This window comes from Flavobacterium flavigenum (genome assembly GCF_027111255.2).
In the GTDB taxonomy this organism is placed as follows: Bacteria; Bacteroidota; Bacteroidia; order Flavobacteriales; family Flavobacteriaceae; genus Flavobacterium; species Flavobacterium flavigenum.
In genome coordinates, this window is the sequence record NZ_CP114285.2 from 5,305,773 (window position 1) to 5,363,443 (window position 57,671).

General features: G+C 34.6%; 47 protein-coding genes, 2 tRNA genes and 3 rRNA genes (2 of these 52 cut by a window edge). 41 read left to right on the forward strand and 11 right to left on the reverse strand.

Annotated features, from left to right (window positions below; all coding sequences use genetic code 11):
- Positions 1-724, forward strand: partial view of a M1 family metallopeptidase gene (locus tag OZP09_RS22030; RefSeq protein ID WP_269235767.1) — the 3' portion only. The gene continues 1,337 nt to the left of window position 1, outside the view; 724 of the gene's 2,061 nt are visible here — the last part of the coding sequence; its start codon lies off the left edge, out of view; its stop codon occupies positions 722-724.
- 104 nt (positions 725-828) lie between these two features.
- Positions 829-1,728 (forward strand): patatin-like phospholipase family protein, encoded by a 900-nt coding sequence (locus OZP09_RS22035; RefSeq protein WP_223682974.1) that lies wholly within the window; start codon positions 829-831, stop codon positions 1,726-1,728.
- Positions 1,729-1,826: 98 nt separating this feature from the next.
- Here the strand turns inward: OZP09_RS22035 and OZP09_RS22040 are convergent, their stop codons facing one another.
- Complete coding sequence (locus OZP09_RS22040; RefSeq protein ID WP_269235768.1) at positions 1,827-2,348, reverse strand: DUF7935 family protein; 522 nt, start codon at positions 2,346-2,348, stop codon at positions 1,827-1,829.
- A 122-nt stretch (positions 2,349-2,470) separates the two neighbouring features.
- Between OZP09_RS22040 and OZP09_RS22045 the strand changes: the two genes are divergently transcribed.
- The 4 genes from OZP09_RS22045 to OZP09_RS22060 all read left to right on the forward strand — a co-directional run bounded on the left by OZP09_RS22045 (position 2,471) and on the right by OZP09_RS22060 (position 8,590).
- On the forward strand, positions 2,471-3,238 hold the full coding sequence (locus OZP09_RS22045; RefSeq protein WP_281310016.1) for a sulfite exporter TauE/SafE family protein: 768 nt from the start codon (positions 2,471-2,473) through the stop codon (positions 3,236-3,238).
- A gap of 53 nt (positions 3,239-3,291) precedes the next feature.
- The gene (locus OZP09_RS22050; RefSeq protein ID WP_269235769.1) at positions 3,292-5,427 is read left to right on the forward strand and encodes a right-handed parallel beta-helix repeat-containing protein; all 2,136 of its coding nucleotides are present in this window, start codon (positions 3,292-3,294) and stop codon (positions 5,425-5,427) included.
- A gap of 118 nt (positions 5,428-5,545) precedes the next feature.
- Positions 5,546-7,882, forward strand: a complete 2,337-nt coding sequence (locus OZP09_RS22055; RefSeq protein WP_269235770.1) for an ATP-dependent helicase — start codon at positions 5,546-5,548, stop codon at positions 7,880-7,882.
- Between the two features lie 87 nt (positions 7,883-7,969).
- Positions 7,970-8,590 carry an L-threonylcarbamoyladenylate synthase gene (locus OZP09_RS22060; RefSeq protein ID WP_072970810.1) on the forward strand — a complete coding sequence of 207 codons (621 nt, stop codon included), beginning with the start codon at positions 7,970-7,972 and terminating at the stop codon, positions 8,588-8,590.
- 160 nt (positions 8,591-8,750) lie between these two features.
- Here the strand turns inward: OZP09_RS22060 and OZP09_RS22065 are convergent, their stop codons facing one another.
- From OZP09_RS22065 to OZP09_RS22075, 3 genes are read right to left on the reverse strand one after another with little or no spacing between them, the layout of a single operon-like run.
- Positions 8,751-9,584 carry an OmpA/MotB family protein gene (locus tag OZP09_RS22065; RefSeq protein WP_269235771.1) on the reverse strand — a complete coding sequence of 278 codons (834 nt, stop codon included), beginning with the start codon at positions 9,582-9,584 and terminating at the stop codon, positions 8,751-8,753.
- A gap of 34 nt (positions 9,585-9,618) precedes the next feature.
- The gene (locus OZP09_RS22070; protein WP_269235772.1) at positions 9,619-10,638 is read right to left on the reverse strand and encodes a glycosyltransferase family 2 protein; all 1,020 of its coding nucleotides are present in this window, start codon (positions 10,636-10,638) and stop codon (positions 9,619-9,621) included.
- A 19-nt stretch (positions 10,639-10,657) separates the two neighbouring features.
- A complete protein-coding gene (locus OZP09_RS22075) occupies positions 10,658-11,110 on the reverse strand; it encodes a type I restriction enzyme HsdR N-terminal domain-containing protein (RefSeq protein ID WP_223682966.1) in 453 nt (150 codons plus the stop codon).
- A gap of 101 nt (positions 11,111-11,211) precedes the next feature.
- Here OZP09_RS22075 and holA point away from each other — a divergent pair, with 101 nt between their 5' ends.
- From holA to ettA, 3 genes are all read left to right on the forward strand, one after another.
- Entirely contained in the window at positions 11,212-12,216 is a 1,005-nt protein-coding gene (gene holA, locus OZP09_RS22080) for a DNA polymerase III subunit delta (RefSeq protein WP_269235773.1), read from the forward strand.
- Positions 12,217-12,282: 66 nt separating this feature from the next.
- A complete protein-coding gene (locus tag OZP09_RS22085; RefSeq protein ID WP_163410748.1) occupies positions 12,283-12,465 on the forward strand; it encodes a CAL67264 family membrane protein in 183 nt (60 codons plus the stop codon).
- Between the two features lie 76 nt (positions 12,466-12,541).
- Positions 12,542-14,233 carry an energy-dependent translational throttle protein EttA gene (ettA, locus tag OZP09_RS22090; RefSeq protein WP_269235774.1) on the forward strand — a complete coding sequence of 564 codons (1,692 nt, stop codon included), beginning with the start codon at positions 12,542-12,544 and terminating at the stop codon, positions 14,231-14,233.
- Between the two features lie 135 nt (positions 14,234-14,368).
- Here the strand turns inward: ettA and OZP09_RS22095 are convergent, their stop codons facing one another.
- The 3 genes from OZP09_RS22095 to OZP09_RS22105 all read right to left on the reverse strand — a co-directional run bounded on the left by OZP09_RS22095 (position 14,369) and on the right by OZP09_RS22105 (position 17,451).
- Complete coding sequence (locus OZP09_RS22095; protein ID WP_281310017.1) at positions 14,369-14,812, reverse strand: thiol-disulfide oxidoreductase DCC family protein; 444 nt, start codon at positions 14,810-14,812, stop codon at positions 14,369-14,371.
- Between the two features lie 81 nt (positions 14,813-14,893).
- Complete coding sequence (locus tag OZP09_RS22100) at positions 14,894-15,130, reverse strand: GIY-YIG nuclease family protein (RefSeq protein ID WP_349293615.1); 237 nt, start codon at positions 15,128-15,130, stop codon at positions 14,894-14,896.
- Positions 15,131-15,285: 155 nt separating this feature from the next.
- Positions 15,286-17,451, reverse strand: a complete 2,166-nt coding sequence (locus OZP09_RS22105) for an endonuclease MutS2 (RefSeq protein WP_269235776.1) — start codon at positions 17,449-17,451, stop codon at positions 15,286-15,288.
- Positions 17,452-17,584: 133 nt separating this feature from the next.
- On the opposite strand from OZP09_RS22105, the gene OZP09_RS22110 reads away from it, so the two are divergent.
- The 11 genes from OZP09_RS22110 to OZP09_RS22160 all read left to right on the forward strand — a co-directional run bounded on the left by OZP09_RS22110 (position 17,585) and on the right by OZP09_RS22160 (position 29,038).
- Positions 17,585-18,250 (forward strand): uracil-DNA glycosylase, encoded by a 666-nt coding sequence (locus OZP09_RS22110; protein ID WP_269235777.1) that lies wholly within the window; start codon positions 17,585-17,587, stop codon positions 18,248-18,250.
- A gap of 102 nt (positions 18,251-18,352) precedes the next feature.
- Complete coding sequence (locus tag OZP09_RS22115; protein ID WP_281310018.1) at positions 18,353-19,531, forward strand: AIR synthase related protein; 1,179 nt, start codon at positions 18,353-18,355, stop codon at positions 19,529-19,531.
- A gap of 115 nt (positions 19,532-19,646) precedes the next feature.
- Positions 19,647-20,003, forward strand: a complete 357-nt coding sequence (locus OZP09_RS22120) for a hypothetical protein (protein ID WP_281310019.1) — start codon at positions 19,647-19,649, stop codon at positions 20,001-20,003.
- Between the two features lie 124 nt (positions 20,004-20,127).
- Positions 20,128-20,739, forward strand: coding sequence for a GNAT family N-acetyltransferase (locus OZP09_RS22125; RefSeq protein ID WP_269235779.1), 612 nt, complete (start codon positions 20,128-20,130; stop codon positions 20,737-20,739).
- Between the two features lie 40 nt (positions 20,740-20,779).
- Complete coding sequence (locus OZP09_RS22130; protein ID WP_269235780.1) at positions 20,780-21,223, forward strand: hypothetical protein; 444 nt, start codon at positions 20,780-20,782, stop codon at positions 21,221-21,223.
- A gap of 860 nt (positions 21,224-22,083) precedes the next feature.
- Positions 22,084-23,597 (forward strand): 16S ribosomal RNA (locus tag OZP09_RS22135).
- A gap of 129 nt (positions 23,598-23,726) precedes the next feature.
- Positions 23,727-23,800: transfer RNA gene (locus OZP09_RS22140), tRNA-Ile, on the forward strand.
- A gap of 91 nt (positions 23,801-23,891) precedes the next feature.
- Positions 23,892-23,965, forward strand: a tRNA-Ala gene (locus tag OZP09_RS22145).
- Between the two features lie 147 nt (positions 23,966-24,112).
- Positions 24,113-26,993: ribosomal RNA gene (locus OZP09_RS22150) — 23S ribosomal RNA — on the forward strand.
- A 156-nt stretch (positions 26,994-27,149) separates the two neighbouring features.
- Positions 27,150-27,259: ribosomal RNA gene (gene rrf / locus OZP09_RS22155) — 5S ribosomal RNA — on the forward strand.
- The 16S, 23S and 5S rRNA genes sit together here with 2 tRNA genes alongside, the layout of an rRNA operon.
- A gap of 126 nt (positions 27,260-27,385) precedes the next feature.
- Entirely contained in the window at positions 27,386-29,038 is a 1,653-nt protein-coding gene (locus tag OZP09_RS22160) for a M1 family metallopeptidase (RefSeq protein WP_269235781.1), read from the forward strand.
- A gap of 71 nt (positions 29,039-29,109) precedes the next feature.
- On the opposite strand, the gene tpiA is transcribed toward OZP09_RS22160, so the two are convergent.
- Both tpiA and OZP09_RS22170 read right to left on the reverse strand, forming a co-directional pair.
- On the reverse strand, positions 29,110-29,862 hold the full coding sequence (tpiA, locus tag OZP09_RS22165) for a triose-phosphate isomerase (protein ID WP_269235782.1): 753 nt from the start codon (positions 29,860-29,862) through the stop codon (positions 29,110-29,112).
- 64 nt (positions 29,863-29,926) lie between these two features.
- Complete coding sequence (locus OZP09_RS22170) at positions 29,927-30,430, reverse strand: TlpA family protein disulfide reductase (protein ID WP_269235783.1); 504 nt, start codon at positions 30,428-30,430, stop codon at positions 29,927-29,929.
- A 349-nt stretch (positions 30,431-30,779) separates the two neighbouring features.
- On the opposite strand from OZP09_RS22170, the gene OZP09_RS22175 reads away from it, so the two are divergent.
- From OZP09_RS22175 to OZP09_RS22190, 4 genes are all read left to right on the forward strand, one after another.
- Entirely contained in the window at positions 30,780-32,198 is a 1,419-nt protein-coding gene (locus OZP09_RS22175) for an amidohydrolase family protein (RefSeq protein WP_269235784.1), read from the forward strand.
- A 46-nt stretch (positions 32,199-32,244) separates the two neighbouring features.
- Positions 32,245-32,718: a 23S rRNA (pseudouridine(1915)-N(3))-methyltransferase RlmH gene (gene rlmH, locus OZP09_RS22180; RefSeq protein ID WP_269235785.1), complete on the forward strand. Its 474-nt coding sequence runs from the start codon at positions 32,245-32,247 to the stop codon at positions 32,716-32,718.
- 85 nt (positions 32,719-32,803) lie between these two features.
- Positions 32,804-34,096 carry an MFS transporter gene (locus OZP09_RS22185; protein ID WP_269235786.1) on the forward strand — a complete coding sequence of 431 codons (1,293 nt, stop codon included), beginning with the start codon at positions 32,804-32,806 and terminating at the stop codon, positions 34,094-34,096.
- Between the two features lie 89 nt (positions 34,097-34,185).
- On the forward strand, positions 34,186-34,758 hold the full coding sequence (locus tag OZP09_RS22190; protein WP_269235787.1) for a pentapeptide repeat-containing protein: 573 nt from the start codon (positions 34,186-34,188) through the stop codon (positions 34,756-34,758).
- Here the strand turns inward: OZP09_RS22190 and OZP09_RS22195 are convergent, their stop codons facing one another.
- Positions 34,759-35,256: a GNAT family N-acetyltransferase gene (locus OZP09_RS22195; RefSeq protein ID WP_269235788.1), complete on the reverse strand. Its 498-nt coding sequence runs from the start codon at positions 35,254-35,256 to the stop codon at positions 34,759-34,761. It abuts the gene before it with no gap.
- A gap of 4 nt (positions 35,257-35,260) precedes the next feature.
- Positions 35,261-36,301 carry a GMP reductase gene (locus tag OZP09_RS22200; protein ID WP_269237764.1) on the reverse strand — a complete coding sequence of 347 codons (1,041 nt, stop codon included), beginning with the start codon at positions 36,299-36,301 and terminating at the stop codon, positions 35,261-35,263.
- Between the two features lie 235 nt (positions 36,302-36,536).
- Here OZP09_RS22200 and OZP09_RS22205 point away from each other — a divergent pair, with 235 nt between their 5' ends.
- From OZP09_RS22205 to OZP09_RS22285, 17 genes are all read left to right on the forward strand, one after another.
- The gene (locus OZP09_RS22205; RefSeq protein WP_269235789.1) at positions 36,537-37,766 is read left to right on the forward strand and encodes an HD domain-containing protein; all 1,230 of its coding nucleotides are present in this window, start codon (positions 36,537-36,539) and stop codon (positions 37,764-37,766) included.
- Between the two features lie 39 nt (positions 37,767-37,805).
- The gene (gene lpxD, locus OZP09_RS22210; RefSeq protein WP_281310020.1) at positions 37,806-38,849 is read left to right on the forward strand and encodes a UDP-3-O-(3-hydroxymyristoyl)glucosamine N-acyltransferase; all 1,044 of its coding nucleotides are present in this window, start codon (positions 37,806-37,808) and stop codon (positions 38,847-38,849) included.
- Positions 38,842-40,230 carry a bifunctional UDP-3-O-[3-hydroxymyristoyl] N-acetylglucosamine deacetylase/3-hydroxyacyl-ACP dehydratase gene (locus OZP09_RS22215; protein ID WP_223683304.1) on the forward strand — a complete coding sequence of 463 codons (1,389 nt, stop codon included), beginning with the start codon at positions 38,842-38,844 and terminating at the stop codon, positions 40,228-40,230. The genes lpxD and OZP09_RS22215 overlap by 8 nt, the downstream gene beginning before the upstream one ends.
- A gap of 67 nt (positions 40,231-40,297) precedes the next feature.
- Positions 40,298-41,083, forward strand: a complete 786-nt coding sequence (gene lpxA, locus OZP09_RS22220) for an acyl-ACP--UDP-N-acetylglucosamine O-acyltransferase (RefSeq protein ID WP_223683305.1) — start codon at positions 40,298-40,300, stop codon at positions 41,081-41,083.
- A gap of 82 nt (positions 41,084-41,165) precedes the next feature.
- Positions 41,166-41,732 (forward strand): elongation factor P, encoded by a 567-nt coding sequence (gene efp / locus OZP09_RS22225; RefSeq protein ID WP_223683306.1) that lies wholly within the window; start codon positions 41,166-41,168, stop codon positions 41,730-41,732.
- A gap of 119 nt (positions 41,733-41,851) precedes the next feature.
- Positions 41,852-42,781 (forward strand): UDP-3-O-(3-hydroxymyristoyl)glucosamine N-acyltransferase, encoded by a 930-nt coding sequence (locus tag OZP09_RS22230; protein WP_269235792.1) that lies wholly within the window; start codon positions 41,852-41,854, stop codon positions 42,779-42,781.
- A 2-nt stretch (positions 42,782-42,783) separates the two neighbouring features.
- Positions 42,784-43,146: a nuclear transport factor 2 family protein gene (locus OZP09_RS22235; protein WP_269235793.1), complete on the forward strand. Its 363-nt coding sequence runs from the start codon at positions 42,784-42,786 to the stop codon at positions 43,144-43,146.
- A gap of 86 nt (positions 43,147-43,232) precedes the next feature.
- Positions 43,233-44,105, forward strand: coding sequence for a succinate--CoA ligase subunit alpha (gene sucD, locus OZP09_RS22240; RefSeq protein ID WP_110308046.1), 873 nt, complete (start codon positions 43,233-43,235; stop codon positions 44,103-44,105).
- A gap of 139 nt (positions 44,106-44,244) precedes the next feature.
- Positions 44,245-44,673, forward strand: coding sequence for a hypothetical protein (locus OZP09_RS22245; protein WP_281310021.1), 429 nt, complete (start codon positions 44,245-44,247; stop codon positions 44,671-44,673).
- A 306-nt stretch (positions 44,674-44,979) separates the two neighbouring features.
- Complete coding sequence (locus OZP09_RS22250) at positions 44,980-45,588, forward strand: RNA polymerase sigma factor (protein ID WP_269235795.1); 609 nt, start codon at positions 44,980-44,982, stop codon at positions 45,586-45,588.
- A 91-nt stretch (positions 45,589-45,679) separates the two neighbouring features.
- Entirely contained in the window at positions 45,680-46,789 is a 1,110-nt protein-coding gene (locus OZP09_RS22255; RefSeq protein WP_269235796.1) for a FecR family protein, read from the forward strand.
- A 186-nt stretch (positions 46,790-46,975) separates the two neighbouring features.
- Entirely contained in the window at positions 46,976-50,704 is a 3,729-nt protein-coding gene (locus OZP09_RS22260; RefSeq protein ID WP_269235797.1) for a SusC/RagA family TonB-linked outer membrane protein, read from the forward strand.
- An 11-nt stretch (positions 50,705-50,715) separates the two neighbouring features.
- Positions 50,716-52,191 (forward strand): RagB/SusD family nutrient uptake outer membrane protein, encoded by a 1,476-nt coding sequence (locus tag OZP09_RS22265; protein WP_269235798.1) that lies wholly within the window; start codon positions 50,716-50,718, stop codon positions 52,189-52,191.
- Between the two features lie 19 nt (positions 52,192-52,210).
- Positions 52,211-53,071, forward strand: coding sequence for a substrate import-associated zinc metallohydrolase lipoprotein (locus tag OZP09_RS22270; protein WP_269235799.1), 861 nt, complete (start codon positions 52,211-52,213; stop codon positions 53,069-53,071).
- 11 nt (positions 53,072-53,082) lie between these two features.
- Positions 53,083-54,453, forward strand: coding sequence for a DUF4302 domain-containing protein (locus tag OZP09_RS22275; protein ID WP_281310022.1), 1,371 nt, complete (start codon positions 53,083-53,085; stop codon positions 54,451-54,453).
- 662 nt (positions 54,454-55,115) lie between these two features.
- Positions 55,116-55,862: a 3-oxoacyl-[acyl-carrier-protein] reductase gene (gene fabG, locus OZP09_RS22280; protein WP_269235801.1), complete on the forward strand. Its 747-nt coding sequence runs from the start codon at positions 55,116-55,118 to the stop codon at positions 55,860-55,862.
- Between the two features lie 79 nt (positions 55,863-55,941).
- Positions 55,942-57,671, forward strand: partial view of a hypothetical protein gene (locus OZP09_RS22285; RefSeq protein ID WP_269235802.1) — the 5' portion only. 298 nt of this gene lie beyond the right edge of the window; 1,730 of the gene's 2,028 nt are visible here — the first part of the coding sequence; it begins with the start codon at positions 55,942-55,944; its stop codon lies off the right edge, out of view.

Here is a 57,671-nt window from a genome sequence, read left to right on the forward strand (position 1 = left end):
TCTGGAAAGACTCGAAGTGGATAAACTGAAAAAGACACCTTTGGCAGAAAAGCAGGATTACTTTTTGAAAATTTTAAATTCAGATTCCTATCAGGCTGTAAAAGTATCCGTAATTGACCAAATTGAGTCTGAGAAATATGAAGCAAAAAAAGCGCTTTTAATAACTGCTTTGCAAACAAACAATATTAAAGTCCGTCAGGCTATTGCTGAGAATTTATCGAAAATCCCGGAAGATTTTAGGGTAGAATATGAAACTTTGTTAGAAGATAAATCGTATCAGACACAGGAAATAGCGCTTTATTTTTTGTGGAAGAATTTTCCTGAACTAAGAGCAGCATATCTTGATAAAACAAAAACATGGATTGGGTTCAATGATTACAATCTTCGTACTTTATGGCTTTCATTGGCATTGTCCACAGAAAATTACAGCAATGATCCTGAGGTTTTGATTTCAGAATTGATTGCTTTTTCATCTGTAAAATATGAGGCAACAACCAGGCAAAATGCGTTAGAAAAATTAATTGCGTTTAAAATCATTAACGATCAGGTGTTGAGTAATTTAGTAAATGCTACAACGCATCATATGTGGCAATTTTCGAAATTTGGAAGAGAAACTATTCGATTGTTATTAAAAAATTCTGAAATGCGTGCTTCGTTTGAAAGAATTTTGCCTAATTTGACCCCCGATGAACAATTTCAATTGAATCGTTTATTGAAAGAATAAAATAGATGCAAGAACCAAGAGTTTGGTAACTGATATTTAAGAATTTATAGAAAATCTTTTTTCTTTCATCTAAAGAAACCAAAAACAAAACCTACAGTTAATTTATGAGAGCATTGGTTATTTCCGGTGGTGGCAGTAAAGGCGCATTTGCCGGCGGTGTTGCACAATATTTATTAGAAGTAAAAAGACATCAATACGATTTATTCCTCGGGACTTCAACAGGAAGTTTATTGATTCCGCATCTCGCACTCGGAAATATTGAGCAAATCCACTCGATTTACACCAATGTCAACATGTCTAAAATATTTAATATTTGTCCGTTTGTGGTTAAAGTTAAAGACGGAGTAGATATTGTAACCATTAATCACTTCAATGTAATACGTCAGTTTTTTAAAGGAAAAAGAACGTTTGGGGAAAGCAAAGGATTAAGGAAATACATTAGAAGTAACTTCTCATTGTCTGATTTCAATCAGTTAAAAAAGCTTAAAAAGGATGTTGTCATTACGGTAACCAATTTTACAAAAAATGAGGCCGAATATAAATCGATAAAAGAATGTACGTACGAAGAGTTCTGTGACTGGTCCTGGATTTCGAGTAACTATGTACCATTTATGAGTCTTGTTGAAAAAAACAACTGTGAATATGGAGATGGTGGTTTCTCAAGCCTGGTTCCTATTCGCGAAGCAATTAATCGCGGAGCTACAGAAATAGATGTCATTATCCTGGAAACTGAAGTTAATATGGAGAAAACCGTGATTGGGAAAAATCCGTTTTCACTGATGATTGATTTGTTTAGAATTGCTTTGGATCAGGTTGAAAAACACGACATTGCAATAGGAAAACTAATAGCAAATAATAAAAATGTCAAACTTAATTTATATTATACGCCAACAAAACTTACGAATAATGCCTTGATTTTTAATAAGGAAGTAATGAAAAACTGGTGGGAACAAGGATATGAATACGCTCAGAATAAGTCTGAGATTATGAGTGATAATAAGTAGTCTTTTAGTCCCTAGTTATTAGCATTTAGTCTTTAGTTTTTAAAAAGAGGAATTAATGACTAAGGACTAAAAAACTGAGGACTAAGTACTAATAAAATTTACCACAACTCCGCAACCTCATTTTTAATAAATCCCAAAGCAGCATTACTAGGTGATTGTTTTTCCAATAAATCATTTAAAATTACTTCACGCAATTTATCAGCATTTTCTACACGGTCGCTCATAGCAGCTTTACGAATCATTTGTATGGTGGAATTCTTAGCAGTTGTGATAATAGTCCAGCATTCATCAGACATATAAATCTGTTGCGTTAGGTTATGCTCAAATTCCTGTTCAATCTGATCAATGATGAAATTTTCATAATCGTGTTTTTGCTGAGAAATTGGTGCAACACGAATCAATAATTTCGTAAGGTTAATACGCTCCAAAAATAAAGTCATACGCTCGTAAGCCTGCAGGCGAATTGGTAAAGATTGTTTTTGGTATTCTCTGCTTAACAAAAAAGCACGTTTTTTATCGTTGTTCTTAATATGCAGTTCAAAAAAACGGTAAGCTACAAATCCGGTAACTACGGCTGGTAAAGTATAACTGGCTAATTCTATAATTCGGGTAAAATCCATTTCTATAATTTTTAGGCAAAAATATACTTTTTGAGGAGAAATCCGCTTTAAATTTTCAGCAATAAACAAAATGGAAGGCGTATTTTTGCAACTTGTTATTTTTAAGCGCAAACACAATTTTGATGGATTCCTATATTATATTTTTTCTCTGTATGGCCGCCTTTGCAGCAGGATTTATTGATGCAATTGTTGGTGGTGGCGGATTAATTCAAACCCCAATGGGATTGATTTTGTTACCTAATCTGCCTGTTTCTACAGTTATAGGAACATTGAAGATTCCAGCCTTTAGCGGAACTGCTTTTGCTGCTTTTCAGTACCTTAAAAATGTAATCATTCAGTGGAGGCTATTGTTGATTATGATGTTTCTGGCAGTACCATCAGCTTTTTTGGGTTCAACTATTTTAACCCTTGTAAGCAATGATTTCATGAAACCGCTTTTATTGGTGGTATTATCTTTGCTGTTTGTGTATACGTATGCTAAGAAAAACTTCGGGCAGCATGTGGCTAAAGATCATTCTGCAACAACTCAGATTATGTATGCAGTTGTTATCAGTATTATTATTGGCTTTTATGACGGGTTTATTGGCCCGGGAACCGGCAGTTTTTTTGTGGTTGCTTTTATTGCCTTATTAGGGTTTGACTTTTTGCATGCTTCTGCAAATGCTAAAATGGTAAATCTGGCGACCAACTTTGGTTCGATTTGTTTGTTCATGATTAAAGGAAAAATTATCTGGAGCATTGCAATTCCGATGGCTATCAGTAATGGAATTGGTGGCTGGCTTGGCGCAAAATTGGCCATCAACAAAGGAAATGGTTTTATCAGGATTTTCTTTTTGGTTGTTGTCGTGGGAACTTTGATCCGGTTTGCTTATGATGTTTTTTACAGATGATTTTTAGAAGAAGAAAAAAAAACAATAAAGTATAAATCAAAAACAGTATTGAGATGAAAAATAAATTGGCAGTTCTATTTGGTGTTTTGTTGTTTTTTCCGCTTTGCATATTTTCTCAAATCTATGTTTCTCCGGCGGGAAAATTGGATAATGATGGGACTATTGGAAGTCCGACAACACTGCAGAATGCCATTAATAAAATTACTCCCGGACAAACGATTTATATGCGTGGCGGGATTTATTCGATCGCTTCAACTATTTTTATTACCAGAGAAAATAGTGGATCTGAAGGAAACTTGAAGCGAATAGAGCCATATAATGGTGAAATTCCAATTCTTGATTTTTCGGTACAAAGGGAAAGCAACGAAAATAAAGGAATTGTTTTGGATGGATTCTATTGGTATTTTAAAGGAATAACAATTAGAAAGGCTGGAGACAACGGCATGCTTCTTTCCGGAAACAACAATACAATTGACAATTGTATTTTTGAAAAAAACAGAGACAGCGGTCTTCAGATTAGCAGATATTTCGCTGCTTACACATCAATTGATCAATGGCCTTCCAATAATTTGATTCTGAACTGCGAATCTTTTGATAATAAAGATTCATTAGCAGAAAATGCAGATGGATTTGCCGCAAAGTTAACGTGTGGGAAGGGGAATATTTTTCGTGGCTGCATTTCACATAATAATAGTGATGACGGATGGGATTTGTACACCAAGAAAAAAACCGGACCAATTGGAGCTGTACTATTCGAAAATTGTGTTGCTTATAACAATGGAACACTCACAAATGGCAGTAAAACGTTGACTGGTGATAAAAATGGTTTTAAATTAGGCGGAGAAGGAATTCCTGTAAATCATATTCTGAGGCGCTGTATTGCTTTCGGGAACGGTCAGCATGGCTTTACGGACAACAATAATTTAGGAGCGATTGAGATGACTAATAATACTTCCTATAATAATAAAAGTAATGGTTTTGGGTTTCGTCCTGGTGGAAAACATCAATTCAGAAATAACATCTCTTACAAATCATTTAAGGATAAAAATTTTGGTAAAGATGTCGAAAATTCAAATGTTTGGTGGATTAAAGGAAGTACTAATGGCAGAAATCCTGCACTAGTAATCAGTGATGATGATTTTGTTTCTTTGACTGTTCCTGCTGTTTTAAAAAATGAAGATGGAAGCCCGAACCTGGGTGATTTTCTGGCATTAAAGACGACAAGCGATTTTATTGATGCAGGAGTACAGGCAAACGGAATAGAGTTTAGCGGAACTGCGCCAGATCTTGGAGCCAGGGAATCAGGATCACAGCAAACAACAGATTTTATATTAAAAGTCACAGGAAAACCAATTGCCGGAGGAACAGTGACTGTTAGTCCCGTTAAAAAAGGTTATGATGCAGGGGAGGTTGTAACTTTAACCGCAATGCCATCTTCTGATTATATATTTAAATCATGGAGCGATGGTTCAACAATAGCCACAACGACTGTTAAAATGGATACCAATAAAACGATTACAGCTAATTTTAAAAGTATAATACCTGCCACTTACGTTTTGACAACTGCAGCTAATCCGGCTGAAGGCGGAACAATTACAGTAAATCCCAATAAAGCCACTTACACAGAAGGAGAAACAGTAACGCTTACTGCTATTCCTTCAGCGGGTAATGAATTAAAATCATGGAATTCAGGAGAAACGACTGAGGCGATAACCGTCTCAATTACTGCTGACACGGGCATTACGGCAACTTTTGGAAAAAAACTAACAGGAACCCATACTTTAAGGATTGAAGAAGCTTCACCTGGATTTTGTAAATATGATGGTGTAATCACTATTAATTCAAGTGCTGATAACAGAAAAGTAACGAACATTACGGATGCTTTCGGCAGTGGAATAAATTACACGGTTAAAGTTTCGGATTCAGGGCTTTACTCGGTTGTATTTAGATATGTGCACAGAGGTAAAACAACAACTGCAAAAGTGAAGATAAATGGAACGAATGCAATTGATTTAGCATTCCCAATGACATCCAGCACAACTAAATTTGCTACTACTGAGCCACTTACTATTAAGTTGAATAAAGGTGTAAATACAATTAGGTTAGAGACTATTGATGCATTGCCATTTGCTAATATTGACTGGATGGAAATTACAGGAGAAGCACCTATGGCCGAATCTTGTTTTTAAAATACAATTTAGTTATTGTGAAGTGAATTTATTTTTTCTTTTAAGTCAGGTTTGATTTTTATAGAATTTAAATCCTAACAGTTTAATTCTTATTTTTGCATAAAAGGAGAACAATTTCATGCAGAATTATATTGACCAGCTCAACGAAGCACAACGACAGCCTGTTTTACAAAAAGACGGGCCAATGATTATTATAGCAGGTGCCGGTTCGGGAAAAACGCGTGTTTTAACAATTAGGATTGCTTATTTAATGCATCAGGGGGTTGATGCTTTTAATATATTATCACTTACATTTACGAATAAAGCTGCCCGCGAAATGAAGCACAGGATTTCTACAATAGTAGGTGCAAGTGAAGCAAAAAACCTGTGGATGGGGACTTTTCATTCTATTTTTGCACGTATACTTCGTTCAGAATCAGAACATTTGGGGTATCCGTCCAATTTTACCATTTATGACTCTCAGGATTCAGCCAGACTGATTTCTTCTATTATAAAAGAAATGCAGCTGGATCGTGATATTTATAAGCCGAAACAAGTTTTAGGACGAATTTCGACATATAAAAATAGTTTGATTACCGTAAAAGCCTATTTCAACAATCCTGAATTGATGGAAGCGGATGCGATGTCAAAAAAACCTCGTTTGGGCGAAATTTATCAGCAATATGTAGAGCGCTGTTTTAAAGCAGGAGCAATGGATTTTGATGATTTGTTGTTGAAGACCAATGAATTACTGACTCGTTTCCCTGAAGTTTTGGCGAAATATCAAAACCGTTTCCGATATATTCTGGTTGATGAGTACCAGGATACGAACCACTCACAATATTTAATTGTTCGGGCTCTGTCAGATAAGTTTCAGAATATTTGTGTAGTTGGTGATGATGCGCAGAGTATTTATGCTTTCCGTGGGGCAAACATCAATAATATCCTGAATTTCCAAAAGGATTATGAAGGGGTGAAAATGTTTCGATTGGAGCAAAATTACCGTTCTACGCGAAATATTGTAGAAGCCGCAAATACTGTAATGGAACATAATAAAACCAAACTGGACAAGGTTGTATGGACAGCAAATGAGTTTGGTCCGAAAATAAAAGTCCACAGAAGTTTGACAGATGCTGAAGAAGGCCGATTTGTTGCCAGCACGATTTTCGAACAAAAAATGCAGAATCAATTGCATAATGGCGCTTTTGCAATTTTATACCGTACGAATGCACAATCACGTGCCATGGAGGATGCTTTAAGAAAGAGGGATATTCCATATCGAATTTATGGCGGGCTTTCATTTTACCAGCGTAAGGAAATTAAAGATGTTTTATGCTATCTCCGTCTGGTAATTAATCCGAAAGATGAAGAAGCGCTCATACGTGTTATCAATTATCCGGCACGCGGAATTGGAGATACAACTGTTGAAAAGCTTACAATCGCTGCTAATCACTACAAGCGTTCGATTTGGGAAGTAATGGTGAATATTGATAAAATCGATTTAAAACTAAATGCAGGCACCAAAAATAAACTGAATGATTTTGTAACCATGATTCAGAGTTTTCAGGTTATTAATGAAAATCAGGATGCTTTTTATATTACAGACCATGTGGCCAAAAAAACAGGTTTGGTTCAGGAACTGAAAAAAGATGCTACACCGGAAGGGATGGCGAAAATTCAGAATATTGAAGAGCTTTTAAATGGTATTAAAGATTTTACTGAGGGGCAAAAAGAAATTGACGGCGCAAGAGGTGCTTTGTCTGAATTCATGGAAGATGTTGCTTTGGCTACCGATTTGGATAAGGACACATCAGATGAAGACCGTGTTGCCTTAATGACAATTCACCTGGCAAAAGGATTGGAATTTCCGCATGTTTTTGTGGTGGGAATGGAAGAAGATTTGTTTCCGAGTGCCATGAGTATGAGTACAAGAAGTGAATTAGAAGAAGAGCGTCGTTTATTTTATGTAGCGTTAACCCGTGCAGAACATCAGGCATATTTAACGTACGCACAATCCCGTTATCGATGGGGAAAATTAACAGATAGCGAGCCGTCACGTTTTATTGAAGAAATTGACGGGCAATATCTGGAATTTTTAACACCATCCGAAAGCAATTACCGCTATAAACCAACGATTGATAGCGATATTTTTGGAGATGTTGATAAATCTAAACTAAGACTTTCAAAACCAATAGGAGGAACTCCTCCTAAACCTGTTACAGATAATAGTCCAAAACCTGATTTAAATATCAGAAAGTTAAAACCTGTTGCAGGAAATAATCCAAATGGTGGTTCGGCAAACTTATTTGATAACAAGCTGACCATAGGAAATGTAGTAATGCACGAACGTTTCGGAAAGGGGCAGGTTGTAAATTTAGAGGGTGTCGGAGCTGATAAAAAAGCCGAAATAAAATTTGAGGTTGGCGGAATTAAGAAATTACTTTTAAGGTTTGCTAAACTGGATGTTGTAGGATAAATAATTACACGTCATAAATATGAAAGATGAAAATTAAAAAATATAATGTTTTAAGGCAGAATAAAATCTAACTTTAAACAAAAAAATATGGCAGAATTTATAAAAATATACCCCGACAAACCCAGTGAAGCTGCAATTGCAAAAGTGGTTAAAGTACTTCAGAATGGTGGCTTAGTTATTTATCCAACAGATACTGTTTATGGTCTGGGTTGCGATATAACTAATTCAAGGGCTTTAGAAAAAATTGCAAAAATTAAGGGAGTTAAATTAGAAAAAGCGAATTTCTCTTTTATCTGTCATGACCTGAGTAATTTATCAGATTACGTGAGACAGATTGATACTTCTACTTTTAAAATATTAAAAAGAGCATTGCCAGGTCCTTATACGTTTATTTTGCCAGGTAATAATAATTTGCCTAAAGAGTTTAAAAAGAAAACAACTGTAGGGATACGTGTTCCTGATAACAATATTATTCTCGAAATTGTACGGCAATTAGGGAATCCTGTTGTTTCAACATCAATACGGGATGAAGATGATGTGATTGAATACACTACTGATCCTGAATTGATTTTTGAGAAATGGCAAAATCTTGTTGATATGGTGATTGATGGAGGTTATGGAGATAATGTTGGTTCTACCATCATAGATCTGTCCGAACATGAGCCGGTAATTGTAAGAGAAGGAAAAGGAGATATTGATATTTTGTAAAAAAATACTTAAACGGACTAGCTATTCAAAAATATTAAGTAACTTTAGAATTAGTTAAATTTAGTTAGTTAATTAAAAATAGTAATGTCCTTTATTGGTAAGGATAAAAAAAGCAGGTCAATTGAGACCTGCTTTTGTGTAAATAATATGAAGTGAATTATTATTGCTGTTGTTTTTTCATTTCTTTTTCAATCATATCATAGAACTGATCGATTTTTGGCATAACAACAATACGGGTTCTTCTGTTTTTACCTTTGTTTTCAGCAGTATCATTTGGTACCAAAGGAATATAAGAGCTTCTACCTGCTGCAATTAATTTAGCCGGATTTACTCCTAAATCGTTTGTCAATACTCTAACAATAGAAGTAGAACGTTTCACACTTAAATCCCAGTTGTCTAACAAAATTCCGTTGCTTTTATAAGGAACGTTATCTGTATGACCTTCAACCATACACTCAAAATCAGGTTTGTCGTTTACTACTTTTGCTACTTTTGCTAAAACTGATTTTGCTTTATCAGTTACATCATAGCTTCCACTTTTAAATAATAATTTGTCAGCGATAGAAATAAATACAACTCCTTTTTCAACGTTGATTTCGATATCCGGATCATTGATTCCAACAGCTCCTTTTAAACTTGTAACCAATGCTAATGTTACACTGTCTTTTTTAGTAAGAGCGTCCTGAAGTCTTGATATTTTAAGATCTTTTTCTTTTAAGCTTTCTAATGATTTCTCAAGATTTTCAGCTCCTTTTGTAGTTAAAACGGTTAAGTCTTTAGAACTGTTGATTAAATCCTGATTGTGCTCTTTATAGCTTGCAGCTGTGGCAGCCAGACCAGCTTTTTCTTCAAGGCAGGCATTCAGTTTAACCGTGCATGAATTTAAAAGGTCTTGAGTTTCTTTGTTTTTAGCTTCCAATTCGGCATATTTCTTTTTAGAAACACACGATGTTAGAGCCATAAGGACTGTTAAAGCAATTGCTATTTTTCTCATAATGTTAAATTTAATTAGACGTTGATTTACAAATTTAATTCTTAATATTTTGATTAGTGTTAAAGATTTCTTTAAAAAAAGTCAATTTCTTTATATAATATATGAAAACGATACTTTTTACTGTGTAGTATTTCTGTATTTGAAAATCTTTCCTCTTTTTTAGATAAGATACTGACATGCAGTAAAATGAAAAATGCGCATGTAAAACAGCAAGCGTATGTTTAATTTTTCCTTGTGTTAAAAATCGCATTCCGGCAATGCCATCTAAGATCATTCTGAATAAAATAATAAAAAACAATTTTCTTTTGGGAAGATTTTTTACTAGCATCAAAAGTGAATTTCTAAAATTCAAATACGTTTTTTTTGGGTTACCCTGTTGCAAAGTTGCCCCTCCAACATGATAAACAACAGATTTAGGATTGTATTTAATGATATGGCCCTCATTTGATGTACGCCAGCATAGATCAATTTCTTCCTGATGTGCAAAAAACGATTCATCAAATCCTTCCAGTTCATCGTAAACTTCTTTTCTGATAAAGAAACAAGCCCCCGAAGCCCAGAATATTTCGCAATTGTCATCATACTGTCCATTATCTTTCTCTATAGTATCAAAAATACGCCCTCTGCAAAATGGATATCCATATTTATCAACAAAACCACCTGCAGCTCCTGCATATTCAAAATATTCTTTATTCTTAAAATCAAGGATTTTGGGCTGTATAATAGCAGTTTGTTTTTCTGCTTCAAAAGTTTCAATTATGGGTTTAAGCCAGTTTTCTGTTACTTCAATATCCGAATTGACTAAAGCATAAATTTCAGCATTAACCTCTTTCAAAGCATCATTATAGCCCTTGGCAAAACCATGGTTACCAGTATTTTTAATGATTTTTACGATTGGGAAGTGCTGCTGGACAAAATTTACAGAATCATCTGTTGAAGCATTATCGGCTACATATATAGCAGCATCGGGAGAAAATTGAATTACTGATGGCAAAAATTGTTCTAATAACTTTATTCCATTCCAATTTAAAATGACAACAGCAATTTTATCCAAAAGTAATATTTTTAATTATTTAATAAATTTCTTTGTAATCGGGAAGGGATTTTAAAAACTCATATTTTTCATTTTCAAAATCCATCTGACAATAATAATGATGCAGACCATTTGTGACTTTCAAAAACCGTGCCTGCATTGTCATATTATAACGTGCAATCTGATCAAAAGTTGCTTGCGATATTTTTACTTCGGGTGCTTTACATTCTACTAATATGTGTATAGAACCATCCGGATTAAAAACTACAACATCATAGCGTTTTCGTAAACCATTGACCGTTAAAACTTTCTCCACGTTTATCAGCGATCTGGGGTATTTTTTTTCATTCATTAAATAATGAACAACATGCTGACGAACCCATTCTTCGGGGGTAAGAATTATAAATTTTTTTCTGATTTCATCAAAAATGGACACTTTATTTTCGTTATTTTTGAATCGAAAATTATAGATTGGAAAATTTAATCGCTGCATAAAGCAAAAATATATAAAATAGTTTCAGGTTTCAAATTTCAGGTTTCAAGTTATTGAGATTTGAAGCTTGAAATTTGAAACTTGAAAAACAAAATGTTTGAATGGACGAAGTTGTAAAAATTGTTAATGATATAAAAGCGGGAAATATAAAGCCAATTTATTTTTTAATGGGTGAAGAACCATATTACATTGATAAATTATCCGAATATATTGAGCAGAATGTCCTTTCAGAAGAAGAAAAAGGATTTAATCAGACGGTTTTATACGGAAGGGATGTTTCTGTAGAAGATATCGTTTCAACTGCAAAACGATATCCAATGATGGCAGACCGTCAGGTTGTTATTGTAAAAGAGGCTCAGGATTTATCAAGAACAATTGATAAAATTGAATCGTATGTCAATAATCCAATGGATACAACGGTTTTGGTTTTTTGTTATAAATACAAAACACTTGATAAACGTAAAAAAGTGACTAAATTATTAGCGCAAAACGGAATCGTATATGAAAGTAAAAAATTATACGAAAATCAGGTAGGAGACTGGATTAAACGTGTTCTTGCCGGAAAAAAATATACCATCGATCCGAAAGCAAATGCCATGTTGGTAGAGTTTTTAGGGACTGATTTGAGTAAAATTAATAATGAATTAGAGAAATTACAGATTATTTTACCTCAGGGTACAATGATTACGCCTCAGCATATTGAGGAAAATATTGGTTTCAGCAAAGATTATAACGTTTTTGAACTTCGAAAAGCAATTGGTGAACGTAATCAATTAAGAGCTTATAAAATCGCAGAAAATTTTGCTCATAATCCAAAAGAATATCCACTTGTAATGACAACCGGATTAGTTTTTGGATTTTTCGTACAGCTTTTAAAATACCATGGACTGAAAGATAAAAATCCTAAAAATGTAGCTGCAGCAATTGGTGTAAACCCTTATTTTTTAAAAGAATATGATTTAGCTGTAAAGAACTATCCAATGCGAAAAGTGAGTCAGATTGTAGGGGCTCTAAGAGATGTTGATTTAAAAAGTAAAGGTGTAGGTGCTAATGCTTTACCTCAATCTGATCTGCTAAAAGAAATGCTGTATAAAATTTTTAATTAAGCCGTGAAAATTCACGATATTTGCATTTCTAAAAAAATAATACCTCTTTAAATTAATTACACAATTATGGGAATGAATAAAAATACCGTTTTAGGATGGGCTACTTTTATAATGGTACTTATGGGATTGTTGCTGATAGGTCTTGGGATTTTTAGATACAGTGATGTGTCTGGCTGGGGCTTTGGTGCTGTTGGTGTTGGTTTTTTTGCTAATGCCTGGGTTTTTAATGCTTTGAAAGGGAGAGTTTAAGAAAATTCAATATTAAGTGCAAAAAAACAATTGCAATATAAAATCAATAAAAAATAATTAATAAAAATAAAAACAAATGTCAGACGATAAGAAAGTAATTTTCTCAATGCAGAAATTGAGCAAAACCTATCAGGGAGCAGACAAGCCGGTCCTTAAGAATATTTATTTGAGTTTCTTTTACGGAGCTAAAATTGGTATTTTGGGTCTTAACGGTTCAGGAAAATCTTCTCTTTTAAAAATTATTGCAGGTGTAGATAAAAACTATCAGGGAGATGTCGTTTTCCAGCCAGGATACACTGTTGGATATTTGGAGCAGGAACCAATTTTGGATGATTCTAAAACTGTTTTAGAAATTGTTCAGGAAGGAGCCGCCGAAACAATGGCTGTTCTTAAAGAATATAATGACATCAATGATTTGTTTGGTCTTGAAGAAAACTACTCAGATCCAGACAAAATGGACAAACTGATGGATCGTCAGGCAGCTTTGCAAGACAAAATTGATGCTCTTGGTGCCTGGGAAATCGATACCAAACTTGAAATCGCAATGGATGCTTTACGTACTCCGGAAGGGGATACACCAATCAAAAACCTTTCAGGAGGTGAGCGTCGTCGTGTAGCTTTATGTCGTTTGTTGTTGCAACAGCCGGATGTTTTGCTTCTGGATGAGCCTACCAACCACTTGGATGCTGAGTCAGTTCTTTGGTTAGAGCAGCATTTAGCGCAATATTCAGGAACTGTAATTGCTGTAACGCACGACCGTTACTTCCTTGATAATGTAGCAGGTTGGATTTTGGAGCTGGATAGAGGAGAAGGTATTCCGTGGAAAGGTAATTATTCTTCATGGTTAGATCAAAAATCAAACCGTATGGCTCAGGAAGAAAAAGTAGCTTCTAAACGTAGAAAAACTTTAGAGCGTGAGCTTGACTGGGTTCGTCAGGGAGCAAAAGGTCGTCAGACCAAACAAAAAGCGCGTTTACAGAACTACGATAAATTATTAAACGAAGACCAAAAACAATTAGATGAGAACTTGGAAATCTACATTCCAAATGGTCCACGTTTAGGAACAAATGTTATTGAAGCTAAAAATGTAGCGAAAGCGTTTGGAGATAAATTATTGTATGATAATTTGAACTTCACATTGCCACAAGCCGGAATTGTTGGAATTATCGGACCAAACGGTGCAGGTAAATCTACCATTTTCAAAATGATTATGGGAGAGCAGCAAACCGATAGCGGGGAATTTTTGGTTGGGGAAACGGTAAAAATCGCTTATGTAGACCAGTCACACTCTAATATTGATCCGAATAAATCTATCTGGGAAAACTTTGCAGATGGTCAGGAATTAATTATGATGGGAGGAAAGCAGGTAAATTCAAGAGCATATTTATCACGTTTCAACTTTGGAGGTGGTGAGCAAAACAAAAAAGTGTCAATGCTTTCTGGTGGAGAACGTAACAGACTTCATTTAGCAATGACATTAAAAGAAGAAGGAAACGTACTTTTGCTGGATGAGCCTACAAACGACCTTGACGTAAATACGCTTCGAGCACTTGAAGAAGGTTTGGAGAATTTTGCCGGTTGTGCTGTAATTATTTCGCACGACAGATGGTTCTTAGACAGGATTTGTACACACATCTTAGCTTTTGAAGGAGATTCTGAAGTGTATTTCTTCGAAGGAAGTTTCTCTGACTATGAAGAAAACAAGAAGAAACGTCTTGGCGGTGATTTAACTCCAAAACGTTTGAAATATAGAAAATTGATTAGATAGTCTTTTTAATTTTCAATAATTTAAAATCCCAAATTCCAATTGTAAAATTGAAGTTTGGGATTTTTGTTTCACTAGATTTCTTCAGAATTATAATTTAGAAGAGCTGGGATTTGGAATTTTAAAATTGGAATTTTTCTAAAGAAACTTAGTCTTCAGTTCCGGAGTAGGAATCATACAGCTTTCTTTTTTGCCATACCATTTGTAACGGTTTCCGGCAATATAATCGTAAATGTAATTTCGAAGTTTTTCCGGAAAAATTTTAAAAATAGAAATTAAACTGTAAATCCCTGCTAATTCGTTTGCGATCTCAATAGCAGCTGAAGATTTATAGTAGTAAGCAATTCCCTGATGATATAAAATGATACTGCCAATTTTAGTTTGGTCGACACCTATATAAGTACAAATCTCTTTTCCTAAATCAGATTGCAAAGCCACAAACCTAAAAACATCTTTATTATCGTGCTTGATTATGAATTGCACGGCAGAGTTACATAAGTTGCAGACTCCGTCAAAGAGGATTATTTTTTTATTCCCGGCAGTAATTGCAAGGTACGAGGCAATCTCACTACGTACTTCCATTTTAATTAGAATTATTTAGTCATTATATTTTCTATCTCTTCATACAAATCTTTCCAGGTTGGGTTCATTGAACGAATTAAATCATTTTTCGTTTCTCTTGGAACCCGCCTTGATTTGCTTTTCTCTTGTAATTGCATCTTCAATCCACTGAAATTGCTCATAATAAACTAGAATATTTACATTATAACGAGCTGAAAATGATTTTGGGTATTTTTTGTTTTTGTGTTCGAGAATTCTTTGAGGAAGATTTGAAGTTACACCAGTGTAAACTACTGTTTGGTATTTATTAGTGATGATGTAAACAAATCCTAGTTTCACTTTTTTGTCTTTGCGAGGAACGAAGCAATCTCATCCCTATTGATTATGTATGCTATTTTATGCTTTAATGCAATAAACGAAGCAATCACATTCCTATTTGCAGGACTTACTCATTTTAGTGTGATTGCTTCGTCCCTCGCAATGACTTGCAGGCGTTACTTTTTAACAGCTTCAACCAATTCTAATTCATCCAGGCTCACTTTAGATGTAAAAATACCGTAATTTACAGTCGCTTTATTTTTTTCAATAGCATCAATACTTCCAACAGATCTTCCGTCGAGCATTCTTACCCGGTCACCAACTTTTAAAATAGGTTTTGGTTTTTCTACAACCGGTTTAAGTTTTTTCTCTTTTTTCTCTTTTCGGATTTCTTCAACTTTTACCTGTACTTCAGCAATAATTTCCTTTTGTTTTTCAACTTTGGCTTTAACTTCTTTAGGAGTTGCTTTTTTACGTTTTGAGTTTTCTATCTCAACAATCTTCAGGAATTCACCAATAAGTTCCTTTTTGTTTTTATTGTTGAAATATTTCTCGGCAATATCATCAATTTTTTGACCGATGTAAATTATTTTTTGATTGCTGTCGTACAATTCCTGGTAGCTTTCTAGTTTTTGCTGAATTCGGGTATTGATGTTTTCCATCTTTTTGCTTTCCTCACGGGCACGCGTTTCTTCTTCTTTTAAATTGATAGAAGTCTTCTCAAGTTTCGATCTTTCTTTCTGAAGCGTTGCAATCGTTTTGTCAAAACGGACTTTTCCCACTTCGATTTTCTTTTTCGCACGATTGATCAGCCCAAACGGAATTCCGTTTTTCAATGCCACTTCAAAAGTAAACGAACTTCCTGCCTGACCAAGCGCCAATTTGTACATTGGTTCAAGTGACTTCTCATCAAACATCATATTGGCGTTTGTTGCAAAAGGTAATTCGTTGGCCAGAATTTTTAAATTCGAATAATGAGTAGTAATAATTCCGAAAGCTTCACGATGGTAAAATTCTTCAAGGAAAATTTCAGCCAAGGCACCACCCAATTCAGGATCAGAACCCGTACCAAATTCATCAATCAAAAACATGGTTTTCTTATTACACTTTTTCAGGAAATAATTCATGTTTTTTAATCGGTAACTGTATGTACTTAAATGATTTTCGATAGACTGATTATCTCCAATGTCTGTTAAGATTCGGTCAAACAAGAAAGTTTCACTTCTTTCATGAACCGGAATTAAAATTCCGGATTGCAGCATTAATTGCAATAAACCAACAGTTTTTAAGGAAATGGTTTTTCCTCCGGCATTTGGGCCCGAAATTACAATGATTCTGTTTTCCTGTTTTAATTCAATAGTCTGCGGATGCGTAACTTCATTCTTTTGCTTATTGTTCAAATATAAAATTGGATGATACGCTTCTCTAAAAAACAGCCTTCTTTCCTCAGTAATTGTTGGAAGAATTCCATCTATTCTGTTTGCATATTTTGCTTTTGCGGAAACGACATCAATATCGCTCAAAAAATCCTGATACTCGATTAATAAAGGTAAAAAAGGACGAATTGAATTTGATAATTGTTTCAGGATTCGGGTGATTTCTTCCTTTTCTTCATATTCCAGATTAGCTAATTCTCTTGAATATTGCAATGTGGCTTCAGGTTCGATATAAGCGATGCTTCCAGTTTTAGAACTTCCTAAAATAGAACCTTTAACTTTTCGGCGATACATCGCTAAAACCGCTAATACCCTACGATTCTGAACAAAACTTTCCTTAATATCATCTAAATAACCGAGACTATTGTTGTGTGAAAGGGCAACTCCAAAACTCTGGTTTACTTTACCACGAACAATATTCATATTCTGGCGAATGCTCAAAAGAGCAGGAGAGGCGTTGTCTTTTATCTCTCCATATTTATCTACAATGGCATCAATCAGCGTTACAATGTCTTTAGTATATTCTACTCTTGCAGCTCTTGCATTCAGGTTGGGATAATAGTCATCAAATTTTTTAAGGAAATTCAATAGAAAATTTGAAGTAGACGAAAGTGTTGCAATTTTTCTAAAGCTTCCTACTTCAAGAAAGCTGTCTTCAATTGCTAAAAACTTAATTTCGTGCGTGATGGCGTCAAACCCGTGATTGGGAATGGCGTTATTATTTTCAAATGACGAAACATATTCTGATGTCTGCATCAAAGCCTGCATCAAAGTTTCTTTATCTCTAAATGGAGTTATTTTTAAAGCTTTTTCTTTTCCAATATCGGTATTGCAACCAGCTGAAATGGTTTCGAGTACTGTTGGAAATTGTAAGTCTTGTAATGTTTTTTCGGTAATACTAATCATTTAATTTCTTTAAGAAAGTCATGGCAAAAGTACAAAAAATAGTAGCATTGAATAGTGTAAAGTTTATCCTCTTATTTTATTCGCTGCAGATATGATTTCAATAAAAAAATACTGAAATTCGCATAAAAAAAGTATGGACGTTAAAATGCATGATTCATGGAAGCCGGTTTTGAATGAAGAATTTGAAAAACCATATTTCAGCGAACTAATTAATTTTGTAAAATCTGAATATACTACTAAGGTATGTTATCCAAAAGGGAGTCAGATCTTTTCAGCTTTCGATCATTGCCATTTCGATCAGGTAAAAGTGGTTATTATCGGTCAGGATCCTTATCACGGCCCTAATCAGGCCAATGGTTTGTGCTTTTCTGTAAATGATGGAATTCCCTTTCCTCCTTCTTTATATAATATTTTTAAGGAAATCGAAACAGACTTGGGTAAACCACTTCCTAAAACCGGTAATTTAGAGCGATGGGCAGATCAGGGTGTTTTTCTTTTAAATGCAACCTTAACAGTCCGACAGTCAGAAGCCGGAAGCCATCAGGGAAAAGGCTGGGAAAAATTTACAGACGCTGTTATCAAACAAATTTCCGATAAAAAAGAAAATGTTGTTTTCCTGCTTTGGGGAGGTTTTGCTCAAAAGAAAGCAACTTTGATTGACGCTTCAAAACATCAAATTCTAAAATCAGGACATCCTTCGCCTTTAAGTGCAAACAGAGGCTTTTGGTTTGGAAATAAGCATTTTAGCCAGACAAATGCTTTTCTGAAAGCAAAAGGTCTGAAAGAAATTGAGTGGTAGTATTATATAGGTCATAAGTTTTTTTTGAATCCATAATCGATTTTCCCAAAGAATTAAAAAAAGGGATTATCTTTGCACCACATTCAACACAAACAAAGTTTCATGAGTTCAGATTCTAGCAAAAGGTACGCGCAAAGAGGTGTTTCGGCATCAAAAGAAGACGTACACAACGCCATAAAAAATATTGATAAAGGTTTATTTCCACAAGCTTTCTGTAAAATTGTTCCTGATTATTTAACACAGGACGAAGAACACTGCCTGATTATGCACGCTGATGGCGCTGGTACAAAATCGTCTTTGGCCTATATGTACTGGAAAGAAACCGGAGATATTTCAGTTTGGAAAGGAATCGCTCAGGATGCTTTGATTATGAATATTGATGATTTATTATGTGTTGGGGCAACCGATAATATTTTGCTTTCTTCTACAATTGGAAGAAATAAAAACTTAATTCCTGCCGAAGTTATTTCAGCAATCATCAACGGAACCGAAGAATTAATCAACGAATTAAAATCTTTTGGCGTAACGATTCATTCAACTGGTGGAGAAACAGCTGACATTGGCGATGTAGTTCGTACTATTATTGTAGATTCGACTGTTACAGCCCGTATGAAACGCTCGGATGTTGTCGATAATGCAAATATTAAAGCGGGTGACGTAATTGTTGGTTTGGCTTCTTTTGGTCAGGCGACTTATGAAAAAAGTTATAACGGCGGAATGGGAAGTAATGGCCTAACATCTGCAAGACATGATGTTTTCGGAAAATATTTAGCTAAAAAATATCCTGAAAGTTTTGATGCAGCAGTTCCAGACGAATTGATTTATTCTGGTCAGGTTAATTTGACTGATGAGGTTGAAAACTCTCCAATAAATGCAGGTCAATTGGTTCTTTCTCCAACAAGGACTTATGCGCCAATCATCAAGAAAATTTTAGACACATATACTCCAGCCGATATTCACGGAATGGTGCATTGCAGTGGAGGAGCACAAACTAAGATTTTACATTTCGTTCAAAATTTACACATTATAAAAGACAATTTATTCCCGGTTCCACCATTGTTCAAACTAATTCAGGAACAATCAAAAACAGACTGGAAAGAAATGTACCAGGTTTTCAACTGCGGTCACCGTATGGAAATCTATGTTCCTGAAAATATTGCTCAGGATATTATCGCGATTTCAAAATCATTCAATGTCGATGCGCAAATCGTAGGAAGAGTAGAAGCTGCTGATGCCAAAAAACTGACCATCAAAAGCGAATACGGAACTTTCGAATATTAAAATATATAACCATTAGCTTTTTTAGGAGCTAATCCCGCTATTCGCTTTATCTTTTGTGGCGAACACCGCCACAAAAGGATGCCGCTGCTATCGGGGCTAAAAACACGACCTCGTTATGTATGAACTGCTTTTTTGGAGATATTTAGACGAAATTTACCTTAACAATCAGGAAGTTTATGAAGCTTTACTTGAAAAGCAGGAAGTTGATGGTCTTGAAATTCTCCCTGTCCAGATAATCCTGAATCGAATTAATTCAGTTTTTTCACAATGGGAAAAAGTAGATGAAAACAGCTGGCAAAATAAAACGGGAAAGGGTGCTTTTCAAATTATAACCACACCTCAAAGCATCAAAATAGACTGCTACGGAGCCGAAGGCAAAACAATGAACAAACTGGTCGATGTACTGGAAGAATTCAAATGTCCTTTATATGATCCGCAAGTTCCGGAACGCTATGACGAAATGAGTGAGTAATTTTCTGCTTCAATAATCTTAAATTCTTTTTCAAAAAATATCTTTGTGAATCTTTGCGATTATTTCGTGAGTCTTTGTGGAATAGGTACTACGAAAAGTTATAAGATTCTTTAAAAAATATAGTATGCCATCAGATTTCAATTTTACAGAAAATATAGTTTTAGAAGATGATTTCGTTTTATTACGACCTTTACAGGAATCAGATGTCGAAAATTTATTAGAAATCTCCATCAACGAACCCGAAACATGGAAATATTCTTTAGTAGGCGCCGATGGAAAAGAAAATCTCATCAATTATATTCGGTCTGCTGTAAAAGCAAGAGAGGCTAAAAACGAATTTCCTTTTATCATTTTCGATAAAAAATCTCAAAAATATGCAGGCTCAACTCGTTTTTACGATATAAACTTAGATTTTAAGACACTTCAGTTAGGATATACCTGGTATGGTTCTGCTTTTAGGGGAACCGGACTTAATAAACATTGCAAATTTTTATTACTTCAATTCGCATTTGAAACGCTTGGATTGGAAAGGGTAGAATTTCGTGCAGACAATAATAACGAAAGAAGTATTGCGGCAATGAAAAGTATTGGCTGTAAAGTCGAAGGTGTTTTGAGAAGTCATATGCCAACTGCAAATAGTGAAGTCCGTCGTGATTCTATTGTTTTGAGTATTCTAAAAAACGAATGGTTTGAGGAAGTCAAAGAAAAACTAAAACAAAAATTGAAGAGTTTATAAAAACTTCACGAAATTTACATTTTAAAAATTAATAACGAATATGAAAATAAATCTAAAATCAGGAATTGATAAATTGCTTTTCGGAATGAAGCAAAATGATGTGACAGCAGCTTTAGGAAAACCTGATAAGAATTACAAGGATGAAGACGATAATGTCATTTTTGTTTACCATGCACATAAAATTAGATTAACATTTTATCAGGAAGAAGATTTTAAATTAGGATATGTTGTTGCTTCCAGTAATGATCTCGAGGTTTTCGGATTTAAGTTAATAGGTAGAAAAATTGTAGATGTAAAAAAAGACATGGCAACTAAAGGAATTACAAAATATACTCAGGAAACTTTTGATACTTTCGAAAACTATTTCAATGAAGACAATTGGTTTATTCTGCAAACTGAATTCGAAGAAGTTGTAAAATTCGAAATAGGAGCTATAATTAATGATAAAGATGAATTCGATTGGAAGTTTCCTGTTAAGAAATAATATTGTTTAATATTATAAATTCGAATCCCGATAGTTGCTTCAACCATCGGGATTTTTTTACATATATATAAGTATGATAATTTTGAATCTCATTCCTGCTGTATGTTTCAGTTTTTTCCTGACCGAATTGCTCTTTATAAATGATTACTGCTTTTATGGGTGCTAAAAAACTGTTTCCAGAAGAAGTTATAAGGTTAAGGCACGAATTTTAAAGATTAAAAAATTACCTGAAAGCGATTGAAAAGTTAATAAATGTATAATAACGACAATTGAAAACGTGTGTAATTTGTCAAAACAGCATCTAAATAATGAAAATCCTTACATTTTATTAAAAAAAGTTCAAAATGTAAACGATGTTTTATCAGCGAGTTAAGGGAAAAGGGTTGAAAAAGATGGAAAAAATATAAAAAAAAGGGTTGTAAATGTAAATAGATGTGCTACTTTTGCACCCGCAACAGCGAAGGCGTTCATCGAAATACTGACAAGAATAAGGAATCGAGGTTTTAGAAATAAAACAAAAAAAAGATTCAAAAAAGCTTGTGAGATTTGAAAATGCTTTTTACATTTGCACCCCGCAAAACACGGAAGTTCATTGAGAGACTGGTAGGAAAAACGAAGAGATTGAGATTGAAAAAATTTCAAAAAAAAACTTTAAATTTTTCTTGCAGGAAACAAAAAGAATTTCTACTTTTGCACCCGCTTTGAAACACAAGCGAAAATAAAAAGAAGATACGTTCGTAGACATATTGAATTGACAGCCGTCTTAACAGAGATGTTAAGGCAAAAGAAATAAGAGTAATGGAATCGTTAGATTCGAAAAAGAACCGATAGATATTCGTCGTGATATAATATTAAAATATACGATGAAGAGTTTGATCCTGGCTCAGGATGAACGCTAGCGGCAGGCTTAACACATGCAAGTCGAGGGGTATAGCACTTCGGTGCTAGAGACCGGCGCACGGGTGCGTAACGCGTATGCAATCTACCTTTTACAGGGGGATAGCCCAGAGAAATTTGGATTAATACCCCATGGTATAGTGAGTTGGCATCAACCTACTATTAAAGTCACAACGGTAAAAGATGAGCATGCGTCCCATTAGCTAGATGGTAAGGTAACGGCTTACCATGGCAACGATGGGTAGGGGTCCTGAGAGGGAGATCCCCCACACTGGTACTGAGACACGGACCAGACTCCTACGGGAGGCAGCAGTGAGGAATATTGGACAATGGGCGCAAGCCTGATCCAGCCATGCCGCGTGCAGGATGACGGTCCTATGGATTGTAAACTGCTTTTATACGAGAAGAAACACTGATTCGTGAATCAGCTTGACGGTATCGTAAGAATAAGGATCGGCTAACTCCGTGCCAGCAGCCGCGGTAATACGGAGGATCCAAGCGTTATCCGGAATCATTGGGTTTAAAGGGTCCGTAGGCGGTCTAGTAAGTCAGTGGTGAAAGCCCATCGCTCAACGGTGGAACGGCCATTGATACTGCTGGACTTGAATTATTAGGAAGTAACTAGAATATGTAGTGTAGCGGTGAAATGCTTAGAGATTACATGGAATACCAATTGCGAAGGCAGGTTACTACTAATGGATTGACGCTGATGGACGAAAGCGTGGGTAGCGAACAGGATTAGATACCCTGGTAGTCCACGCCGTAAACGATGGATACTAGCTGTTGGGGGCAACTTCAGTGGCTAAGCGAAAGTGATAAGTATCCCACCTGGGGAGTACGAACGCAAGTTTGAAACTCAAAGGAATTGACGGGGGCCCGCACAAGCGGTGGAGCATGTGGTTTAATTCGATGATACGCGAGGAACCTTACCAAGGCTTAAATGTAGTTTGACCGGTTTGGAAACAGATCTTTCGCAAGACAAATTACAAGGTGCTGCATGGTTGTCGTCAGCTCGTGCCGTGAGGTGTCAGGTTAAGTCCTATAACGAGCGCAACCCCTGTTGTTAGTTGCCAGCGAGTCATGTCGGGAACTCTAACAAGACTGCCAGTGCAAACTGTGAGGAAGGTGGGGATGACGTCAAATCATCACGGCCCTTACGCCTTGGGCTACACACGTGCTACAATGGCCGGTACAGAGAGCAGCCACTGGGCGACCAGGAGCGAATCTACAAAGCCGGTCACAGTTCGGATCGGAGTCTGCAACTCGACTCCGTGAAGCTGGAATCGCTAGTAATCGGATATCAGCCATGATCCGGTGAATACGTTCCCGGGCCTTGTACACACCGCCCGTCAAGCCATGGAAGCTGGGGGTGCCTGAAGTCGGTGACCGCAAGGAGCTGCCTAGGGTAAAACTGGTAACTAGGGCTAAGTCGTAACAAGGTAGCCGTACCGGAAGGTGCGGCTGGAACACCTCCTTTCTAGAGCCCCATATGTTAGTGGCAACACACGTTGGGGATAAAAGATGGATATTTTGAAGTTTCTGAATCGTAAGGTTCGATTACTCTTGCTGTTAATTTAAAAAAATAATGAAAATTAAGTAAAAACAGAGTCTCGTAGCTCAGCTGGTTAGAGTACTACACTGATAATGTAGGGGTCGGCAGTTCGAGTCTGCCCGGGACTACTCTTTTAACTTAAAAAAGGAAATTTTAGAGGTTGAGGCCTTATGAGCAATAATTCATAACTCATAACTAATAACTCATCACTAAGAAAATGGGGGATTAGCTCAGCTGGCTAGAGCGCCTGCCTTGCACGCAGGAGGTCAACGGTTCGACTCCGTTATTCTCCACGAAACTATCATGAAAATGGTAAGTTAAAGTTCATTGACATATTGAGATAAGAAAAATTTAAAAAGTAGAAAGCGTTTTTTGTTTTTGTAGTAATACAAAGAGCAAAAAACAAAAAAAAACGGTCATTCTTAATTGAATGATTGGTACAATAAGCAAAATAAGGGCGTATGGGGGATGCCTAGGCTCTCAGAGGCGATGAAGGGCGTGATAAGCTGCGAAAAGCTGCGGGTATGGGCACACACCATTTGATCCGCAGATACCCGAATGGGGCAACCCACTATGTTGAAGACATAGTACACCGATAGGTGGGCAAACCCGCTGAACTGAAACATCTAAGTAGGCGGAGGAGAAGAAAACAAAAGTGATTCCGTAAGTAGTGGCGAGCGAACGCGGATTAGCCCAAACCAATTTTGTTACGGCATGATTGGGGTTGTAGGACCACGATATTTTATGTACACGGAACCGGAACTGACTGGAAAGTCGGGCCATAGAGGGTGATAGCCCCGTATGGGTAACAAGTATAATAGATAGTGGTATCCTGAGTAGGGCGGGGCACGTGAAACCCTGTCTGAATTTGGCGGGACCATCCGCTAAGGCTAAATACTCCTGAGAGACCGATAGTGAACCAGTACCGTGAGGGAAAGGTGAAAAGAACCGTGAATAACGGAGTGAAATAGATCCTGAAACCATACGCTTACAAGCGGTCGGAGCCCTTTCGTGGGGTGACGGCGTGCCTTTTGCATAATGAGCCTACGAGTTAACGTTGCTGGCAAGGTTAAGTGGTTAAGCCACGGATCCGTAGCGAAAGCGAGTCTGAATAGGGCGCTTTAGTCAGTAGTGTTAGACGCGAAACCGTGTGATCTACCCATGGGCAGGTTGAAGCTGTGGTAACACACAGTGGAGGACCGAACCGGTTGACGTTGAAAAGTCTTCGGATGACCTGTGGGTAGGGGTGAAAGGCCAATCAAACTCGGAAATAGCTCGTACTCCCCGAAATGCATTTAGGTGCAGCGTTATTTTAGTTATATAGAGGTAGAGCTACTGATTGGATGCGGGGGCTTCACCGCCTACCAATTCCTGACAAACTCCGAATGCTATATAATGATTGATAACAGTGAGGGCTTGGGTGCTAAGGTCCAAGTCCGAGAGGGAAAGAACCCAGACCATCAGCTAAGGTCCCCAAATATATGCTAAGTTGAAAGAACGAGGTTTGTCTGCCCAGACAGCTAGGATGTTGGCTTGGAAGCAGCCATTCATTTAAAGAGTGCGTAACAGCTCACTAGTCGAGCGGACGAGCATGGATAATAATCGGGCATAAGCATATTACCGAAGCTATGGATTTACAAGCAATTGTAAGTGGTAGGGGAGCATTCCAGCAGGGTTGAAGGTGTATCGTAAGGTATGCTGGACTGGCTGGAAAAGAAAATGTAGGCATAAGTAACGATAATGCGGGCGAGAAACCCGCACACCGAAAAACTAAGGTTTCCACAGCTATGCTAATCAGCTGTGGGTTAGTCTGGTCCTAAGGCGAACCCGAAAGGGACAGTCGATGGCCAACGGGTTAATATTCCCGTACTACTAATTACTGTGATGGGGTGACGGAGTGATGAAAGCGCCGCGAACTGACGGAATAGTTCGTTAAAGTACCTAGCTATAAGACCTGTAGGCAAATCCGCAGGTTTTGGTGAAATACGATAGTACTCGGAGTCTTCGGACAAAGAGATAGTGCGCCTAAGGGCTTCCAAGAAAAACCTCTAAACTTCAGGTAATTAGTACCAGTACCGTAAACCGACACAGGTAGTTGAGGAGAGAATCCTAAGGTGCTCGAGAGATTCATGGCTAAGGAATTAGGCAAAATAGACCCGTAACTTCGGGAGAAGGGTCGCCCCGAGCAATCGGGGCCGCAGTGAAGAGGTCCAGGCGACTGTTTATCAAAAACACAGGGCTCTGCAAAATCGTAAGATGAAGTATAGGGCCTGACACCTGCCCGGTGCTGGAAGGTTAAGAGGAGATGTTATCTTCGGAGAAGCATTGAATTGAAGCCCCAGTAAACGGCGGCCGTAACTATAACGGTCCTAAGGTAGCGAAATTCCTTGTCGGGTAAGTTCCGACCTGCACGAATGGTGTAACGATCTGGACACTGTCTCAGCCATGAGCTCGGTGAAATTGTAGTAACGGTGAAGATGCCGTTTACCCGCAGTGGGACGAAAAGACCCTGTGCACCTTTACTATAGCTTAGTATTGACCTTGGATAAATGATGTGTAGGATAGGTTGGAGACTATGAAGCGGCGTCGCCAGGCGTTGTGGAGTCATTGTTGAAATACAACCCTTTGTTTATCTGAGGCCTAACCCCGTGTTGCGGGGGACAGTGCTTGGTGGGTAGTTTGACTGGGGTGGTCGCCTCCAAAAGAGTAACGGAGGCTTCTAAAGGTTCCCTCAGTACGCTTGGTAACCGTGCGTAGAGTGCAATGGCATAAGGGAGCTTGACTGAGAGACATACAGGTCGATCAGGTACGAAAGTAGAGCATAGTGATCCGGTGGTTCCGCATGGAAGGGCCATCGCTCAAAGGATAAAAGGTACGCCGGGGATAACAGGCTGATCTCCCCCAAGAGCTCATATCGACGGGGGGGTTTGGCACCTCGATGTCGGCTCGTCACATCCTGGGGCTGGAGAAGGTCCCAAGGGTTGGGCTGTTCGCCCATTAAAGTGGCACGCGAGCTGGGTTCAGAACGTCGTGAGACAGTTCGGTCTCTATCTACTGTGGGCGTTAGAAATTTGAGTGGATCTGATTCTAGTACGAGAGGACCGAATTGGACTAACCTCTAGTGTATCTGTTGTCCCGCCAGGGGCACCGCAGAGTAGCTACGTTGGGAAGGGATAAGCGCTGAAAGCATATAAGCGCGAAACCCACCACAAGATGAGATTTCTTTTAAGGATCGTGGAAGATGACCACGTTGATAGGCTATAGATGTAAAGGCAGTAATGTCATAGTCGAGTAGTACTAATAATCCGTAAGCTTATGTACACCCTTTTCCTCCTGTCCAAAAGACGGGAGGGAGAAACTTTCTAAACTATTTATATTTTTTATCTCAGTATGTTAAGATATTTGCTCGACGCGAGCGGTTATAAGTCAGGTGTTATAAGTGAAAACTAAAAACAATAAACTACAAACCAAAAACCTTAAGGTGGTTATTGCGGCGGGGCTCACCTCTTCCCATCCCGAACAGAGAAGTTAAGCCCGCCTGCGCAGATGGTACTGCAGTTTTGTGGGAGAGTATGTCGTCGCCTTTCTTTAAGAACCCTATTCTGAAAATGAATAGGGTTTTTTGTTTTATAAAAGTTTCTGATTTTGAGTTAGAAATACATAATTAAATGAATTGAATGTTTACTTTTGTTATAAATTTCAAATTTATATTAATGAAAAGTTATATTATTACTTTTATCTTTCTATTTATAGTTTTTACTTCCAATGCACAAGGACTTCTTAATAAGTTAGAAAAAACGTTTACCCATCAGGATACTTTGAGAGGAAGTATAACAAAAGAAAGGGCATGGTGGGATTTAAAATATTATCATTTGGATATAAAGGTAAATCCGGTTGATAAAACTATTTCGGGTTCAAATAAAGTTCGATATACAGTTTTAAGCGAGTATAGCAAAATGCAAATTGATTTGCAGGAACCAATGCAGATATATAAAGTCACCCAAGATGGAAAAGAATTAAAATTTGAAAGAAATGGAAATGTTTTTTTTATTGAGTTGATTGCAAATCAGAAAGTGGGAGAAATTAAAGAAATTATTGTTTCATTTGGGGGAAAACCTAAAGAAGCAGTTAATCCGCCATGGGATGGAGGAATTACCTGGAAAAAAGACAAAAATGGGAAAGACTTTATAGCCTCATCATGTCAGGGATTAGGGGCCAGTGTTTGGTGGCCATGTAAAGATCATATGTATGATGAAGTAGAAGACATGTTGATTAGTGTAAATGTTCCGGGAGATTTGACCGATGTTTCAAATGGAAGATTAAAAAGTATCAAAAAACAAAAAGATGGTACAAGGACATTTAACTGGTACATTTCTAATCCTATTAATAATTATGGTGTAAATATAAATATTGGTGATTATGTAAACTTTTCTGAGAAATATAAAGGTGAAAATGGTAATTTAGACTGTAACTATCATGTTTTGAGTTACAATTTAGCCTTAGCTAAAAAACAATTTAAAGATGTTCCAAAAATGTTGAAAGCTTTTGAAAACTGGTTTGGACCATATCCTTTTTATGAAGATAGTTATAAATTGGTTGAAGCACCTTATCTGGGAATGGAGCATCAAAGTAGTGTTACCTATGGGAATCAGTACAAAAATGGATATTTAGGGCGTGATTTGAGCGGAACTGGCTGGGGACTAAAATTCGATTTTATTATTATTCATGAATCAGGGCATGAATGGTTTGCAAATAATATTACCTACAAAGATATTGCAGATATGTGGATTCATGAGAGTTTTACTAATTACTCAGAGAGTCTTTTTCTTGAATATTATTATGGAAAAGAGGCAGGGGCAGAATATGTTATAGGATGCAGAAAAAATATTGAAAATGACATTCCAATTATAGGACACTATGATGTAAATAATGAAGGGTCGGGTGATATGTATCCAAAAGGTGCAAACATGCTGCACATGATTCGTCAGGTAATTAATGATGATGCGAGATGGAAATCTATTTTAAGAGGTCTGAACAGTACATTTTATCATCAGACAGTTACATCTAAGCAAATTGAAGATTATATTAATAATCAGTCTGGAATTAATTTCAACAGGGTATTTGCACAATATTTAACCACGACTAAAATTCCGGTTTTAGAATATATATTTAAAGACGGATCTTTTGGCTACCATTGGTCTAATTGTGTGGCTAAATTTGATATGCCGATAAAAGTAAGACTAAACGGAATTGACACTTGGTTAAAACCAACAACAGAATGGAAATCTCAGAAAACTACAAACGATCAGAAAACAATTGAAGTAAGTAAAGATTTTTATGTGACTGCATCTAATATTATAGAATAGAAACAAAAAACCGATAAATTTAACTTATCGGTTTTTTATTTTATAGATTTTTTGATTTCTTTTATCTAATCTTAGATAGCTGTTACAATAGCAAGAAAATCATCTGCTTTTAATGCCGCTCCTCCAATTAAACCGCCGTCTACATCAGGTTTAGAGAAGATTTCTTTTGCATTTTCCGGTTTAACTGAACCACCATATAATATAGAAACTTCATCAGCAATATTATTTCCAAAAGCTTTACGAATTGTTTCTCTAATAAATTCATGCATTTCCTGTGCCTGCTCAGGAGAAGCTGTTTCACCTGTACCAATAGCCCAAACTGGCTCATAAGCCAAAACTACATTTGACCATGATTCTTTTGAAATGTGAAATAATCCATCAAGTAATTGATTTTCAACAATATTAAAATGATTGCCTGATTGACGGTCTTTCAATTCTTCTCCAAAACAAAAAATAACGGTCATCTCATGTTTTAAAGCTGTGTCAACTTTATTAGCAATCAAAGCATCAGTTTCATTAAAAATAGCTCTGCGTTCAGAGTGACCTAATATTACGGTATCAACTCCAACACTTTTTAACATATCAGCAGAAATTTCTCCAGTAAAAGCTCCGCCTTCAGCCTGATGAACGTTTTGAGCTGAAACCCCTATAGTAGTATTTTTTAATTTATTAACTGCAGCTGCTAAATTTACAAACGTTGGTGCTACAATAACCTGAGCATTTGTTTTTGCTGGTATTTTTGTAATTAATTCGTTTAATAATTCTTCGGTTTGACTAGCATTCTTATGCATTTTCCAGTTTCCCGCAACAATTTGTTTTCTCATTTTGGATAGTTATTAATTTTTTGTTTTTTATAAATTTTAAAGATTGTTTTAAATTGAAATTAATCTATTTCAGATTTTTTAATGTTTCATTGATTTTATCAAAATCGGTTTCAATGGCACGATATGTTACAATTTTTCCTGTTTTGTCAAGTATAATGTATCTTGGGATCCAGTCTAAATCTATTGCCTTTCCAAAAACACCTTTCATCCCGTCATTCATCATATAATGATCACCATTTAATTGATGTTTTTCAATTCCGGCTTTCCATTTCTCAGCTGTTTTATCTGCGGAAATAAATAAATAGGAAACATTAGGATTGTTGGTTTGAAGTTCTTTTAGTTTAGGCATTGCCTTTATACAATCACTGCACCATGAGGCCCAAACTTCAATTACTAAAGTTTTTCCTTTATACTTTTTTAAAATATCTTTGAATGCAACCTGATTTTCATTTGTAGATAATAATTTTTCAGATAGAGTTGCTTCAGAAAAATTCTGTTTGTCTGCTTTTTGAGCGTTCGTACATGAAAAAGTAGCGATAGCTAAAAGTAATATAACTAATTGTTTCATTTTTATATGTTTTCAACAAAGTTAAACAAACAAATTGAAACAGAAATGCTGAATATTAAAATTCAGAAAAGACTCAATTTTGCATTCAAAAAAACAAAAATTGTTTATTAGAGAAAAAATGAAATCGTAATAGTAATACATTATATTTTATTTTTTTGATAATTCTATAAATCAAACCGATAGCAAAAGATTGGTTATTAGTTTTTTTATTTGGGAAAAAATGAAAAACAAACGTCAAAATGTCTCTTGGTAGTAAAAAAATGTAACTTTTGAAGAGTTGATTATGTAATATTAATTGTATCACATATTTTCAAATTAGCTATATTTGCATGTAATTTAAACTTAGAGTATGACTAGGATAATTACACTTTTCTGTTTTCTGATAGTACAATTTAATTTTTCTCAATCAGCCGGAAATTATTTAGAAAAAATCAGAACTAATGAGGCTGCCTTAACTGCATTTTTTCAACAAATGCCGAAAGGAGGCGATTTACACCACCATTTTTCAGGATCTGTTTATGCTGAACCTCTTTTAGAAAGAGTAATTGCCGAAGATTTTTATCTGAATTTAGAAACGATGGAAGTTTCCAAAACAAAACCTAAAAATGGAAATTGGGAAACTTTCTCATCATTAAAAAACACAGGAAAACTTTCTTTTTATAAACAGCAGATAATGCAAACGTGGTCTGCTAAAGACTTTAACGGTGTTTCCGTACCTTCTGATGATTTGTTTTTTGATTCTTTTCAAAAGTTTTCCCCCGCAATCGAAGGACATTTTGCAGAAGGTTTGACAGAACTTAAAAACCGTGCACTTTCTGAAAATGTAAGTTATATTGAAACACAATTGGCTATTATTCCTTGTGATATGAAAGTTGATGATCTAAATGATTTCAACTTGAAACTTCGCCAGGGTGCCATTCAAAAAGATGAAAAAGCGGTTTTAAAACTTCTTGACGATTTGTATAAAAACATAGAGAAAAGAAATGCTAAAAAATATGCCGAAGATTTTAATAGCAATTTTATAGCAAAGCTTCACAAAGATTTAAAAATTGATGATGAACGATTTACAATGCGTTATCAAAATTTTGTATTACGTTTCATGGAACCTGTTGATTTGTTTAAAAACCTAAGTATTGCTTTTATTTCTGCAAATGAAAGTAAACTCGTTGCCGGTGTAAATATTGTCTCTCCTGAAGACGGCGAAACTTCCATGAAAGATTATTGGCTTCATATGGAGATGTTTAAATATTGTCATTCACGTTTTCCTGATGTAAAATATACACTTCATGCTGGTGAACTGACATTGGGACTCGTACAGCCCGAAGAATTAACGTGGCATATTAATTCGGCAATTTATGTTGCTGGGGCTAATAGAATTGGGCACGGAGTTGATATTGCTTATGAAGCAAATTCGTATGATCTACTTCGTTATATGTCAAAAAATAATATTCCCATTGAAATTAATTTAGCCAGTAACGAATTTATTCTCAAAGTAAAAGAGAGCAGGCATCCTTTTACACTTTATAAAGAGTTTAATGTGCCAATTGTAATTAGTACAGATGATGCGGGAATTCTAAGAACTAATATGACAGAACAATATGTTTTACTGGCAAAAAGATATCCGGATGTCTCATACGAAACGATAAAGCAATATGTTTACAATAGTATTAATTACGGTTTTATCCAGGATGCATCTGTAAAAAAAGAGTTACTGAAAGATTTAGATATGAGATTTAAAATCTTTGAAAATCAATTTTCTAAAAATTAAGATTTTAAATTTGAACCCATTTTGAAAATGAATTATATTTATTCAAATGAACATTAGACTTATCGCCATTGGCAAAACCGATAATAAATCATTACAAACTTTAATTGACGATTATACAAAAAGACTGTCGTTTTATATCAAATTTGATTTAGAGATTATTCCTGATATTAAGAATGTAAAGAACTTATCCGAAAGTCAGCAAAAAGAAAAAGAAGGAGAGTTGATATTATCTAAATTAACGCCAACAGACCAACTCATTTTATTGGATGAAAACGGGAAAAATTTCTCTAGTGTTGGTTTTTCGGAAGAGTTGCAGAAGAAGATGAATTCTGGAATTAAAACACTGGTTTTTGTAATCGGCGGACCGTATGGATTTTCAGAAACGGTTTATGGCAAGGCACAAGGTAAAATTTCGCTTTCACTAATGACTTTTTCACATCAGATGGTGCGTTTATTTTTTATTGAACAATTATACAGAGGTTTTACAATTTTAAGAAATGAACCCTATCATCATCAATAAAACAAATCATTGATTATTTATTAATGAAGATTCAGTGATGTTTATAAGAAAAAATAAATAAATTAGCTCCTTCAAAACCATAACCATGACAAACTTACCCAAAGGGAGTAAAAAATTATTGAATGCCTGGGCCTTTTATGATTGGGCTAATTCAGTTTATACACTTACCATTGCTTCGGCAGTATTTCCCATTTTTTATGAAGCCTTATTTTCTGATCGAGGACATTATATAAAAGTTTTTGGATTGGAATTGAAAAATTCAGCCCTGATTAGTTTTGTAACTGCATTTGCCTTTGTATTTGTAGCTGTTTTTTCGCCATTATTATCCGGTATTGCAGATTATGTTGGGAATAAAAAATCATTCATGAAATTTTTCTGCTATGTGGGAGCATTATCCTGCATGGGTTTGTATTGGTTTGATCTTGAAAATATTTACATCGGGTTATTGTTTTATTTTTTGGGTCTAATTGGTTATTGGGGAAGCTTGGTTTTCTATAATTCTTATTTGCCGGATATTGCATTTCCTGAACAGCAGGATAAAATTAGTGCCAAAGGATATTCTTTAGGGTATATTGGAAGTGTAATTTTACTGATTGTTAATTTAATAATGATTATGGGCGCCGCTAACGATGAAGCAAAGATGCAAGCTATGCGATATTCATTTGTTATGGTAGGAGTTTGGTGGATTTTGTTTAGCCAATATACCTATTATTTTTTGCCTAAAGGAAATAAAGAAACAAATCAAAAATTATCAAAACAAATTGTTTTTAATGGGTTTAAAGAATTAAAGAAGGTGTGGGCAATATTGCAAGATAATATTCCTTTAAAAAGATATTTAGGTGGTTTTTTCGTATCGAGTATGGCGGTTCAGACTGTAATGTTGGTAGCGACTTATTTTGGAGCACAGGAAATTCAGTGGTCATCTAAAGAAGAAAGTACCATCGGTTTGATTATTTGTATCTTGATCATACAGCTAGTTGCTGTAATTGGCGCTGTTTTGACTTCTAGGGCTTCGGAAAAATTTGGAAATATTCCAACCTTAATCGGAATCAATATTATCTGGGCAGTTTTTTGTGCTCTGGCCTTTTTTATTACTTTACCAATACATTTTTATGTAATGGCTACGGTTGTCGGATTTGTAATGGGAGGAATTCAGGCTTTGTCGCGCTCAACGTACTCAAAATTATTGCCTGAAACTGAAGATACAGCATCATTTTTTAGCTTTTATGATGTAGCTGAAAAAATAGGAATCGTTATTGGAATGTGTCTTTATGGAATTATAGATCAAATTACAGGAAGCCCTCGTTTGGCAATTGTATTTTTAGCAGCTTTTTTTGTAATTGCTATTTTTCTTTTAAGAAGAGTACATAAAAAATAATCAGTAAATGACATTTCAGCCTAAACGCAATTATAATACATTTGATTCTTGCGTTTTTTATTTAAAATTTAAGTAAACAATAATTGTTAATGACGGTTCAATATTTCCTTGATAAAGAATATAATAATATCATTTATGATAGGGATGGAGCCAATTTTAAGGAATTTGAATGCTGTGTTTTTAATAATTGCAATTTTTCTGCCTGTACTTTTTTAGCCGTTACATTTATTGACTGCGTTTTTAATGATTGCACTTTTTCTGAAGCAAAGATTAATTATGTGGCTTTTAGAACAGTAACTTTTAATCGGTGTGAAATAAAAGAGGTGAATTTCGCCATGTGCGACAAACTCATTTTCGAAATTCATTTTAACGAATGCGTGTTAGATTTTTCAAAATTTTATACCTTGAAAATAAAAGGAACAACATTCACAAACTGCAGTTTAATTGCAGTTGATTTTATGGCTGCTGATGTTACAAGTGTACTTTTTGATAATTGTGATTTGTATCGGTCTGAATTTGACAAAGCAATAGCGAATAAAGCAGATTTTAAGACCAGTTATAATTATACTATCGATCCATCCAAAACAAAACTTAAAAAAGCTGTTTTTGCCTTAAAAGAAGTAAAAGGTTTGTTGTTTAAGCATGATGTAATTGTAAGCTGATCACAGTTTTTTCTCCATTACATAATCTTCCATTACATATCCGTTTCCAATATCAATATTAACTTCATCGATAATTTCAAAACCTATTTTTGTATAAAAACTTAATGCCGAATTGAATCGGTTTACGTTTAAGGAAAGAGCGGTTGAATGATTTTTCAAAGCCAGTTTTTTAATTTCTTCAATTACTTTTTTACCAATACCTTTTCCTTGTGTTTCGGGCAAAAGATATATTTTATGAATTCGGGTTAAAGGTTCATTTTTATAATGATGCTCAATTCCGATAAAACCTAAAGTTGTTTCATCTTCTGAAATCAAATAAAATAATTGCTCTTTTTTCTCGATTTGAATGATTAAAGCTTCGTCAGAATAAATTAAATCCAGCATGTAATCTAATTGTTCTTTTGATAGAATTTTGCCGTAGGTTATTGGCCAGGTTGTATGTGCAATGTTTTGAATTTTAGTAATATCTTCAATTGATGCGTCAGTAATTTTAATCATAACTTTATTTTGTGAAAATCTGATTTTCCTGTTCGCTTACGCGGATAAAAGTGGTTCTTTTTGTCAATTCTTTTAGTCTGGAAGCTCCCACATAGGTACAGGTGCTGCGCAAACCGCCCAAAATATCTAAAACTGTGTTGATGACATTGCCTTTAAACGGAACCTGAACTGTTTTTCCTTCACTGGCTCTGTATTCAGCTACTCCTCCGGCATGTTTGTCCATTGCAGTTGCAGAGCTCATTCCGTAAAATTGTTTGAATTTTTCGCCTTTTATTTCGATCAGTTTACCACCGTTTTCTGTGTGTCCGGCCAGCATTCCGCCAAGCATTACAAAGTCTGAACCTGCACCAAAAGCTTTGGCAACATCACCGGGAGTTGTACATCCTCCATCGCTAATGATATGTCCGCCTAAGCCATGAGCGGCATCGGCACATTCAATGATAGCCGAGAGTTGTGGATAACCCACACCGGTTTTTACACGGGTGGTACAAACTGATCCGGGACCAATTCCGACCTTGACGATATCTGCTCCGGCTAATAATAATTCTTCTGTCATTTCGCCAGTTACTACATTTCCTGCAATAATCACTTTATCTGGATATTGTTGGCGGGTTTGTTTTAAAAACTGCACAAAATGTTCTGAATATCCATTGGCTACATCAATACAAATAAATTTCAATAACGGATTGGCTTTAATAATTTCTGCAATTTTTGAAGCATCTTCTTTTCCTGTTCCGGTGCTAATAGCAATGTAATTATAGAAATCAGGAGATACGTTTTGTAGAAAATTATTCCATTCCTGAGGCGAATAATGTTTATGGATAGCAGTAAATAGCTTTTCTTTAGCTAAAACAGCAGCCATTTCAAAAGTGCCTACAGTATCCATATTTGCTGCCATAATTGGAATTCCTGTCCATCCTGCTGAACTGTGCAAAAAATTAAAATTTCTTTCTAAAGATACTTCAGCCCTGCTTTTTAACGTCGATCTTTTGGGTCTGATCATGACATCTTTAAAGCCTAATTTAAGATCGGTTTCTATTCTCATGAATTTCCAAATTTTTGTTACTTTCAAATATATTAATTTTGAAAGTGACATGGTTTATAGCAACACTAAAACTAATCCTTAGTTATTAACATCGTAAAAAATAATAACTCAGAAATTTGAATGATGTTTTGTTTTTCCTTTTAGTAAAATGAATTTCTTTTGTTTTTTAAGATAAACAGAAAACGGTTTATAGTTAATTACTTATATTTGTCGTCTTAAAAAAATACCAGAAATAGTGAATCATATCAATAAGTTAAAAATATTCAATGACCCGATTTATGGCTTTATTTCTATTCCGAATGAGCTTATTTATGATTTAATCCAGCATCCGTATTTTCAGCGTTTGAGACGTATTTCTCAAATGGGATTGTCGTATTTGGTTTACCCAGGGGCTAATCATACACGTTTTCATCATGCTTTGGGCTGTATGCATTTGATGCAAAAGGCAATTGAAACACTTCGTTTTAAGGGAGTTGCTATTTCAGGTGATGAAGAGTGCGCTTTATTGATTGCTATTTTACTGCATGATATTGGTCATGGACCTTTCTCGCATGCAATGGAAAAGAGTATTGTAGAAGATGTTAACCATGAATCCATTTCATTATTGTTTATGAATCAGCTAAACAATGAATTTGATGGAAAGCTGAGTTTGGCAATTCAGGTTTTTAAAGGAGAATACCACAGAAAGTTCATGCTGCAATTGATTTCGAGCCAGCTGGATATGGATAGAATGGATTATTTAAAACGCGATAGTTTTTACACCGGAGTTGCAGAGGGAAATGTCAATTCTGAGCGTCTGATCCAGATGATGAATGTTGAAAACGATGTTTTAGTTATAGAAGAAAAAGGGATTTATTCAGTAGAAAAATTTCTATTATCAAGAAGATTAATGTACTGGCAGGCTTATTTGCATAAAACAAGTCTGGTAGCCGAATTAATTTTGATGAAAGTACTGAAAAGAGCTAAGGAATTAACATTGAAAGGAATTAAATTGCCTTGTAGTGAGCCTCTTTTATATTTCATGCAAAATAAGATTTCACTTGAAAATTTTGATGCTGAAAAATTAGATTTATTTTCTCAGTTAGATGATTTTGATATTATTAGCGCTTTGAAAGCATGGCAGAAGCATAATGATTTTATATTGTCTACTTTGAGTAAAATGATCATTAACAGGGATTTATTGAAAATTAAAATGAGTGCTGATAAAATTCCAATGGAGGAATCTCAGGCAATGAAAGAAGAATTTGCGGAAGAACATAATATTTCCCAGCTCGAGGCAGGCTATTTTATTTTTAGAGGAAAAATTAAAAATCAGGCTTACAGTAAAGAAGCAGAACCTATACGAATTTTGAAAAAAGATAAAACAATTGAAGATGTTGTTGAGGCATCTGACCAGTTGAATTTGAAATCGTTATCTAAATTGGTGACAAAATATTATATCTGTTTTCCAAAACAACTTATCTAAAATTAACATTTAAAACCTATTTTTTATATTTTTGTCGGGATGAAATTTACAGCAGAACAAATAGCAGGAATTTTAGAAGGAGAAGTTGTTGGTGATCCCAATGCAGAAGTTTCCCGGCTTTCTAAAATAGAAGAAGGAGAGGAAGGTTCTCTTACTTTCCTGGCAAATCCTAAATATATTAACTACATCTATACAACAAAAGCATCTATTACAATTGTTAATGATTCTTTTGTTCCGGAATCTGAAATTACGACCACTTTAATTAAAGTTGAAGATGCTTATGCGTCTTTTTCAAAACTTTTGGAATTTTATAATCAGGTTAAATTAAATAAAAACGGAATCGAGAAACATGCTTTTCTAACTGAAGGTACTAAATATGGTGAGAACATGTATTTGGGAAGTTTTAGTTATGTAGGTCAAAATGTAACTTTGGGTAATAATGTAAAAATATATCCAAACAGTTTTATTGGCGATAATGTTGTTATTGGTGATAATGTATATATTTTTGCAGGCGCTAAAATTTACTCTGAAACCATAATTGGTAATAATTGTACGATTCATTCTGGGAGTATCATTGGAGCTGATGGTTTTGGTTTTGCCCCAAATGAAGATGGTGAGTATACCAAAGTTCCGCAAATTGGGAATGTTATTATAGAAGATAATGTAGATATTGGTGCCAATACTACAATAGACAGGGCAACACTGGGGTCTACAATTATTAGAAAAGGAGTAAAATTAGATAATCAGATCCAGATTGCACATAACGTAGAGATTGGCAGGAATACTGTTATCGCAGCTCAATCAGGGGTTGCAGGCTCAACAAAAATTGGTGAAAACTGTATGATTGGAGGTCAGGTAGGTATTGCAGGACACTTAGTAATAGGAAATAATGTTCGCGTGCAGGCACAGTCAGGAATTGGCAGAAACATTAAAGATGACGAAGTTTTGCAGGGAAGTCCAACTTTTGGTTATAGTGATTTTAGTAAATCTTATGTGCATTTTAAGAACTTGCCTAAGATTGTTGCCGAATTAGAAGAATTAAAGAAACAAATAATAAACCCAAAAAATGGAAATAATGGTTAAACAGAAGACCATCAAGAATGAAATTTCACTAACAGGAGTTGGATTACATACTGGAAAAGAAGTTACTATGACTTTTAAACCTGCTCCGATTAATAATGGTTTCACTTTTGTTAGGATTGATTTGCAAGGTCAGCCAATAATTGAGGCAGATGCCAATTATGTTGTTAACACACAAAGAGGTACTAATTTAGAGAAATTAGGTGTGAAAATTCAAACTCCTGAACACGTTTTAGCGGCATTAGTAGGGTGTGATCTGGATAACGTTATTATAGAATTAAATGCTTCAGAACTACCTATTATGGATGGTTCTTCAAAATATTTTGTTGAGGCTATTGAAAAAGCCGGTATCGAAGAGCAGGATGCAAAACGTAATGTTTATGTAGTAAAAGAGGTAATTTCATTTACTGATGAGGCTACAGGTAGTGAGATTTTAGTTATGCCAAGTGATGATTATCAGGTTACTACAATGGTAGATTTTGGAACTAAAGTTTTAGGTACTCAAAATGCAACATTAAAAAGCATTTCTGATTTTAAAGATGAAATTTCAAACTCGAGAACGTTTAGCTTTTTACACGAATTAGAATCTTTATTAGAAAACGGACTGATAAAAGGTGGCGATTTAAATAACGCTATTGTTTACGTAGATAAAGAGATTTCTGATTCTACGATGGAGAGTCTTAAAAAAGCCTTCGGAAAAGATGAGATTTCTGTTAAACCAAACGGTGTTCTTGATAATCTGACTTTACATTATCCAAACGAAGCTGCAAGGCATAAACTGTTGGATGTTATTGGTGATTTATCTTTGATTGGAGTTAGAATTCAGGGAAAAATTATTGCTAATAAACCTGGGCATTATGTAAATACTCAATTTGCAAAAAAATTAGCAAAAATTATAAAAATAGAGCAGAGAAACCATATTCCGGTTTATGATTTAAATCAGGAGCCTTTGATGGATATCCATAAAATCATGGCTGTTTTGCCTCACAGACCTCCATTTTTGTTAATTGACAGAATTATTGAAATGTCATCAAGTCATGTAGTGGGATTGAAAAATGTTACCATGAATGAAAATTTCTTTGTGGGTCATTTTCCTGATGCTCCTGTAATGCCAGGGGTATTAATTGTTGAAGCAATGGCACAGACAGGTGGGATTTTAGTTTTAAGTACAGTTCCGGATCCTGAAAATTATTTGACATATTTTATGAAAATAGATAATGTTAAATTTAAACACAAAGTTTTACCAGGAGATACTCTAATATTCAAGTGTGATTTGATTTCTCCTATCAGAAGAGGAATATGTCATATGCAGGCAAATGCTTATGCAAACGGAAAATTAGTAGCTGAAGCAGAATTAATGGCTCAAATTGCGAAAAAACAATAATTAATCAAAATTATTGTTTACGTTTGTTGCCTAAATTAGACTATTTATTAAAATATAAAAAATACAGATGAATCAACCATTAGCATATGTTCATCCTGGCGCTAAAATCGCTAAAAACGTTGTAATTGAGCCTTTTACAACAATTCATAATAATGTTGTTATTGGTGATGGTACCTGGATAGGTTCAAATGTAACTATCATGGAAGGTGCGAGAATTGGTAAAAATTGTAACATTTTTCCAGGTGCTGTAATTTCAGCAGTTCCTCAGGATTTAAAATTCGGAGGGGAAGATTCCCTGGCTATAATTGGAGATAATTGTACAATAAGAGAATGTGTAACTATAAATAGAGGAACAATAGCTTCTGGACAGACAGTTATTGGTAATAATTGTTTGATTATGGCAACCGCACACATAGCTCATGACTGCCATGTAGGTAATAATGCTATTATTGTTAATGGAGTTCTTTTAGGAGGTCATGTTACTATTGGTAATTATGCCATAATTGGAGGTTTGTCTGCAGTTCACCAATTTATTAGTGTTGGAGATCATGCTATGATTTCCGGAGGATCGTTATTAAGAAAAGATGTTCCGCCATATACCAAAGCTGCAAAAGAACCTTTATCCTATGTTGGTATTAACTCAGTAGGACTAAGGAGAAGAGGTTTTTCAACCGAAAAAATTAGAGAGATACAGGATATCTACAGAATTTTATACCAAAAAAATTATAATACTACTCAGGCACTGAGTATTATAGAAGCAGAAATGGAAGCTACTCCTGAAAGAGATGAAATTTTAGATTTTATCAGAAATTCATCAAGAGGTGTAATGAAAGGATATTCAGGGAATTACTAAATAAAATTTATTCGGCAATTTGTATCGCTTAATCTTAATCGAAACAATTGATGAATACAAATACTAAATAAAAAACAAAAAAATGGCATCTACATCAGATATTAGAAACGGATTGTGTATTAAATTTAATCACGATATTTATAAAATCATTGAATTTCTTCACGTAAAACCAGGAAAAGGACCAGCTTTCGTAAGAACAAAATTAAAAAGTTTAACTTCAGGAAAAGTATTAGATAATACTTTTTCAGCAGGTCACAAAATTGACGTTATTAGAGTTGAAACACATACATTTCAATTTTTATATCCGGAAGGCGATGAGTTTCATTTTATGAATGCTGAAACATTTGAGCAGATTTCTTTAAATAAAAATATTCTTGATGCCCCGGATTTATTGAAAGAAGGAACAAATGTAATGGTTCAGATCAACACAGAAACAGATTTACCGTTATCAGTAGATATGCCTGCATCTGTAGTTCTGGAAGTTACTTATGCTGAACCAGGTGTAAAAGGTAACACAGCAACAAATGCAACGAAATCTGCTACGGTTGAGACAGGAGCAACAATAAATGTTCCGCTGTTTATCAATGAAGGTGATAAAATAAAAATAGATACTGCTTCAGGTTCTTATATGGAGCGTGTAAAAGAGTAATTTTTTAATTGATATAATTTGGCAATGAGTCAGTTAGGTAATTTGTGAATCGGCATAATTTTGTATATTCACATTCTAATTGACTCATTTCTAATTAGTACATTTTCTAATTATAAAATATGAAATTTCCAAAGGTTCACTCTTTACTAGAAATTGCAAATTTGCTTAACTGCGAATTTATTGGTGATCAAAACTTTCCGGTTGCAGGTATGAATGAGATACATGTGGTTGAAGCTGGGGATATTGTTTTTGTAGACCATCCAAAATATTATGATAAAGCTTTACAATCTGCTGCAACAATTGTCTTAATCAATAAGAAGGTAGATTGCCCGGAAGGTAAAGCACTTTTAATTTCTGACGATCCTTTCAGGGATTTTAATATCCTTACAAAACATTTCAGGCCTTTTCAATTTTCTAATGTTGCTATTGCTTCATCTGCTAGAATTGGAGAAGGAACTGTTATTCAGCCGAATTCTTTTGTTGGAAACCATGTTACAATTGGCAAAAACTGTCTGATACATTCAAATGTTTCTATTTACGATCATACTGTAATTGGGGATAACGTTATTATACATGCCGGAACTATTTTAGGAGCTGATGCATTTTATTATAAAAAGCGTCCGGAAGGTTTTGATCAGTTGATTTCAGGAGGAAGAGTTGTTATTGAAGACAATGTTGGTATTGGTGCTCTTTGTACAATTGACAAAGGTGTATCAGGGGATACAACTATTGGTGAAGGAACAAAAATTGATAATCAGGTGCATGTTGGACATGATTCTGTTATAGGTAAAAAGTGTTTAATCGCTTCTCAAACAGGTATTGCAGGATGTGTAATCATTGAGGATGAAGTAACGCTTTGGGGACAGGTTGGAACTACCAGCGGAATTACAATTGGTGCAAAAGCTGTAGTTATGGGACAAACAGGTGTCACTAAATCGATAGAAGGTGGAAAATCTTATTTTGGAACTCCAATAGAGGAGTCGAGGGAAAAATTGAAACAGTTAGCCAATATCAAAAAAATTCCTGAAATTTTAAGTAAATTGAAATAACTATGTCTATCAAAGAGTTTGTTCAAAAATTTTATAAATCGGATGCCCTGATTGATAGTGAAATTTTTAAAACCTATCTGCATCCTGATGTTATCATTGAATGGAATAGCAGCAAAGGTTTAATCCATATGGATTACGATTCTATAATACAAATGGCAAATGAATTAAACCGTGCTTATGTTCGTTCAAAAGTAAGGATTACTCATATAATTGCCGAAGATGATTTGGTTTCAGTCCGTTACTCCCATTATGTAAAAACCATCGAAAATCCTCGTGAAGAAATGTTATTAGCCCATTTTTTTACAATTTGGCAGATAAAAGACGGTAAATTATATCGTGGTTATCAAATGAGTCAATTTTCGTGATATTTTTTGCCGATAAAAAAGGTGAAAATAAGTTACAAAACCTTACTTTTGCATCACAATTTTAAAAACTACATAAAATATATATCATGAGTGTTTTAGTTAATAAAGATTCCAAAATAATTGTTCAGGGATTTACAGGTAGCGAAGGAACTTTCCACGCTTCTCAAATGATTGAGTACGGTACTAATGTTGTAGGTGGTGTAACTCCTGGAAAAGGAGGAACTAGCCATTTAGATCGTCCGGTTTTTAACACAGTAAAAGATGCTGTAGATCAGGCTGGAGCTGATACATCGATCATTTTTGTTCCGCCAGCTTTTGCTGCTGATGCAATTATGGAAGCTGCTGACGCTGGAATTAAAGTAATCATTGCTATTACAGAAGGAATTCCTGTAGCAGATATGATTAAAGCAAATAATTATGTTAAAGAAAGAAACTCAAGATTAATCGGACCAAACTGTCCTGGAATTATTACTCCGGGTGAGGCTAAAGTTGGTATTATGCCAGGTTTTGTTTTCAAAAAAGGTTCAGTTGGTATCGTTTCTAAATCAGGAACTTTAACTTATGAAGCTGCTGACCAGGTTGTAAAACAAGGTTTAGGAATCACTACTGCAATTGGTATTGGTGGTGACCCAATTATTGGAACTACAACTAAAGAAGCTGTAGAATTATTAATGAACGATCCTGAAACTGAAATCATCATCATGATTGGTGAAATTGGAGGTCAATTAGAAGCTGATGCTGCTAAATGGGTTAAAGCTGATGGTAACCGTAAACCAGTTGTTGGTTTTATCGCAGGAGAAACTGCTCCAGCTGGTAGAACAATGGGTCACGCAGGTGCTATTGTTGGTGGTTCTGATGATACAGCTGCTGCTAAAAAACAAATTATGAGAGACAACGGAATACATGTTGTTGATTCGCCAGCTGAAATTGGTAAAAAAGTAAAAGAAGTACTTGGATAATAATTTCAATACTTAAAATAATAAATGTAAAAAGTCTCAATATTTAGTTGAGACTTTTTTACATTTTAAAAGGCTGAGGTATAAAACTAAAAACTTAGCATCTCAGAACCTCAGTATCTTAGAAGCTTAAAAAAATAATATGAGTAAAGAATTAAAAAAGTTTAAAGTAAGCAGCAGTTTTACTTTTACTGTAGAAGATAGTTTAGAGCAAGTTTGCAATGCCCCGGAATCCGGAGCCGGAATATTTGTGGTTTATGCTGTTGAAGGTGATGCGAAAGAATTAATCATGGTAGGTTCTACAGGAACTGTTCAAAATGACGGAACATTAAAAAGTAAAAATGGCGGCTTGTACGATAAAATTGTAAATGGTCATCAGTTTGCAAAAACCGGAAGAAAATATTCATGGCCGGCACAAATGAAGTTGGAGAATATCTCAGCTTTAGAAGTAGTTTGGTATGAAACATTCAACGCTGATACAAAAGGAATTCCAACAACTGTTGAAGGGCAGGTTTTGCAGAATTTCTTAGATGAAAATGCAAAATTGCCAAGATGGAATGTAGCTTTTTAAAATTCAACATTAATAAATTCATAAAAAAAAACCTTGCTAAATAGTAGTAAGGTTTTTTTTTGCGCATAGAATAAGAAAAGCTAAAAAGTTTAAATATAAGGTTACTTTTTTGTAAAAAAATTGGTTTTAAATTTCAGGGTTCATATATTTATAAAACAAAAACTAAATATAATGTTAAATTATTGTTTTGTTTTTGTGATTTACACATATTATTTAATGTTGAATTGACTTAAGTTGTAATAATTTTTTAGGATAATTACACAATTGTGAATTCTACAAATATTTCAATATAAATAAAAAATATTTATGAAGACCTTAATCTTACCATTAGATGCCCACGATGATCATAAACTCTGGAACAAGCTTAAAAGGGGTGATGAAAGGTCATTTTCTTTACTTTTTGAAAAATATTATGGAGATTTAATTCATTATGGAAATTCATTTTCACCTTTTACAGAAAAGGTTCAGGATTGTGTGCAGGATGTATTTGCAGATATTTGGCTCTATCGGGAATCCTTGCAGGAACCCAAAGTTGTAAAAGCTTATTTGTTATCAAGCGTCCGAAAAAGGATTGCACGATTGTATAAACGTGACCATATTTTTAAAAAAATCACAAACACAGATTCAATTGAATTTCTTTTTGATTTTTCGGTAGAACATGAACTTATTGATGATGAAGCTACTGCAGAAAATGTGCTTTATCTCAATAAATTACTAAATGAATTGCCTTCACGCCAAAAAGAAGCATTATTTTTAAGATACAACCAAGGATTATCAGTCGAACAAATTGCAGAAATGTTAGATGTGAATTATCAATCGGCAAATAATCTTTTACACCGCGGTTTACTTAAGCTTCGCCAGGAATGGAAGGGAAGCTTTTCTATTCTGGTGTTACTTTCCTCTGGGATTATTTAAAATTATCTTAAAAAAATTAAAAAAAAATCATAAATAGGTGAGTATATAATAAAAAAACTGTCCTCTATGTTTTTGTAACCTTATTCTATAGATGCAAAAACGTAATTATTATATCGAAATTGAAGATTTTTTAGCCGATCCGTCATTTCAGTTGTGGGTTTTGTCCAAAATTGATGATCAAGGTTGGGAAGAATGGACTTTAGAAAATCAGCAAAGGGCAAAATTGGTTGAAGATGCCAGACTTTTATTGTTGGCAATGAAAGTACCGACCAATAAAATTTCTTACTCAGAGCTTACTACTGCATTACAATCAACCTGGATCAAGATTGAAGAAAAAGAGAATCGAAACAAAAGCATAATAGACAAATCATTTAAGTATTTAAAGATGTATTGGGGTAGTATTGCCGCTACTTTATTTTTTGCATTTTTATCACTTTGGTTTTATCATAATACATTTGATAGTGATCATACTATTGTCACATATAAGGAACTTGTAGAAGAAAATAATGAAGGGCTCGTTGAGCAGACGAATAATTCTAATAAACCACAAATAATTACTTTGTCAGATGGCAGTTCAGTTTTATTACAGCCAAACAGTAAATTAAGTTACCCTAAAATCTTTACCGGAAATCAAAGAAAAGTGTATTTATCGGGGGAAGGTTTTTTTGAAATTAGTAAAAACCCCAAAAAGCCTTTCCTTGTTTATGCTAACGAAATTATTACAAAAGTTGTTGGTACTAGTTTTAGGGTAAGGGCTTATTCAGATCAGCCGAATGTTGAAGTACTTGTACGAACCGGTAAAGTTAAGGTAAGCTCAAATGAATTGACAGGAAATTCAAAGCAAGAGGTTGTTTTATTACCTAATGAAGCCTTACGTTTTTTAAGAAAAGATCTGATTTTTAATAAAATAAACAATATAACAGAGGATAAATCATTAGTTAGTAATGTTGGCAATATTGAACAATTAAGTTTTGAATTTACCGATATTCCGGTAGGACAGATTCTTAGAACAATAGAACAAGCCTATCTGGTTGAAATTGATTTTCCTAAAGATAAATTAAAAGATTGTCATTTAACCACTTCATTAAGTGATCAGCCGTTATCAGAAAAACTTAAAATTATTTGCAAGAGTATTGGCAATGATACGAGTTTTGAGATGAATGGAAATCAAATTGTAATATCATCTCAAGGCTGTAATTAAGTTTTGATAATGAATATGTATAATAAATAAATAATAATCAACTTGCTGCCTATGTAAAAAAAACAAAAGTGCCGAAATGCTGTAACATATTCGACACTTATAAAAATTAAATAAATCTCTGTAAAGATTTATTTATTGCGTTCTAAAAATACACGTGAATAGTATTAATCAAAACAAACCAAAATTATGAAAAAACCAGTTGTGAAACAACGATTACTCCATCGAATCATGAAAATAACGCTATTTCAGTTCGTCTTAGCACTTGTGTTTTCAAGTGTTACCATGGCAAACAGTGTGATTGGACAAAGAAAACTAGATACGAAAGTTACCATTGCAGTTGAGAATTTAAGTTTGGATAATACGTTGTCTAAACTTGAAAAATCTGCACACGTGAAATTTTCATACAATTCAAGATTGCCACAGCTAAGTCAAAAAGTTAGTATTGAGGCAAATCAGGAAACTCTGGAAAGTATTCTGAACAGAATTTTGAAGCCATTCAATATTACTTATGCAGAAATAAGCAATCAGATTATTTTGCAAAAAAACACAAAATTAGATGGTTTTTCTACAGATGAATCACATACATCCTTATTTGAAATATTGTCAGCCGGACCTATTATAAAAGGAAAAGTTACAGATATAAATGGTAGCCCTCTTCCTGGGGCAACAATACTTGCAAAAGGTACTAAAATAGCTGTACTGACTGATTTTGATGGAAATTTTTCTATAGAAATGCCTGCTAATAGCAATCAGTTAGTAATTTCTTATGTAGGTTTTGAAACCAAAGAAATTGGAATAGAAGATACTTCTCCCACTATTGTTTTAAATGAAGCAGGACAGAACTTAAAAGAAGTTATTGTTACAACTGGATATGAAAAAACTTCCAAAAGGACTTTTACAGGAGCGATTAGTAAAATCTCAGCTGCTGAACTAAAAGTTGACGGAGTCGTGGATGTGAGTAGAATGATTGAAGGAAAAGCTGCTGGTGTTACCGTTCAAAACATTACAGGAACTTTTGGTACAGCACCTAAAATCACAGTCCGTGGATCTTCTTCCATTTTTGGAGATACCAAACCATTATGGGTAATTGATGGAGTAGTACAGGAAGATATTATCAACTTAACATTTGCAGACTTAGCATCTGGTAACTCTGAAACTTTATTAAGTTCATCCATTGCGGGTTTAAATGCAAATGATATCCAAAGTATTGAAATTTTGAAAGATGCTTCTGCGACTTCTATCTATGGATCAAGATCTTTAAATGGAGTTGTGGTTATTTCTACAAAACAAGGTCGTAGAGATTCTCCTTTAAAAGTAAGTTATTCATTAGAGCAAACTGTTAGAGCTGTTCCAAATTACAGTCAATACGACATTCTGAATTCTCAGGAATCTATGAGTATTTTTAAAGAAATGGAAGCTAAAGGATATTTAGATTTACCTTCAACTGTAAATGGAAGATATGGGGGCGCCTATAATATTTTAGGCAGGGCTATCAATACTTATGTGCCAGAAACGGATAGTTATTTAGTTAATAACGATCCTGTTAGTCGTAATAATTTCTTAAAGAAATACGAACTGGCAAATACGGATTGGTTTAGTGTTTTATTCAGGCCATCTATTACGCAAAATCACTCTTTGAGTTTCTCTGGTGGTGGAAAAAACAATACATTTTATGCATCTTTAGGATATTATACAGATCCGGGATGGACTATTGCCGATGATGTTAAACAAATTTCATCAAATATTAAGGGCACATTTTATGTAAATGACAGATTAAATGTTACGCTTTCTACAATGGCTTCTGTTCGTGATCAAGGAGCACCAGGAAGTTATGAAAGTGAAAAAGATGTTGTTTTTGGAAAAGTAACGCGTGATTTTGATATCAATCCATTTAATTATGTATTAAATACAAGTAGAACTTTAAGACCATATGATGAAAATGGAGATTTAGAGTACTACAGAAATAACTGGGCTAAAATGAATATTATCAATGAATTGGAGAATAATTTCATGGAAATTCAAGTTAAAGACATCCGTTTTCAATTGGATTTGGATTACAAAATTAATCCCCATTTGAATTATAATTTAACGGGTTCTGCTCGTTTTGCAAATACAAGTCGGGAGCATAAAATTATGGAGAATTCAAACGTAGTTGGAGCTTATAAAGCTGGTACGCCGGATGGTGAAGATGGAGTAAATACATTAGTAAGGGATGCTAATATCTTTTTATATCAGGATCCTAATGATTTAACAGCTCCTAAAGTTTCTGTTTTACCAAATGGAGGTTTTTTAAGAAAATTTACTAATGACTTAACTTCTTATAATTTAAGAAATAGTGTTAATTACAGAAACATATTTAATGATAAACATGAATTAGAAGGTTTATTTGGTACTGAGTTAAGAGTGGTTGACAGAAGCAGTGATAATTTTACTGCCGCCGGCTTACAATATGACAGAGGTCTGACTGCATTTACTGACCCTAGAATTATTGAAAAAATCATCAACGGAGGAGATTCTTATTATGGTTTTAATGAAGAAAAAGAAAGAACAGTAGGTTTCTTCGGAAAAATAGGATATACATACGATCGTCGTTATACTGCTTCTGTTACAGGGCGTTATGATGGATCAAACAGACAAGGAAACAGTAATTCTTCAAGATGGTTGCCAACATATACTTTTAGTGGAAAATGGAATGTGGCTGAAGAAAAATTCATGAAAAATATTGCGTCTGTAAATACTTTGGCATTAAGAGCTTCTTACGGACTTACTGCAACTGCAGGACCTGCAACAAACTCTTTGGCAATTTACAAGAGTTATATAACAGATCGTTTTAATCTTGATGACAGAGAAACCGGAATTCAGATTGATGAGTTACAAAATGGAAGTTTGACTTGGGAAAAACAATTTGAAACTAACATAGGTCTTGATCTTGGAATGTTTAACAATAGATTTCAATTAACGACAGATATTTACAGTCGTAAAGCATTTGATTTAGTTGATTATGTAATTACTTCCGGAATTGGTGGTCAAAGAATCAGACAAGGAAATAATGCTGATATGGAAACTAAAGGTTTAGAAATTGGCTTTACAACTAAAAATATTGATAGCAAAGACTTTAAATGGTCTACAACTCTTAATTTTTCTGTTTACAAACAACAAATTACAAAGCTAGAAAACACACCTACAGCATTTGATTTAATAGATGCAAATGGAGGTAACACACTTGGTCATCCTAGAAATTCATTGTATTCATACCAATTTACTGGTCTGAACAATCAAGGTTTACCAACTTTCATAATGGCTGATGGGGAAACAGATAATGTTACAGGGGCAAATTTTCAGGACAATTTAAATGTTACAAAGTATTTAAAATATGAAGGATCTATTGAGCCAAACAAATCAATAGGTTTAGCAAATACGTTTACTTATAAAAATTGGTCTTTATACGTGTTTTTTGTTGGATCAGGAGGAAACAAAGTTCGTTTAAATCCAGTTTATGATAGTACTTATGATGATTTAACAGTTTTCACAAAGGACTTTACCAACCGATGGATAAATCCTGGAGATGAGAATTTTACAAATGTTCCTGTTATTGCAGATAAACGTCTGAATGCAAATTATGGTGGAGAACGTACATTAGCAAGAGCATATAATACATATAACTATTCAGATGTGCGTATCGCTGATGGAGATTTTGTGAGACTAAAAAACATATCATTGAGTTGGGAATTTCCAAGTGATTTCAAGAGAAAATTAGGGCTTAGCACTTTTACATTAAAAGGTTCAGCAGTTAATCCCTGGCTAATTTACTCTGACAAGAGATTAAACGGTCAGGATCCTGAATTTCGTAATTCAGGAGGAGTAGCTTTACCGGTAACATCTCAATATACTTTTACTTTAAACCTTTCATTTTAATAGTTAAGATTATGAAAAACTTAAAAATAGCATTATCCCTATTAATACTTTTAAGTATTAGTAGCTGTGATGATTTCTTGTCTGAGAAACCAGATAACAGAACAGAAATAGATACTCCGGATAAAATTTCTGAATTATTAGTAAATGCCTATCCTCAAATGAGTTATTTTGATATTGCAGAAACAATGTCAGATAACGTTTTTGATAGTGGTATGGCAGAAACATTACTAAAAAATCAACAAAACTATAATTGGGAAATTCAGACAGAAACTACAGATATTGACACTCAGGCCTACTATTGGGATGCTTGTTATAAAGCAATTGCACATGCAAATAAAGCGCTTGAAGCAATTGATCAGCTTGGAAATACAGTTGCTTTAAATCCGCAAAAAGGAGAAGCATTACTAGCGAGAGCATATTCTCACTTTATGTTGGTTTCTCTTTGGTCTAAACGTTATAATCCTGCTACTGCTGCTACTGATTTAGGAATTCCTTATGTTACAAAACCTGAAACAGAATTATTGACAAAATACAAACGAAATACTGTGAAAGAGGTTTTCGATTTTATTCAGAAAGATATTGAAGAGGGTTTACCATTAGTAACCAACGATTACAAAGAACCTAAGTTTCATTTTAATGTGAGCGCAGCCAAAGCCTTTGCAAGTAGATTTTATTTAATAAAAGGTGATTGGGACAAAGTTATTGAAGTGTCTAATGATTTAGGTTCCAGACCAGTTGGTAAATTGAGAGATTATTTTTCATATGAATCAATACCTGTTAATTCACAAAGATTAAACTATGCAACTAGTAATGCTGAAACGAACTTATTAATCGTCTCTGCAAATTCTATTATAAGCAGATCTTACTATTCAAACCGTTTTTATCTTTCAGGTTCTCGTTATCCGGAAATTTTCGGTACAGCTACAAACCTTTTTGCTAAACCATGGTATTATAACTTTTATTCTTCAAATAGTAGTATAACAGTTTTTTTACCTAAGTTTTACGAATATTTTAAATATTCAAATGTAACAGCTGGTATTGGAGATCCTTATGTCGCAGAAGTTTTATTAAGTAACGATGAATTTTTCTTAAACAGGATTGAAGCACATGTAATGAAAGGCGATATAGCTTTAGCAAATGACGAGCTTGAATATTTTTTATCAACAAGAACTGTAGGTTATGTTGCTACAGATAAAATAACTGAAGCAAAAGTTGTAGCAAAATATCCTGTAATTGCTAATGAATTTACACCGTTTTATACAATGACTCCAGTACAGACATCATATATAAAAGCACTTGCAGAAACAAGACGTAGAGATTTCGTACATGAAGGGATGAGGTGGTTTGATGTAAAACGTTTTAACCTTGTAGTAAATCATGAAGCAGCTAATAGACCAACTAATATTTTAGCAAAAGATGATAACCGTAGAGCGTTACAAATCCCGCTTCATGCGTCAAGCACTGGTGTTGAGTTGAATCCAAGATAAATTTTAAAAGTAAATTGTTATGAAACTAATAAACTATAATAAAATAGCAATGTTAATTATGGTCTCAATGACTATAATTTCATGTGCGCACGATGATCAGCCGGGAGATAGTCAATTAGATTATACACAACCGATAAGAACAGATTTAGATAATTGGATAGCGTCTACATATTTGAATCCATACAATATTAATGTACAATATAAGTGGAACCAGAATACGGTTGATAACAGTCGTTATTTATTCCCTCCAACAATAAATAAAGTACAGCCAGCACTTGAGATTGTTGAAACAATATGGCTTAAAAGTTATTCAGAAATTGGTGGAGCAGATTTCGTAAAAAAGATTGCACCAAGAGAAATTGTTTTAGTTGGAGGAGTAAATTTAAACAGTGTAGGTACAAGAACCCTCGGTATAGCTGAAGGAGGACAACGAGTTACCTTATTTGAAACAGATTATATCGATCGATCTGATCGTGCTAATGTGTCAGAGTTTATCCATACTATTCAGCATGAGTATATTCATATATTAAATCAGCACAAACCTTTTGATGAGAAATCATGGTCGGCTTTAACACCTGGTGGATATACGGCTGATTGGTATAATTTTTCAATTCCTGTATCAAACGAAATTGGATTTATTACAAGTTATGCCAGATCAAATATTAATGAAGATTTTGCAGAAACAGCTTCAATGATGTTAATATATTCAAAGGCAGAATACGCTGCGTTTTTAGCTGGCATTAAAAGTCAAACTGCTTTGGCAGCATTAAAAGCAAAAGAAGCACTTGTTGTAAAATATTTTAAAGAAGCTTACAACATGGATTTTTATGCGTTAAGAGATGCAGCTGAAATAAACACAACTGCTGTTATAACCAATTAAAACGAAGTATTATGAAAATTAAAAACATATATAAGTTCTTGTTTGCAGCGTTTTTAGCATTGCAATTAAGCGCTTGCGATAACAATACAGACGCAGATCCAAAGTTTGATAAAACTCCTACGGAGCGTTTAAATGCCCAAATGGCAGAATTAAAACAAGTATTACTTTCTTCTCCGGAAGGATGGAAAGCAATCTATTTTACAGACAATACTATTTTAGGAGGCTATACTCATTTTTTTAAGTTTTTTGCTGATGGTACAGTTGAAATGTCTTCTGATTTTGATGAAGATCTAGATACCGATGTAACACAAAAAAGTGAATATCAGATACAATTAGGAAGTACCGTAAGTTTAACATTTACAACAAAAAACTGGATACATCTTTTGTCTGAATCAGATAATTATCCAATAGATGAATTGGAAGCAAAAGGATATTTGGGAGATTTTCAATTTTTGTATTACGGACAGGAAAATGGTCAGATTATTTTTAGGGCCAATAGAAATGGTCAGGAAATACGTTTTGTAAAAGCAACGAAAGAAGATAGGGATAATTTGTCTAAAAATTTTGACATGATTCCCAATGTAATAGGATCAGAAACAAGACCATTATTTAGGTTATTGGAAACAAATGACGGAACAACAAAACATCAGTTTGATTTTTCATTTTCGCCTATAACACGTTACGCAACTGCAAATTCAATCGAAACAGGTTATTCTGTAAGTTTTAATTTTGGTGTTGGTTATACTCCAACCGGAATTGTTGTGAATCCTGGTATACAAGTTGGAAGCCAAAAATTAACTGATTTCGTTTACAATGATGCTGATGGAAGTTTTACGGCTACAGGAACTGGAGGCGTATCAGCTTCCATTAAATATAGCAATGCGCCATTAGTATTAACAGATGATTATAAATTGTTATTGCCAGGAAGCGGGAATAATGTTTACGGTTACATTTATAATTTAACAAAATTTGAAGCCGCAAACTCTGCATTATTTTTGACTTTATTAGGGAATTCAGAACAGGCAGCAGGTGCAATGCTTTCAAGAGTACAACTATGGTTTAATAATGCTGATGGAAGTAATTATATTGAGTACAGATTTGCAGATGCAACAGGTGCAACGATAGCCAGAAGATACCATTACTTTACTTTAACTGTTAATACTGCTGATAAAAAAGTTACATTTACTCCAGGAGTTTGGAAATCAACTGCTACAGCTGCAGCACCAGCAATTGCAACGCCATCGTTTTTGAAAAATCTTGATGATCAGTTTATGAACCCTCAGGGATTGTATTTTGCAGAAACACCGGTTTCAGGTTATAGGGCATTTACGTTTACAAGTACAACAACTCCTTTTAGAATGGTTGCGTACTCGTTTCAATAATAAAAAGTTTAGTTTTAATTTTTTATTTTGAGAATAAGCAACTCTGTTTTTGAGTTGCTTATTCTCAAAAAAGTAAATAGTTAATTCATCTTAATAAATTTAAAATTTAAGCATTATGATAAAACAGTTTATTACACCAATAAATATTGCCTTCTTTCTATGGGGTTTGTTTCTCGTAACGATATCACTATTGTATGCGGAGTATACAAGATATTATTTATATCTCTCCATAATCCTAATCATTCCAATAATGACTTTGAGTCTTGTAAAACAGAGGAAGCAGGATAAACTTAATAACACAAAAGAGTTTCAATCATCAATTTACAGAATGCTGTTTATGGCAGTTGTAATGGTAGTTTTTTATTTTATAACAAAACAAAATTATATTTAAAAGAATATTTTGGTTATACCCTAGTTTTATTTTAAAGCAGCTCAATTTAGAGCTGCTTTTCTTTTTTATCAGATTATAAAATTAAATTGTATTGTTTTAAAAGGTTATTACAATTGCTATTTTTTTTAAAAAAGGAATTGTTCTATATTTGACAAGTCGTTTTTAGCCCTGATAGAAGCGGTATCCTTTTTAGCTGCTTTTTTTTGGCAGATAAAAAGATATAGCGGATAGCAGGATTAGCTACAAATAAATATTAAAATTAATTTTGAATATGAAATTACTAGAAGGAAAAGTAGCCATCATTACAGGCGCGAGCCGTGGAATTGGTAAAGGAATTGCCGAAGTTTTTGCTAAACATGGTGCCAATGTGGCCTTTACATACAGTTCATCTGTAGAATCAGCTCAGGCTCTGGAAACAGAATTGAACGGATTGGGAGTTAAAGCAAAAGGATACCAGTCAAATGCAGCGGATTTTAATGAAGCGCAGACTTTTGTTGACGCTGTTTTAGCAGATTTTGGAACAGTTGATATTTTGATTAACAATGCCGGTATTACAAAAGATAACTTATTAATGCGTATGTCTGAAGCTGATTTTGATCAGGTAATCGATGTCAATCTGAAATCGGTTTTTAATATGACAAAAGCAATTCAGAAAACCTTTTTGAAGCAACGTTCTGGTTCTATCGTTAATATTAGTTCTGTGGTAGGGGTTTCAGGAAATGCTGGACAAACCAACTATGCTGCTTCAAAAGCGGGAGCAATTGGTTTTACAAAATCAGTAGCTTTAGAGCTGGGGTCTCGTAATATTCGTTGCAATGCAATCGCTCCTGGATTTATCGAAACTGAAATGACGGCAAAATTACCGGAAGATGTAGTAAAAGGATGGAGAGACGGAATTCCGTTGAAACGTGGCGGAACTACTGAAGATGTTGCCAATGCATGTCTTTTCTTAGCCTCTGATATGAGTGCTTATGTTACCGGACAAGTGCTTAATGTTTGCGGAGGAATGCTTACTTAATATGTGAATAGTTTTATGGTTTGTTGTTTATCGTTCACAGCCAAAAACTATAAACTAACAACTATAAACAAAATAATATATGACTACAAACACGATTCTATTATTACTATTGTCTTTAGTAATAGCTGGTGGATTGTCGTATTTTCAATATTTTTATAAAGCCAAAAACCATTCGAATGTGAATGTGTTTTTGGCTTTTTTACGTTTTTTAATCATTTTCGGATTATTGGTGTTACTGATTAATCCTGTAATGACGAAAAATTCACTTCAGATTACCAAAACTCCTTTGGCTATTGCGGTAGATAATTCAAGTTCTATAACGGCTTTGAAGTCTGATAAAAAAGTTGCCGAATTATATCAGAAACTAATTTCTAACGCAGCACTTCAGGAAAAGTTTGAAATCCAGTCGTATCAGTTTGATACCGATTTTAAGCCTTCAGACAAATTTGATTTTAAAGGAAAACAAACCAATCTGGATGAGGTTGCTAAAAATTTAAAAAGCATCAATAAAAACCTGATTTTTCCAACGGTGATCATCACAGACGGAAATCAGACTACAGGAAACGATTATGTATATCGTTTTGATCCTGTCAATAAAGTTTATCCTTTGGTTGTGGGAGATACAACCACTTTTTTTGACTTAAAAATCAATCAGTTAAACGTTAATAAATACGCTTTTCATAAAAATAAATTTCCGGTTGAGGTTTTTCTACAATATGCAGGAACTAAAGCTGTAAACGCTGATTTTACGATTTCGCAGGGAAATTCAGTCTTAGCCCGAGAGAAAGTGTCTTTTTCGCCTTCTAAAAAAACAGCTTCTCTAAATATTTTGTTACCGGCTGATAAAGTTGGACTGCAGATTTTCAGGGCAAATGTTTCTTCTAACGTAAAAGAAAAAAACAGCTACAACAATATCAAAAACTTTGCAGTTGAAGTAATTGATCAAAAGTCAACTATTGCGATCGTTTCCACTATAAATCATCCGGATATAGGAGCTTTGAAACGTTCAATAGAAACAAATGCACAACGCAAAGTGATTTTGGCAAGACCTAATGAAATCGACAAATTAAATGAGGTATCAGTTTTGGTTTTGTATCAGCCAAATGGAGCTTTTAAACCTATTTTTGACAACAATAAACTGGCCGGGACGAATAGTTTTATCATTACCGGAAACAGTACCGATTTTAATTTCCTAAATCAAAAACAGCATAATCTGATTTTTAAAATGAGCGGTCAAAGGGAAGATTATTTAACCGAATTTCAGCCGCAGTTCAATTTGTTTGCGATTGAGAATATTGGTTTTGAAAACTTTCCGCCATTGCAGAACCTATTCGGGAGCGTTACAACCAGCGGAAATGTATCTGTTTTGCTTTCGTCTAAAATAAGAAACGTTTCAACCAATGCGCCTTTATTGGCTTTCGCCGAAAATCAGGGCAGAAGAACTGCTTTTCTTTTAGGGGAAAACAGCTGGAAATGGCGTTTGCAAAGCCATATCGACAATCAGTCGTTTGAAAAGTATGATGTTTTTGTCGATAAGATAATTCAGTTCCTGGCATCTTCGGCTTCGCGAAAATCATTGGTGGTAACACACGAAAGTTTTTATAATTCGGGTGAAGCGATTGTAATAAACGCACAATATTTCAATAAAAATTATGAGTTTGACGAAAAAGCAAGACTCACCATCACAGTTACAAATGCTGAAACCAAACAAGCCAAAAACTACGATTTGTTAAAAGGCAACAATTCTTTTTCAGTCAATTTAGACGGTCTCGCTGCCGGAAAATATAGTTTCACCGTAAAAGAATTAAA

Bases quoted from the DNA above. Each gene is read 5' to 3' on its own strand.
- OZP09_RS22035 (WP_223682974.1), top strand. From the start codon at position 829: ATGAGAGCATTGGTTATTTCCGGTGGTGGCAGTAAAGGCGCATTTGCC.
- OZP09_RS22040 (WP_269235768.1), bottom strand. From the start codon at position 2,348: ATGGATTTTACCCGAATTATAGAATTAGCCAGTTATACTTTACCAGCC.
- OZP09_RS22045 (WP_281310016.1), top strand. From the start codon at position 2,471: ATGGATTCCTATATTATATTTTTTCTCTGTATGGCCGCCTTTGCAGCA.
- OZP09_RS22050 (WP_269235769.1), top strand. From the start codon at position 3,292: ATGAAAAATAAATTGGCAGTTCTATTTGGTGTTTTGTTGTTTTTTCCG.
- OZP09_RS22055 (WP_269235770.1), top strand. From the start codon at position 5,546: ATGCAGAATTATATTGACCAGCTCAACGAAGCACAACGACAGCCTGTT.
- OZP09_RS22060 (WP_072970810.1), top strand. From the start codon at position 7,970: ATGGCAGAATTTATAAAAATATACCCCGACAAACCCAGTGAAGCTGCA.
- OZP09_RS22065 (WP_269235771.1), bottom strand. From the start codon at position 9,584: ATGAGAAAAATAGCAATTGCTTTAACAGTCCTTATGGCTCTAACATCG.
- OZP09_RS22075 (WP_223682966.1), bottom strand. From the start codon at position 11,110: ATGCAGCGATTAAATTTTCCAATCTATAATTTTCGATTCAAAAATAAC.
- holA (WP_269235773.1), top strand. From the start codon at position 11,212: ATGGACGAAGTTGTAAAAATTGTTAATGATATAAAAGCGGGAAATATA.
- OZP09_RS22085 (WP_163410748.1), top strand. From the start codon at position 12,283: ATGGGAATGAATAAAAATACCGTTTTAGGATGGGCTACTTTTATAATG.
- ettA (WP_269235774.1), top strand. From the start codon at position 12,542: ATGTCAGACGATAAGAAAGTAATTTTCTCAATGCAGAAATTGAGCAAA.
- OZP09_RS22095 (WP_281310017.1), bottom strand. From the start codon at position 14,812: ATGGAAGTACGTAGTGAGATTGCCTCGTACCTTGCAATTACTGCCGGG.
- OZP09_RS22105 (WP_269235776.1), bottom strand. From the start codon at position 17,451: ATGATTAGTATTACCGAAAAAACATTACAAGACTTACAATTTCCAACA.
- OZP09_RS22110 (WP_269235777.1), top strand. From the start codon at position 17,585: ATGGACGTTAAAATGCATGATTCATGGAAGCCGGTTTTGAATGAAGAA.
- OZP09_RS22115 (WP_281310018.1), top strand. From the start codon at position 18,353: ATGAGTTCAGATTCTAGCAAAAGGTACGCGCAAAGAGGTGTTTCGGCA.
- OZP09_RS22120 (WP_281310019.1), top strand. From the start codon at position 19,647: ATGTATGAACTGCTTTTTTGGAGATATTTAGACGAAATTTACCTTAAC.
- OZP09_RS22125 (WP_269235779.1), top strand. From the start codon at position 20,128: ATGCCATCAGATTTCAATTTTACAGAAAATATAGTTTTAGAAGATGAT.
- OZP09_RS22130 (WP_269235780.1), top strand. From the start codon at position 20,780: ATGAAAATAAATCTAAAATCAGGAATTGATAAATTGCTTTTCGGAATG.
- OZP09_RS22160 (WP_269235781.1), top strand. From the start codon at position 27,386: ATGAAAAGTTATATTATTACTTTTATCTTTCTATTTATAGTTTTTACT.
- tpiA (WP_269235782.1), bottom strand. From the start codon at position 29,862: ATGAGAAAACAAATTGTTGCGGGAAACTGGAAAATGCATAAGAATGCT.
- OZP09_RS22170 (WP_269235783.1), bottom strand. From the start codon at position 30,430: ATGAAACAATTAGTTATATTACTTTTAGCTATCGCTACTTTTTCATGT.
- OZP09_RS22175 (WP_269235784.1), top strand. From the start codon at position 30,780: ATGACTAGGATAATTACACTTTTCTGTTTTCTGATAGTACAATTTAAT.
- rlmH (WP_269235785.1), top strand. From the start codon at position 32,245: ATGAACATTAGACTTATCGCCATTGGCAAAACCGATAATAAATCATTA.
- OZP09_RS22185 (WP_269235786.1), top strand. From the start codon at position 32,804: ATGACAAACTTACCCAAAGGGAGTAAAAAATTATTGAATGCCTGGGCC.
- OZP09_RS22190 (WP_269235787.1), top strand. From the start codon at position 34,186: ATGACGGTTCAATATTTCCTTGATAAAGAATATAATAATATCATTTAT.
- OZP09_RS22195 (WP_269235788.1), bottom strand. From the start codon at position 35,256: ATGATTAAAATTACTGACGCATCAATTGAAGATATTACTAAAATTCAA.
- OZP09_RS22200 (WP_269237764.1), bottom strand. From the start codon at position 36,301: ATGAGAATAGAAACCGATCTTAAATTAGGCTTTAAAGATGTCATGATC.
- lpxD (WP_281310020.1), top strand. From the start codon at position 37,806: ATGAAATTTACAGCAGAACAAATAGCAGGAATTTTAGAAGGAGAAGTT.
- OZP09_RS22215 (WP_223683304.1), top strand. From the start codon at position 38,842: ATGGTTAAACAGAAGACCATCAAGAATGAAATTTCACTAACAGGAGTT.
- lpxA (WP_223683305.1), top strand. From the start codon at position 40,298: ATGAATCAACCATTAGCATATGTTCATCCTGGCGCTAAAATCGCTAAA.
- efp (WP_223683306.1), top strand. From the start codon at position 41,166: ATGGCATCTACATCAGATATTAGAAACGGATTGTGTATTAAATTTAAT.
- OZP09_RS22230 (WP_269235792.1), top strand. From the start codon at position 41,852: ATGAAATTTCCAAAGGTTCACTCTTTACTAGAAATTGCAAATTTGCTT.
- OZP09_RS22235 (WP_269235793.1), top strand. From the start codon at position 42,784: ATGTCTATCAAAGAGTTTGTTCAAAAATTTTATAAATCGGATGCCCTG.
- sucD (WP_110308046.1), top strand. From the start codon at position 43,233: ATGAGTGTTTTAGTTAATAAAGATTCCAAAATAATTGTTCAGGGATTT.
- OZP09_RS22245 (WP_281310021.1), top strand. From the start codon at position 44,245: ATGAGTAAAGAATTAAAAAAGTTTAAAGTAAGCAGCAGTTTTACTTTT.
- OZP09_RS22250 (WP_269235795.1), top strand. From the start codon at position 44,980: ATGAAGACCTTAATCTTACCATTAGATGCCCACGATGATCATAAACTC.
- OZP09_RS22255 (WP_269235796.1), top strand. From the start codon at position 45,680: ATGCAAAAACGTAATTATTATATCGAAATTGAAGATTTTTTAGCCGAT.
- OZP09_RS22260 (WP_269235797.1), top strand. From the start codon at position 46,976: ATGAAAAAACCAGTTGTGAAACAACGATTACTCCATCGAATCATGAAA.
- OZP09_RS22265 (WP_269235798.1), top strand. From the start codon at position 50,716: ATGAAAAACTTAAAAATAGCATTATCCCTATTAATACTTTTAAGTATT.
- OZP09_RS22270 (WP_269235799.1), top strand. From the start codon at position 52,211: ATGAAACTAATAAACTATAATAAAATAGCAATGTTAATTATGGTCTCA.
- OZP09_RS22275 (WP_281310022.1), top strand. From the start codon at position 53,083: ATGAAAATTAAAAACATATATAAGTTCTTGTTTGCAGCGTTTTTAGCA.
- fabG (WP_269235801.1), top strand. From the start codon at position 55,116: ATGAAATTACTAGAAGGAAAAGTAGCCATCATTACAGGCGCGAGCCGT.